Below are 57,671 nucleotides of genomic sequence, written 5' to 3'. Positions count from 1 at the left end.
CTTTGAAGCTAGTGGGAGCGGGGATAGAACTTTCCGTAGCTACTATAGGCAATTTAGAAGGGGCGTCTCCTCAAATCGGTTCTATGATTTCTATGTTAGAAGATTTAAAATCTAGGGTAGAAAGTAGAGTAAAAAATATGTCAACCTATGAACTAGATCATCTGCACGATGAAAAGGCAAATAGAATAGGGGCTTTAATTATGCATTTAGCAGCAGCAGAAAAGTATTATCAGGTATTTACTTTTGAAGGGCGCGGTTTTAATGAAGAAGAAAATGAAATTTGGTTGGATGCTTTAAATTTGGGAGCTGCCGCTCGAGATAAATACAAAGGGCATGAAGTGCAGTACTACCTAGATATCTATAATGAAGTACGAGCAGAAACAATTGCAGAACTTAAAAAGAGAGATGATAAATGGTTTGAAGAAATACAACCAAGTTCAGATATAAGCAATCACTATTGTTGGTTTCATGTAATGGAACATCAATCTAGTCATTTAGGTCAAATACTTTTTTTAGCGAAACGTATACCACCAGAAGTAGAACTAACGATTCCTGAGCCAATAAAAGATTAGTCTAATGAATAAAAAGTATTGACTTCAAAAAAATACACATTCATTTAAAATTTCATATTAAGAAATATGCTAATTGGTTGGGCCGGTGCAGTACTTTTTATTTTGTCATACTTATTACTAAGTATAGGTAGATTATCATCTAAGTCTAAAGTGTATCATACTTTAAATATACTTGGCGCCATTTGTTTGGTTATAAACGGTTTTATGCTGCGAGATGTTCCGAATATTGTCGTTAATCTAATTTGGGGGTTAATAGGAGTATATGCTGTTATCAAAATTGTTAAGTAGTTTCATGCTAATCCATAAAATCAAGAATATTTAACGCATACTTAATATAAACCAGTTCTTTTTTCTTGTAATCTTCCGTGTTTTCGTTAAAAGTCCCTAAATAATAATAGGCACCATCAATTAAAGCAAATATGATTTCTGTGATTTCATGGATATCTTCGTTGCAGATTATACCGTTCTCTTTTGCCTCAATAAGTTTTGTAGCTAAAACGGTATGTAGTGCTTGCAGATAGCTTTTAAAGCTGTCGTTAAAATCTTTTTTTCTATAAATTAAAGCGTAACAACTGTAAAAAACACCATCGTCAAAATATTTATTCCAATTTCTTGAAAAAAGAGAGGTTATTAGATTGTGAAGTTTTTGTTTGGTATCTATAATGCCATTTTCATCGTTTTGAACAATATTTAAATGTTGTTCCAGTATAAACTCATTCAACCCAATTAGAAGTTCGTCCTTGGTTTTGAAATAGTGCATAATTAAGCCATTACTTATGCTTAAATCCTCGGCAACTTTGGCAATTGAGGTATTTTCCAGGCCAATCTCTTTTGCTACTTTATAGAATGCTTTTATTATTTCTTTTCGTCTAGCTACAGACACACTTTTTCTTCCCATGTAAGATTTTTATTTAGACAAATGTAACATATTAAGATAATTAGGGCTTTCTGTAGTCCATTACAAATTAACATTTAATTAAAGTTTTATTAATTGAACGTTCATTCAATTAATAATTTATAAAAATACTTTTGACGCAGATTTTAGTGTAACCAATTAAACCTAAAAAATGCGACCACAAGTAAAATACATTTTATTTTTTTCATTGTTAGTAACACAAATACTAGCTGCGCAGCATCATGAAAATTCAGGTAGGAATAAGAAAGTTGTTTTTGTAATTGTAGATGGTATAGCTACAGATATGCTTCAAAAAGCATCAACTCCTTATTTAGATAGTATTTCAGTTGTTGGTAGTTATTCCAAAGCCTATGTAGGCGGTAAAAAAGATGCCTACTCAGAAACCCCAACTATTTCTGCAGTTGGCTATAATAGTTTGCTTACGGGGACTTGGGTAAATAAGCACAATGTGTATGGTAACAGTATTAAGGCACCAAATTATAATTATCCAACAATTTTTCAGGTTTTTAAAGCGCAATATCCAAATAAAAAAACAGCAATTTTTTCTACATGGTTAGACAATAGAACAAAATTGATAGAAGGTATTGGTTCGGATAAAAATGTAACCCTGGACTATGCTTTTGATGGGTTTGAACTAGATACAATTAAGTATCCCCATGATTCCTTACGTCAGTATATAAAAAACATTGATAAGCTTGTAGCAGAAGAAGCGGCAAGATACATTAAAACAGAGGCGCCAGATTTATCGTGGGTGTATTTGGAATATTCTGATGATGTTGGCCATGGATTAGGCGATAGTCCGCAATTAGATCTGGCTATTACGTATGAAGATAACTTAGTAGGTAAAATATGGAATGCTGTAAAAGAACGTGAAGCAAACTTTAATGAAGATTGGTTACTCGTTGTAACTACAGATCATGGTCGAAGCCCAAAAGATGGCCGTCATCATGGAGGGCAAACAGATCGAGAGCGTGCAACATGGATCGTTACGAATGAAAAAAATACAAACGACTTTTTTAAAAATGAGCTTGTTGCAATTACAGATATCTATCCAACGATGTTGCGCTTTCTAAATATTAAGGTATCAAAAGAGGTACGCTATGAAATTGATGGAACACCATTAATTGGTCCTGTAGATGCTTTTGATTTAACGGCAAGTAAAGAGAGTGATACCATTGTCCTCCGTTGGAAGAACGCTACTAAAAATGGAGAAAAAGGAACCTTTTATACTTCGAACACCAATGAATTTAAAGAGGGTAAAAAAGATACTTATAAAAAAGTAGCTAGAGTGAGTTTGGCTAATGAAGAGACTACGCTATCGCTTAAAAAGCATAAAGGCAAGATGTTAAAAATAGTATTAGAAACTCCGAATAATGTACTCAATACTTGGTACATCAATAATAACTAAAACCAATTTAACTAAACATTAAAAGAAAATGAATTTTAAAATTACGCTAGTTCTAGTACTGCTTGCATCCTGTTTTGGATATGGACAACAATTGATTAAAGGCACGGTTGTAGATGAAAATAGTATACCTCTAATGGGGGTAAGTATTGTAGTAGCCAATTCGGCAAACGGGACAACTACAGATTTTGATGGTAATTATACGATTAGCGCCACGAATGGGGAAGTACTTATATTTTCTTCCATGGGTTTTAAAACCGAGCAAGTTACGGTTTCAGATGCAACTATTGTACGTGTTACCCTAGTTGAAGATGCTGCGGCATTAGAAGAAGTTGTCATAACAGCTTTAGGAATAAAGAGAGAAAAAAAAGCACTTGGATATGCTGTACAAGAGGTAAAGGGGACTTCTTTAGAAAAAGCAAAAGAACCTAATTTAATTAACTCTTTAACCGGTAAAGTTGCTGGTTTAAATATTAAAAACTCAACAGATTTATTTCAGAGTCCAGAAATTAGCTTAAGAGGCGCTAAACCTTTAGTGGTTATTGATGGTATTCCTGATAGATCTGCTGATATTTGGAAAGTTAATTCTGATGATGTAGAAAGCATTAGTGTACTTAAAGGAGCTACAGCATCTGCACTCTATGGATCTGTTGGTAGAAATGGGGCCATCATGATTACCACTAAAAAAGGAGAAAAGGGTAGGCTAACAGTAACAATAAATAGTTCCGTACTTTTTCAGCCTTCTTTCACTAAAGTTCCAGATGTACAAACGGTTTATGGAAACGGAAATCAAGGGCAATATGCTTATAGTAATGGATTAGGTAGTGGTTCTGAAGGTGGCGGATGGATCTGGGGCCCCAAAGTAGATCAATTAGACCCATCTACACCTAGTGGGTTTTTTGAGACAACTCAGTATAATAGCCCAACAGATGCAGCAGGTAATTTAATTCCTATCCCGTTTACTTCAAGAGGAAAAAACAACATTAAAGACTTTTTTCAAACTGGGTCAATACAAACTAATAATGTAAGTGTAAACTGGGGTAATGATAAAGCTAGTTACAGAATGTCTGTTTCTAATGTCTATCAAAAAGGTATTGTGCCAAACACAGATTTAGGAAATACATCATTCACAGTAGGGGGCACTTTAAATCCTTCGGATAATTTTAAAGTTAGTTCTAGCTTAACTTATAACAAGCAATACACAGATAACTTTCCAGAAGTTGGTTATGGACCCACTAATTATTTATATAACTTACTTTTATGGACAGGTGTAGATGTAGATGTAAAAGATTTACGAAATTATTGGCGAGAAGGTCAAGAAGGGTATCAGCAAAGGCATTTTAATGTATCTTACTATAACAATCCTTATTTTCAAGCGTATGAATACGAGCGCGGATATGATAAAGACAATGTCTTTGGGAATGTTGCTTTTGAGTTTAATATAACACCAGAGCTTAGTATTAAAAGTACAAGTGGAATAAATGTTTATAGTCTAAATAGAACGTACAAAGAGCCAAAAAGTTATATTGGTTACGGGAATAAATCATTAGGTAATTTTACAAATTCGGATAGTCGTTATTTTGATATTATATCCGATTTGGGCTTAAAGTACGAAAAGAGTTTTTCTGACAATTTTAGCCTGAAAAGTGAGGTAGCCTACTCTAATTATTTTCGTAAATCAACTATAGCAAGTACACAAACAGATGGTTTAAATATTCCTGGCTTTTATAATTTGGCAAATAATGCAGGTGCAAGCTATATTGCTACTAATAGAGAAGAAAAAGATGCCATAAAAAGTGTGTATGGTTTTATAGATTTGTCTTTTTACAATGCATTTTATGTATCTATTACCGGTAGAAATGATAAGGTCTCTACCTTACCAAAAGAAAATAATTCATTCTTTTACCCATCGGTCTCTGGATCCTTAGTGTTATCAAGTCTTTTTACAATGCCAAACGCTATTAGTTTTGCAAAGTTAAGAGGTTCTTGGTCTAGGGTATCTGAAGGGAAAATAGGAGAAGAAACAGATCCTTATGCCTACATTCAGGCCTACGATAAAGGGACTACTTGGAATGGCAATACTTCTGCAGCCTTTGGTACAAGTTTATTAGCGCCAGGTCTAGAACCAGAAACCTCAGACACTTGGGAAGTGGGAGCTAATATTAGATGGTTTAACAATAGAGTAGGTTTAGATGTAGCGTATTTTGAGGCAACTGATTATAATAATTTAATTTATAGTCCGATTTCTGATGCTACGGGCTACGAAAGTATTTTACTAAATGGCGATGAATTTAAGCGTAAAGGCCTTGAATTTGTATTAGATGCGAAGCCAATTGAAACAGCAAACTTTAGCTGGAATATACTCTTTAATTTAAGTAAGTTTAGAAGATTTCAAGAAGAAATTTATGGAGATAGAGAACAGACCGAAGGTTTTATAAAAGTTGGTGATCGGACAGATAAAATTTATGCAGATGTGTATCAAACAAACACAGAAGGAGAAGTTATTTTCGAAAATGGTTTTCCTGTAAATGATCCTTATCAAAGATATATAGGGGAAGACGATCCAGATTGGACTTATGGAATTTCCAATTCCTTGAGCTATAAAAATCTTAATTTATCCTTCTTATTTGATGGTAGAATTGGGGGGTTAATTTATTCTACAACCAATCAAAAAATGTGGTGGGGAGGTAAACATAAAGGTACAGTGAATCAATTTAGAGACGATGCTAACAGTGGCGTAAGTTCTTATGTTGCACCGGGTGTTAAAGTAGTTGGTGGTGCTGTTTCTTATGATGTGAATGGTGCAATCACTAGTGATACTAGAACCTATGCGCCAAATGATGTGGCTGTTAATTACATCAATTTTATGCAAACCACTAGTAATGGTCATAATACAAATTACCATTATTACAAAGAGTCATTTGTAAAGTTAAGAGAAGTAACACTTACGTATAATTTTCCTAAAAAAGTATTAGATAATACCCCAATACATGAGTTTAGCTTGTCATTAATTGGTCGTAATCTTTGGTTGAATTCAAAGGTGCCAAACATAGATCCTGATTCAGGAGTAGATGCTTTACAAGCACCATCTACAAGAAATATAGGTTTAAACTTAAACGTAAAATTTTAAATAAAAAATAAAATGAAAAATTATAGTATATACATTTTATGTGCACTTTTCTTTACGGTAAGTTGTACCAAAATAGAAGATTTACAAGATGATCCTAATAGAGCAACTTCTGTTAGTCCAGATTTATTATTAACTAATATCGAAACAAAAGCATTTAATAATGTTAGTTTAAATAGCGCTTTAGCTAGTAGATATCTAACATTTACAGACGGTATTAATGAAAATCAATATTACAACTGGCAACAAGCTTCATTTGCTAATTATGACAACATTAAGCAAGTGCATAAAATGATTGAAGAAAGTGAAAAAGCAGAAACAGAAGTCTATTCAATTTTAGCAAAATTCTTTAATTCTTATTTTATAACGGAGCTAACTATGGTTTTCGGAGAAGTTCCTTATAGTGAGATTTTAGCTACAGGAGAAGAAAATTATACACCTGTTTATGATACACAAGAAGCTATTTTTCTGAAAGTTTTAAATGATTTGAATGATGCCTCTAATGCGCTAGCAACAAACGAAGAGCTGATATTAGGAGATGTGATTTATGATGGTGATAAAACAAAATGGCGTAAATTAATTAACACGTACTATTTAAGAGTATTGTTAATGTTGTCTAACAAAACGGACGTAGCTTCTTTGAATGTTATAGGAAGATTCCAGGAAATTTTAGAGAACCCAACTAAATATCCATTGTTTGATTCTAATGAGGACAATGGCGCATTGGTATATGTAAACATTCAAGATAACAGATATCCTCTGTTTAATAATAACGAGTTACAGACTGCATATTATTTAGAAGAGTCTTTTGTAGACAGGCTCAAAGATCTGGAAGATCCAAGGTTGTTTGTTTTTGCTGAAAAAACACCTGCAGCTATTGCTTTAGCAGATGATGATTTTAATGCTTATGATGGTTTATATGGAAGTGCTATTTTTAGTGATAATGCAGCTAAAGCGGTTGCAGGGAATGCCTCTAGAATAGCTCCTCGGTTTTACAATGATCCTATAAACGAGCCTAGTCTGTTAATTGGCTATTCAGAGTTACAATTTATTCTAGCAGAAGCGGTAGCAAGAACTTGGATTTCTGGTGATGCGGCATCATACTATAATGAAGGTATAAAAGCGTCAATGAACTTTTACGGTATTTCAGAGGTATCTGCTTACTTAGCGAAGTCCGAAGTTCAATTAACTAGTGCTATTGCTATGGCACGTATTGCAACACAAAAGCATATAGCGTTGTTTTTAAATACCGGATGGCAAATGTTTTATGAGCAACGAAGAACAGGATATCCTGAATTTAATGTAGATGGTGGTGGAACCTTAAATGAGGGTAGAATACCCAAAAGGTGGTTGTATCCTGCCAATGAAGCCACAAATAATGCAGCAAGTTTAAAAGCTGCTATTAATAGACAGTTTACCTCCGGGGATGATATTAACTCATTGATGTGGCTTCTAAAATAGCCTTGTTCAAATAGTATGATGCCAGAAAAACCCAGCACATGAGTGTGCTGGGTTTTTTATACTTAACGTTTTAAAAGATTACTTCCTTTTGACCCGTATAATATAGGTGGCGATAATAGCACCATTGTATTTTAAGTGAACGTCGTATAAGCCCGCCTTCGTAAACTTATAAGAAATGCTATAGTCAGAATCATGCTGAAAAAATGTAGTGTCTATGGTCTGCGTGGCATAACCATTTCCTATTTCTAGGACTAGATCTGCTGGATCTAATCTTTCAGCACTGGAAAATTTAAAGTGAATACGTTCATTTTTGATAATTTCTGTTTCTAGTGCTAATGGGAATTCTGGATTGATGGAAAAGTTAAATGCATTTTTATACACTATAGGACCAGAAATAAAATGTTCAAAGCTTGGCATGTCTTCCAATAAAGACCATTTTTTTTCTAAAGGATAATGGTTTCGTATAAACAAACTTGGTTCTGCCAAGAAATAACCATCGTGATATTCAAATTGGAATTCAGGATACCCTTCCTTAAAAACTATTTGTCCAGCAGACCAAGTGGCATCACATAAATACCATTTACCATTCAATTGCACGCTATTCCAAGAGTGGTTAGGGAGGCTTTCCAGCGTTAATGGCAATGTTGGTGTACGGCTATGACCATCAATAATCTCACAAGGTATTTCTGCTAAGCTAGCCATCTCACGAACTAAATATGCATAGCCCGTGCAAGCTGTTTTTTTGTTGCGAATTAACTGTTCAAAGACCTTAGGAGTATAGTCTTGATTCCATGCTAAGAAAGCGGTGCGATCTTTTTCTATTTTACTTCTCTTACTTTTCGTTTTTGCATATGAGTTGTAGTCATTTTCAATATTGGTACTTATCCAAGTATATATCGCTCTAAATTTCTCTACGTCTGTGTGTAAATTTGTAGTTAGGTTATGAACAAGTATAGGAAGACTTTTTAAACTAGCTCCTTTATTTTGATAGGCAACACTATCTGCTTTAGAAAAATCTATGGCATTAAATGCTGAGCGTTGCCCATAGCTTATGCTTGCGCATAAAATAAAAATAAGAAAGGCATACCTCATTAGTTAAAAATAGAACCAATTTTCTGAGCAATGTTTCTTTTTGGCTGGTATACTCCTTCGATAGAAATATCTCCCATAAGTTCTATATCTGCCGAATCAAAAAGTATAGAAATTTCAATGGTATCTGTTTCACTTTTGGTGATGGTGTAACGCTGAGTATCATACCCTACATAGCTAAAATCAAGAACATCACCTTCAGATAAGCGTCTGCTGAATTCAAAATTGCCATCAAAATCTGTAGACACTCCTTCATTCGTTCCTTTTAGAACAACAGAAACACCAGGTAGTGGTAAATTTTCCTGATCTACCACAAGACCTTTTACCTTGTATTTGTTGCTTTGAGTTGCATTGGTAGTAGCTCCCGGATTTGAAACTAATTCTGTTTGTACACTAGTGTTTAATGCTTCATCTTGTGCGTTAACGCTAGATATGGCACATAATGATAATAATGAGAAGCTCATAGCGCCGATACTTTTAGTTAAAAAATTATAAGAGGAAACGTTTGAGTCTGACATTTGTAAATCGTTTAATTGTGAGGTTTTAAATCGGCCGCAAGTGCTGTTTGTTGCAGTACATAAATAGTTTAATATTTCGCTTTTAGACATGGTTGTAAAATCGATTACTTCCTTTTCGCAAGAGCCGCAAAAACCGCCTTTATCGGTGGTACTAAAGGTACTAAATTTCTCTGAACATGGTTTCTTTACGGATACGCTAATGGAATTTTTCATAGGCTTTGGTTTTAATTAGATACCTCTAAGGTATAGGAAAACTAAAGCCTATAAAACCAACAATGAGGCTACACAGCTATTGAATGCGTAAACCCACCTTTTTGGTGAGTTTACATTTTTTCATCCTAATTAGTTGGCATCAATTGTTACGCGTACGCCTTCACTATGACTGCTAAATTCAGGCGCGTACATACTTTGTATCGTTGTAATACCATTACTGAAATTTCCAGCATTATTTACACGTAAATCATATTCAAAGACATACACTCCTTTTGGTAAAAAGTCAAAAAAGAAATTAGTGCTAGCATCTTTGGTACTTTCATAGTATCCTAAACCATCTTGCCATTTGTATTGAGAAAATATATTGATGGGTTCAAAACCAGCGGCACGCATATCTTTCATATGAATAAATTCCATATCTCGGTCTGCGAGTAATTCAATACGTACGCGCACTAAATCGCCCACAGCTAATTTGGTGTTTGCTGTAATTTCAGAAATCTTCTCTCCCGTAGCTGTATTCTTTTTTAAGAACAACTTCTTTTTTAATTTCAAGGGTGTTTCTGCTGATGTAATTTTATCGAGGTCTTCAAAATATTGCCAGTAAAGGGCACCCCAAGCAATTCCAGCTCCTTTTTTACTAATTTGAACTTCGGCCATTTTCGGTGTAATTTCAGACTTGTTCCATGAAGTTTTATAGTAGCCAGTACCCGCTTCTACTCTTACACCTTCTAATTTTTCTGGAGCTATTTCTTCGCCACCAACAAGCACTTCTACTGCATTGGTTACTGCTATCCAATCACTGCCTTGTAGTAGCAGCGCATAAACAGCTTCTGTAGTTGCCTTGGTCGTTTTCCACTGGTTGGTCTGTTTGTTCTTAAGTAACCAGATTTTTAAATTATCTATAGTCGTTACATCATTCTGGATTTCAGAGAAAGCTTCAATTAATAGGGCTTGAGTTTCAATAGGCGCCTGGTACCAATACCATGAATTGGTGTTTTCTTTCCAATACATTCCTAATTCATCACTAGTAATACTATTCTCTTCTAAGTGGCGTATTATTTTGGTGGCAGTAGCCTTATCTTGCATTCGGTGCATAATTAAAGCCAACATTCCTTTGCTATACAGATTCCTATTTTTCCAATAGTTCTGAATTTGTCCTTTGTAATAAGCGGTAACCTCATCAACTTTTTTAGAAGTTTTTATGTCACTAAAGAAAGAACGCATGTAGAGGTACTGTACTTGAGAATGACTCAGATGATCTTTGCTTATGTCTTTGGTGTGATTTTTCATATACTCATATTCAGCAACAAAGGCATTGTCTAAATAAGAGATTGCTTTTTTAATCATAGTGCTTTGTTCTTGCGCTGTTTCAGAAGAAATGATAAGCTTATTTAAATGCCCAAGACCTGTAATGATGTGCTGTGTGATGTATCTGTTTTCACGACCGCCAGCAAACCAAGACCACGCGCCATTAGACATTTGATTTTGTGCTAATTTGCTAAATGCGCTTTCTTGAGATGCTCTCATTTTATTTAGATCAAAAAGCAATGCAATACGTTTCTTTTGCTCTGTTTCTGATTGCGCATCACGTAACCAAGGGGTTTCTTGAATTAAGAGCGATTTTAACTCTTCATTCTTTTCTAAATTACTAAGCAAAGCATCCGCGTTTGCCCATTGATTAAATACCTCCTGAATTTTAGGATTGCTATTGGCAATGTAACTCGCTAAAGTGTTTGCATAATAACGGGCAAATGTTTGTTCATTACATTCATATGGGTATTCCATTAAGTACGGCAAAGCTTGCACCGCATACCAGGCTGGGTTTGAAGTAATCTCTAAAGTAAGTTTATGATTACGTAGTGTTTTGGAAGTATTGTTCTTTAATTTGTCTAAGCTAAAAGTTTTTGTTTGGTTGCTTCTTACCCACATAGGTAAAGATTCTGTGACCAACATTCTATTAGAAAGTACAGGCCACATATTTTGTTCTCCATCACTAAAATCTCCTGCTTTTGCTAGAATTTTATAAGACACGGCTTGCAATCCTTCAGGAACAGTTATGGTCCAAGATACTTGTGTGTTTCCCGTTGCGTCTACTGAAAATTCTTGCTGTGCATCTTTTGTAATATCTGTAGTAATATCAGCATTTGATACGGCATCGATTAAGACAATTTTTGCTTGCCCTGTTAGACTTTTCTCTGTTAGATTAGAAATTTTAGAACTCACAACGATTTGATCACCTTCCCGTAAAAACCGTGGAGCATTTGGCAGTACCATTAATTCTTTCTGTGTAACCGTAGTAAATTGAGCTGTGGCCGTTTCTAGATTCTTAGTATGTGCAAGCAGTTGTAATTTCCATTGTGTTAATGCTTCTGGTGTGGTAAAACTAAAAGAGACATTTCCTTCTTTATCTGTTTGTAATTGTGGGAAGAAAAAGGCTGTTTCTTGTAAATTTTTACGAATTTGAACTTCCCCAAATTCGGAGTCAGGCTGTTCTGCGCTTGGACGACCAGGAACAGCATCGTTTTCTTTATTTTCTATTGGTGCAGCGTTTGATTCCATGGCCATTTCTGCAACTCCAGCGCTATCTTCCATCTCACTCATGATTTCCATGGTCGGAGCAGATTTACTCATCATTTTTCGAGATAAATAAGCTCCAGAACGGTTATTGTATCCTAGGTTTAAATCAAACCATTTGAAGGTATCGTAATACTGAGAAACAGAAACGTAATTGGTATCAAATTGCCAGTAAGACATAAAAGATTTGACTCCAAAACTACGGTTAGCATTACTACGTTGGTAAGCATAATAATTATGCTTGTACAGTGGGTTAAAACCCCATGAGTGACCTCTAAATGCATCTAAAGAGGCATCATACATACTTGCTAAAAGTTCTGCGGCTACTTTATCTCCTTTAGGTCCTTTTATTTTAAACGACCACGTTTCATCAGTCCCAGGTTTTATCTTATCTCTAAACGTTACGGTTTCAATTTGTAAATCGGTTATAGGATAAGGTACAGGAACTATAACATTTCCTGATGCATAAGAATTAAATGCCGCATAGGAATAATTGATGGCAAAACCACCTAAATCTTCCGTATCAATTGGTATTGTAAATGATTTTTTATTTTCTGATAAATGAATAATTTTTGTGTCAACTATCTTATACTCTTTTTCAATGGTCAGCGTCACATACAAATCTTTGGCGGCAGTTTTTAAAGTGATTTTTGCCTTATCGCCAATTTCATAATTTGGTTTGTCTGTAGCAATACTAAAAATTTGTTGATCTGCTAAGCTTTTATCATCAGAGCTATAGACTGTAGTTTGTACTTTTTCTTCTACTAGTTGACCAAATTTATCGGTAGTGGCTAATTCTATACGGTACTTCCCAGATTGCCATTTTTTGAGGTTAGGCAAACTAACTTCGTTTGTTTTGCTCGTATTGAATTGAGTTTCCCACAGCAAGTCAGCATTTTCCCATGTATTCGCATCATATTCACTAGCATAAGCATCATGTGGATATAATGACTTAAATTTTTCTTTTCCAAAATAATCATAGTCCGGCGCAGCCCATGGTCTAGGTCTTAATACGGCAGAAGGTGCTTGTAACTTGTATATTTTTAAAGTCCCTGAAGATGCAACCGTTTTGCCATTAAGATTAGTGGTATATAAGGCTAGCTTGTTTTCACTGGCATTTTTATCTAGTCTAGCAGCCACAGCAATAGTTGCGTTTAAAGCATGGTAGCCTACATTTACAGTGGTGGCGGTACTATGTGTTTCACCATTAATATCTGTAATGTCTGCCGTAACTTCGTAACTAAACGTAGGTAAATTTTTTGCAGAAGTACTGTGGTCTACAATAGCTTTAAAATCAAATTCAAAATTACCAGAGGCATCCGTAGTGGTTTCACCAAAAGCTATTTCTTGTGGCGTATAGTTTTGGTAAGAACGGTACCAGTAATACCATCTAGGATAATATACAGCACGTTTTACACGGTAGGTAACTTTTGCATCTGAAATTGCACTTCCTGCATAGGCCATTGCTTTTCCATGTACTTTAATCATATCATTTACCCGATACGTTTCCGTAATAGGGTTAAAGTGTACTTCAGATTTTGGACGTTTGTATTCTTCTACAGAAAAGTTAGTACTGCCATTTAATCCATATGTGCTATTACTGGTCTGAAGACTAAAATTTCCTGTTAAGCCATTAGAGGGTAAAATAAATTCTCCAGAAAAAGAGCCATATTCATTGGTTTTAAAATTCTGGCTACTTACTTCTTGGTAATTTGCATCAAGCAATTTAACCGTAACGTCTGTGGCTGCAATAATAGATTTTTCCGAGTCAGAATCTGCTACAGCTATTCCTTTAAAAAATAAAGGTTGTCCTGGTCTATAAATACTTCTATCAGTGAAAAGAAAAGTAGAGTAAGAGGTATGCTTTTCATTATTTCTAGAGTAATTATGATTAATGTAAAATCCGGTAAAATAAGCAACCTCATTATCTGCCGTAACTTTTATACGTACATCTGTCCAATAGTCCTCAGATTTTTCAAAGGTTATATTTCCGTTTTCATCAGAAGTGTATGTTTTATTTAGGTATTTATTATCATAATTAATTCGGTACGTAAAGCGTACTTGTGCATTAGAAATAGGTGCGCCGTTGTTTCTGTTAATTACTTGGAAACTATTGTTTCCGTTCAATTGATTCTCGCTAAGCACTAGATCGGTCACGTTTAATGCGCTATACGCAAAAGAATTTTGGTCGAGTTTATTATCCTTTGCCACTAGTAAGTAATAACCATTTGCTAAAGTCGGAATTTCTATTTCTATAGCATGATTTTGGTAGTCGTTTTCGTTTTTAAGATTCGCGTCCCAATTCTTAACGGCCTTCAATTTTTTTATAATCGCTACTTTTTCTTCAATTTTATAAGCATCTTCGAGTGCCTGAAACTGATCCCGATCTATTTTATACGCCGTTACGGATAAGGCATCTATATTCTTATAATTAATTAATAGACGAGAGGTTTTATTTGTAGGAATATATTCTTCATTGGTTAAATGTATACGCTTGCTAAGAATGGTTGTTGTAAGATTTTGACTTTTAAGAGCACCTAAGTTTTTTGGATACTTTTTTATAAGTATATCACACAATGCTAAAGCCTCTTTATTTTTCCAGCGGTGTTCATCATTTGTTTTCGCGTGGTACGTGTTGGCTAACTCAGCATAGTAGGCAGCAATTTCATATTGATATAAACTCCAATTCTCATGGTCTTTAATATGTTCAGCAGAATTCTGTAAAATGTTAAGGTAAAAGTCACCAACATTTGAGAAAACAGCATTATTCTTTATGAAGTGAAGGCGTTCAATATCAATAGTAACATAGGTATCTGATGTTTTATCAGTACTATGAAACTGTAATAACTCTTGATAAAGTTGTAATGCTTTTGCTTGCAGTGAAGTTTTATCAGTAGTACTTATTTTATGATGTATAAATTGATAACTCTCACATAAAACCTCAGAATCATCTATTTCAAATTTATCGGCAGGTCTTGTAATGCTATTTTCATCGGTCTTATAAAAATTTAAGGCAGTATGCGCTAACAGATCGTATAACGTAGGTCTAAGTTTATCTGAACCGTCTTGAGAGTTTAAGAGTACTTCAAACTCGGATACAGGAATTTCTTTGAGCGCTTCGTTATTCTCTAAGGAAGCGTCAAAATGAATTGCTATCTCATAAAATAGGGTATTTAAATCCCAAGTTCTAAAATCTGTAGTATCTACTTTCGCTTCGGTTTCTGTACGGTTGTAAAATTGATACCTGTTTTGTTGGTAATACTGCCAGTAGAGGTTAGCTAAATAGCTTTCTAGTATGTTTTTAGTAGGCGTTGTTGCTTTTTCAATTTCAGATTTAAACTCCGAGATAATTTTTAGTTGCGCATCTTCCTCTAAGGTTAATGAATATTTGCTTGAAAATAAAAGCGATTTAACCACTTGAGCATTATTGCTTTCTTTCTTTGCCTTTTCGGAAATAGAACTAACTACACTAAGAGCAGATTTCGTAAGTCCCTCTTGTTCTAATTGTGCTACCTTTTTCCAAAGCGTTTCAAACGAATTTTTGTTCCCTTGCGCTTCTGCTATATGTGAGAATAAAATAATCAATACAAATACTGTTGCTTGTTTCATAATATGAATGTTGAATGGCAAATATGCCACTTGGTAAATTTAGGTACAATAAGCGTTGAGTGAAACCCTGCTTTCAGTGAGTTAAGGTTATTAAAACGTAAACAATTAAAATTCCAGTATGCGTTTTAACCTATAGTGATTTTAACAAACCACCATCAATAGGAATGGAAGTTCCTGTAATATAGGCCGCATTGTCTGATGCTAAAAAAGCAACCAAATAGCCATATTCTTCTGGTTTTCCAATTCGTTGTAGAGATACCTTTGCCTCCATTTGGTTGCGTACTTCTTCCTCTGAAATTTTTAATTGTTTTGCTTTTGTGGCATTCAGTTGAGCAATGCGGTTGGTGTCAAAATAACCAGTCAATATATTATTAACGGTAATTTGATAAGGACCAACATCTGTCGCTAAAGATTTTCCCCAGGTAACCACAGCGGCTCTAATGGTATTAGAAAGTGCCAAATAGGAGAGGGGTTCTTTTACTGAAACGGAAGCAATGTTAATGATGCGTCCCCATTTATTTTTCATCATGTTTTTTAGCGCAAGCGCTGTCGTGAATACTGTGGTTTTAAACAGAAGATCAAAAGCAGCCTGATAATCTGTTATATTCTTTTCCAAGGTATTTCCTGCGCTGGGGCCTTGGGTATTATTCACGAGAATATCAATAGTATTGCTGTTAAAATAGCTTTCTAGTTGAAGTGCGTAGGCTTCAAAATCAGTATAATCTACAAGCAGGTATTGATGTGTTTGCCCTTCTGCTGTAGGAAGATTGGCAATAATGTTTTTTAATTTAGCTTCGCTTCTAGAAACCAAAGTTACACTGGCGCCACTCGCCGCAAGTTGTATAGCTATTGCTTTACCAATGCCATCACTACTGCCCCCAATGAGGGCTTTTTTACCTTTTAGGGAAATATTCATGTATTACGGTTTTAGGGGTTTCTCCCTTTTGGGAGTTCAAGGGTTTACTTATACTCTTCTCTAGTGGGACTAAATACATCCATTAATTTGCAAGCGGTTAAAGCTTTGCCACTATGTGGAATATAAGAGCCAATTACGACTAATTCCCCGGGAGTATATACTTTAGTCTTGCCGTTGAGGGTAAACTCAAATTCGCCTTCTAAAACCTGCATTACTTGCTCATTTACATGAGAGTGTTCAGGAACTATAGCCCCTTTTTCTACCTCCCAAAAAGCCAAGCTCATATTTTTAGTATGGACCAATTTACCGTGATAACCGGGAATAATCTCTTTGGTAGGAATTTCAGCTAACTTTATATCCATTGCTTTAAAATTTACCTTAAAGATAAAAGAAACAATCGATTATAATTTTAAATAGAGCGCCTTTTTATTCCCATTTTACGATTACAAATTCACACCTTCTATTTAATTCATGCTCTTCTTCAGAACAAGCATCATCTGTAGCACATGCTATAATAGGTTGTGATTCTCCGTAGCCTTTTGCAATGATTCTTTCTGCTGCAATTCCTTTTTCTAGTAAATATATTTTTACACTATTGGCTCTTTTTTGAGACAGTTCTTTATTATAATTGTTATTTCCACGGCGGTCTGTATGCGAACCAATCTCAATGGTGATACTTGGGTTATTTTTCATAGTCGCTACCACAGTTTCTAAACGTTCTCTGGTTTCCCTACGCAAGTACCACATGCTGTAATCAAAGTTTATAGCTTCCGTTTTAATAACGGTTCTATTTTTTTCTTTGACGATTGCCTTTTCTGTATTGATAGTTTTGATAATATTCTCAGCCTTCTCTTTCTCTGCCTTTTCTTTATGTTGTTTCTCTTGCGCAGCTAAAGCTTCAGCAGCTTCTTTTTCTTCTTTTAATTTTTTCTCTTGTGCTGTTTTTGCTTTTTCTAGCGTTTGCTTCTCTTTTTCTTGAAGAGCAATACGGGCTACTTTCTCTTTTTCAGCAGTAGCATACAAGCTTAGTGAAGCATCAATTTTCGCGTTCCGCTCTTTGGTAGTTCTTAGCACTTTAAAATTATCTTCGTACTGCTCTTTTTTAGCTTCAATACGGTACTGCTCCTCGCAGTTTACTGCAAATGAAAAAGAAGCATCTTCTTTGGTAATTATCTTGGCTATTTCATGATGATCAATATCAAGAAGGCGTACCGTACTAAAAGGGAGTAGTTGTTTGGTAGTTCTGTCTGTCACCACTCCAGTAATAACTTGCGCACAAGCTTCAATTTTTAAAGGTTTTGTAATGGTAAAGGAATAGATGTCATCGCTACCTTTTCCTTCTGGTCTATTGGAGGCAAAGAAGCCTTTGTCTTCGTTTTGAAAATAGCTAAAATCATCATAACTACTATTCACAGGATACCCAATATTGTCTGGTTTCTGAAATTGATTGGTGTCTTTTTTTGAAATAAAAATATCAAGTAGGCCAAATCCTGGATGTCCGTTTGAAGAAAAGTATAGGTTATCATTTTGATCGACAAAAGGAAACTGTTCTTTTTTGTCCGTATTAATTAAACTTCCAAGGTTCTCGGGTTCCGTATAAACATCATTTTCTTGAATAGTTACTTTATAAATATCAAAGGAACCAAAACCACCACTTCTGTCTGAAGCAAAATACAAGGTTTTCTCATCACTACTAAGACTTGGGTGTTCATTAGAAAAATCATCGCTATTAAAATGTAGCGCTGTAATATTGGTCCATACACTATCTATACGTGTAGCACGGTATATTTTTAGGTTAGATACTTTTTTAGCATCTGTTTTCTTTTTCCCTTTAATAAAGTTATTACGTGTAAAATAGAGCGTGTTTCTATCTTTAGTGATCGCAAAGGTGCCTTCATGCATTTTGGTATTTATGGCAGTAGAAAAACTTGTACTAATGCTATCGCCATACATTAATTCACTTACAGAATGTTGGTATAAGTCCAAATAGTTCTGATTATTCCATCGGTAAATTTTTGCCGCCTTTTTTTTCGATGCTGTATAAACAATTTGGTCATCTACTGGTACTGCTCCAAATTCAGAGTTTGTAGTGTTTAATGCTAAATTTTCAATTGAAAATCGCGGTCCAATAGCTTGTATGTTTTCTAAATAATTAAAATCTGACTTTAATTTCGCTACTTGCTCCGCGTTTTCTTTTGCTTGGTAGTACTCCGTTAGTACTTCAAAAGATTTATTTAGTTCTCCTGTAGCTTTTAAAGATTCGCTATATTTAAAAAAGTAGGTTTCATGCAGTGTCCCGCCATAAATTGAAGTCAGATAGGCATACCATTTTGCTGCTTGTGGCATTTGATAGGTATTGTAATAGCTATCAGCAAGATTTTTTATAATGGTAGCGGTTTTATTTGTAGCGGCAATTTCTTCGTATAGCGGAATAGCTTCACTATAAAAAGCTCGGTCAAAATAAGTATTAGCACGTTTCAATTGATCTTGAGCGGAAGCTGAAAATATATTGAAGAATACTATAATTACTAAAAGTAGTGTCGTTTTTTTCATAGCTTTTTAGTAAAATCTAGGGGATTTATCATAGCCTTTTTTCAAGCCTAATAGGTCCAAATTAAATAGAATGAAAATTTCATGAGATCCAGAACTAAATTCTCCTAGATTTGATAACGTGTAATCATAAGCGTAACCAGCTCTAACGCCTGATAATATTTGAATGTTAAACATGGCACTAACAGCATCGTCTAAGCGATATGCTAGGCCAGCTTCCAACTTATCGTTAAATAGCGCGTTAACAGAAAAATCTACAGACAGCGGCGTGTTATTTACAGCTTTTAGTAAGGTTGATGGTTTAATTTTTATAGAAGGGTTAAGTTCATATACATACCCTGCGGTAATAAAAATATGCGCCTCTTCTGATCCGATAGTGCTAATACCATCTTTGTTATCTATATGATTAGAGTGCAGTAGATTGGGAATAGAAATACCCGAGTAAAATTTATCTTTATGGTAAAAAGCACCTATACCAATATTAGGAAATGTACTGTTTATATGGTCATCAAAGGCCGCATCGTCTTGTAGTTCAGGAAGTCTAAACCCATTAAAATTTGTGGCATAATTGGTAATTCCTGCTTTTAAACCTAGCGAAAGATCACTTTTTTCATTGAGTTTAAGGCTGTACGCAAAATCTGCATAGATATTATTTTCTTTGGCAGCACCATCTCCAATATCATCAGATATAAATGAGATACCTGTTTCTATTTTTTCTGATAAAGCAGCATGTGCAAAAAATGTGAGCGTTTTAGGGGCCCCGACAACAGAGTTCCATTGTGATCTATATAAGGTCCCAAAATTAATTAAGCCTATATCATTAGTAGTATAGGCAGGGTTAATAACACTCATGTTATACATGTATTGTGTGTATTGAGGATCTTGCTGACTCATCCCTAAAAAGGGTATCAGTAAGAGTAAGAGTAGATATAAGGAGTATTTTTTCATGCTAATGGTTTTGAAGGTTATAATGGTATTTGGCATAGCTTATCGGTTGAGGTATAATCTCCCTTGTTTAGGCTCAAAACCTTCTTTGTTATAATGTATGATGTAAAAATATACTCCGTTTGGCGCGATACTATTCCCTTTAATGGTACCGTCCCATGCAGGGTTTTGAATATTCCCCATGAAAAGAGTTCTGCCATACCTATTTTTTATTTCTAACTGAAACGCCGGAAATATTTTTTCAATATTGGGTATAAAATAACGGTCGTTACTAGCATCACCATTAGGTGAGAACCCGTCAGGAATAAAGAAGTCATAATCTTCAGGATTACATGCAGATAAATCTATGGTAATGGCTGTTCTATTTGGAGCTATACATCCGGTATCTTCATTATAATTTTCGGCATAGTACATCGTATTAGGTATTAGCAGCGCAGTTTCACTTATAGCAGACGTGCTTTCCAAAGAGTCATACCATCTAATTTCATAATTTTCAAAAGCCGCTAAGTTGTTTAAATCTGAAATGGTAGGCTTGTCAAGGCCACAAATGTCAAATTCAGTACTAGTCAAAGAAAGTGGTGTAACCGTAAAAACGGTTGGAGTTAGTAGCAGTCGTTCACTGCTTCTACAGCCTTGGCTATTCTCTGATGCCGCGTAATAAGATACGCCATCTTCTAAAAGCGTAGTAGCTGGCAATAAATTTCCATTTACAGGGGCGTCATACCAAGCAATTGCTGTTTCATTAAAGGTAATATCTACAGAAGCTAGGGTTGCGGCATCTCCTCCACAGAAAAATGGAGTAGCATTGCTGGTTGTAGGGGTTATAGGTGCTGTAAGTGATACTAAAACACGTAATCTTTGTGTGCCTTCACAATTATTTTCATTATTAATAGTACTTATAAAATAAGCGACATTGTGAGCCAGTGGGGTGCTAATACTAAGAATATCAGTACTTGTTTCCGTAGCATAAAACAGAGGGTCTCCAGAGGCGGTAAAAGCAAGGTTCTCTAGCGTAGGGCCGTTGGTATCGTATTCGCTTATACAAAAAGTTTGATTGCTTTCTCCTATAGGGATATCTGGTATGCCTTTTATGGCAAAATTTTCTGTTTCTTCATACTCAAAAATAGTCCTACAAGGCGTAGTGTCATTTTGAATGCTTCGTACGCTTATGGTATAATTACCTTGCTCTAATGGGGCAACATCAACTTGATAATCAGCTGTTCCACCAGCAAAGGCAATGGTATTATTAATAACAACAGTTCCTGTGTTTTGTTCAATTACATCATAGGTAACATTATAAATGCCATCAGGTAAAATAGGAGCAGCTACCAGCACATTTATTTCTGTAGCATTACAAGAATTATCTACCTGTAAGGTTAGTGTAATTGCATCTGGAGTGGCAATCACATTAAATAAGGTTTGTAAATTACAGGTTACATCTAGGACATTATCTATAGTAACCATTACTTCATGTTCTCCATCCTGACCTGCATGCTCAGCAGCAATTTCAAAAGTAGCAGCCCCTGCAGAAAAAGCTAGGTTTTCTATGGTTTCTGTAGTTGTTCCGCCATCGGGAGCTGTAAGCGTATACGTGATGGTATGCGGACTGTTGGTTAAGCTCGCTGTAGTGTCAAGAATATTTAAAATTTGCACAGGAATAGTGGTGTCTTGGCAAGCTTCTGCAATTTGTATTTGCGAATTAGAAACAAGAAAGGTGGTCTCCGAAACATCAATAGTAGTACAAACACTGCGCAAGGGTAAAAAGCCCGTAATGGAGCTAATGCTTACGGTATTATATACATTGGTAGAAACAAGCGAAGGATTTACATCAAAGCTTCCTACGCCATTAGTTAGGGTGATAATTACGTCTTCGGCTCTTACGAGGCCATCAGCGGGATCTACGAGATATCCCATTTGATATCTGCCATTGGGTAGAAGCGTACTATCATAAGTAATATCGATGGTGTATGGACTCCCGATACAATAGTTAAGGCTTTCCAAGCTACCAGATAAGGTGGGAAGGATGCTAATTGCTACTGTAGAAAATTGTTCGTCACATACAGGGTGCGTAGGATAAACGGTGTAATTGAAATTATAGATCCCATATCCAAAATTATCTCTGATCTCCTCTACATTTATGGTATTATCAGAAAGATCTGTTAGTTGGCCTGTACCAGATTCAGACCAAGTTCCGTTAGCATCTTCTGCAGCGAGATAACTGTTTAAGTTCAAATTTCTATAGGCCGATAAATCATCAGTGACGCAAACAGCTAGCGATAATCCTGTTCCTGGGTTAGGTGAAGGGTGTACTTCTAAGATAACGGTAGATTGCTCTGATGGACAAGTAGCTACAGCAGCTACGGTATATGTAAATTCATATACTCCAGGACCCGCTCCAAAAGCATTGAAAATATTTCTTTCTAAAAAGTTTACGGCCTCAGGAGTTACCGCTTCCCATAGTCCATTAAAATCTTGAATTTTGTCTGCAACTTCACTTCCTAAGAAGCGATGCATATTTACTTCTATTTCATTGCTACAGGCATTGGCGCTACCATCTATGTTATCTTCTCCTGAATAGCCTCCTAAGTTAATAGTAACATTGGCAGATTCTCCACAAGCATCATTGGTATACGTAAAAGTATGGGTGCCCGAGTTTAAAATTTTCCAAAGGTTTACAATTCCTGTAGTTCTATCAAAAGCGTAAAAATTTGCCGGATTTGAAGTAGACCAAATACCTCCGGTAAGTGGTGTGTCATTCAGGGCATCAAATAAATCGAAATTTTGAAGCGATGGATCTTGGTCTTTATTGCAAATTGTTAGTAAAGCATCAGATCCTGCACAGCCTGTTTGGGCTTGAGAAAAAGTATGCACTCCAAAAAAAATAATAAACAATAAAAAAAATGGAATACGATCCATTTTGTTTTGATTGGTCATAAACGGTGGTTAGGTTGTGAACATCAAAAATATCTGATACTTGTTAAAGAAAGGCCATTATTGTTGTGAAAATGTAAGAAATAGTCTACTAAATACCGTTTAAGTGACATTTAAACTAGAAAATTTTCAATTTAAACGGACATATATATCCTAATCTTATATAGAATCGGGTTTGAAAATAGCGATTGCTATTCCTATCTTTACCGCATAATTTTACTTTCATGAATATACATTTTATTGCTATCGGCGGTAGCGCCATGCATAATCTTGCATTAGCATTAAACCATAAAGGATATATAGTAACCGGTAGTGATGACGTTATCTTTGAACCTTCTAAGACTCGTTTAGCAGCAGAAGAGTTGTTGCCAAAAACCTTTGGTTGGTTTTCAGAGAAGATCACCTCAAACCTTGATGCTGTAATTTTAGGCATGCACGCCAAAGCAGATAATCCAGAGTTACTAAAAGCGCAGGAATTAGGACTAGAAATTTTTTCATATCCTGAGTTTTTGTATGAACAGTCAAAAAATAAAACAAGAGTTGTAATTGGCGGTAGTCATGGGAAAACAACAATCACCTCTATGATATTACATGTGCTAAATTATCATTATCGTGATGTAGATTATATGGTAGGGGCACAATTAGATGGTTTTGATCGTATGGTGCATTTGACGGAAGAGAACGATTTTATCATTTTAGAGGGCGATGAGTATTTGTCTTCACCAATAGATAGACGCCCAAAATTTCATTTATACAAACCTAATATTGCGTTATTAAGCGGAATTGCTTGGGACCATATTAATGTATTTCCTACGTTTGATACGTATGTTGAGCAATTCCAGATTTTTGTAGATAGCATTGTAAAAGGAGGGAGTATTACGTATAATGCGGAGGACGAAAATGTTGTTAAAGTGGTAGAAGCTTCAGAAAATGCCATTCGTAAATTACCCTACCTTACTCCTGAATATAGTGTAGAAAATGGGCAAACGTTATTAGATACCCCAGAGGGTCCTATGCCTATAGAGGTTTTTGGAAAACACAATTTAAGTAATTTGGCAGGAGCTAAGTGGATTTGTCAAAATATGGGTATTGATGAAGATGATTTCTATGAAGCAATAGGAACCTTTAAGGGGGCTTCAAAAAGATTAGAGAAAATAGCAGAGAGCCCTACGTGTATTGTTTATAAAGATTTTGCACATTCTCCAAGTAAAGTAGCGGCAACGACCAAAGCCGTAAAAGAACAATATCCTGATAAAAAATTAATTGCTTTTTTAGAACTACATACGTATAGTAGTTTTAATCCTGAGTTTTTAAAAGAATATAAAGGAGCATTAGATCCTGCAGATACACCAGTTGTTTTTTACCTACCGGAATCTGTAGCTATTAAAAAATTAAATCCTGTGACAGCAGATCAAATTTCTGAAGCTTTTCAGAGAGATGATTTAACGATTATGACAGATGCTTCAGCATTTAAAGCGTATGTTTATGCACAAGACTATAATAATACCGTAGTATTATTTATGAGTTCTGGTAATTACGGAGGCTTGGATTTAGTAGCGTTTAAGAATCATTTAGAGCATAACTAATTATACGCTGAATTGGGTCAAATGATGATCTAAATGCTTGTATTGCATTTGGCCCCATTGTTCTTTGGTGAACCGACCAAAAAATGGATGTGGATTCCATTCTTCTCTATTTTTTAATTGATGTGTATCGTGCATTAGTTGCTGCAAAACTTTTACTTCATCATCAAAGTTTTTAGGCTCTTTTGCTTTTAATTGTGGAGCAGTGGGTAAATTTTTCCGCCAAGTTTTATCATTATACATAGATTTTTTAAAAAATAGCTGTACTAGAAGATTTCCTTTTTTAGAAGTAGGTTTGTTCTCAATGGCTAGTTTTAAAGGATATTGGCAATGCCAAGCCATTTGCCCTACCGTCATTTTACCCCATTTGCGTTCAGAGTTTTCATTCAATAGTGCAATACGCTCTTCAAGCTCATTTTTCGTAGTTTCATCAAATATAGATTTCATTATAGTTCGGTTTATATTTAAGTGAAATTTACGATAAAATAATTAGTTGCTTATCTTTAACGAATGCAAGAAAATTCTACCTCACTTTCCATAAAAGATTGGGCAGATGATGATAAGCCTAGAGAGAAACTAATTTCAAAAGGAAAAACAGCCCTTTCAGACGCTGAGCTTATTGCTATTTTAATTGGTTCAGGTAGCAGAAATGAAAGTGCTGTTGAACTCTCTAAGAGAATTCTAGCATCGGTAAACAACAACATCAATGAGTTAGGAAAATTATCGGTAAAAAAGCTAATGCAGTTTAAAGGTATTGGCGAGGCAAAAGCAGTGAGTATTACGGCAGCATTAGAAATAGGAAGACGTAGAAGGGGAGAAGATGCACATAAAATCACTAAAATTACAAGTAGTAAAAGTGTATTTGAATTACTACAACCTAAAATGGGAGATTTACCACACGAAGAATTTTGGGTAGTTTTTCTTAATAATTCCAATAAAGTGTTGCATTGCTCTCAGCAGAGCAAGGGAAGTATTACAGGAACCTTAGTAGATGTACGGTTAATAATGAAAGAGGCACTAGAATTTAGTGCTGTTGCTATTATTTTAGCACATAATCACCCCTCTGGTACGCTAAACCCTAGTATGGCCGATAAACAGATCACTCAGAAAATAAAAAATGCTGCAGAAGGACTAGATATAAAAGTTTTAGATCATTTGATCATCACTCAATCAGAATATTTTAGCTTTGCAGATGAAAATATTCTTTAATGACTATTTTTTTTTAATTAATATTCTGACAAGAGAATACCTATGCTTCTAATTTACACTCATAAAATTACTCCAAGATTTAGTTTCGTAATGAAGCAAATATTTGACCGTATTTTAAATGTAGAAATTAGTTTTACGGCCAAAGTAGAAGATTTTATTAAACATTCAGGACCAAAAATTACCTATACCAAATTACCCTTACAAAATGAATTTTTCATTAGGAGTAATGATCTTTTGTTTGAACAAGGGATTAATGACCTTCAAATAAAAGTACAGGATTGGGAAGGAATTCCTTGTTTTTTTGCTGCAGGTGAACGCAGTAACTTACCATTTGATGTATTTTCTGCTAGTTTTTATTTGTTAAGTAGGTATGAAGAGTACCTTCCGCATGTAAAAGATATACACAATAGGTTTCCTCCACAAGAGAGTTTAGCTTTTAAGAATGATTTTCTAGAATTACCTGTGGTAGATTTATGGGCATATAAATTTTTAGAAAAATTGCAAGAGCGCTTTCCGGAATTAGAATCTAAAAAGAGCGCCTATAAATTTACATCGATCATAGATGTAAGCTCTTCTCATTGCTATTCTCATAAAGGTATTGTTAGAAGTTTAGCAGGTTTGCTTTTAGATATTTCTTCTCTTAAATTTAAACGCGTGGCAGAAAGGGTCTCGGTTTGGTTTCGTCCAGAAAAAGATCCGTATAATAATTATGACTGGCTTATAGAACTTCATAAAAAGTACAAAGTTCTTTGCATGTTCTTTTTTCAATTCGCGGAGTATTCTACTTTTGATAAAAACATATCGGTTAATAATAATAAATTCAAATTTTTAATCAAGTCTATTTCAGATTATAGTACAGTATCCTTATGTGCTTCTTATGGTTCTTTTAATGATACAGAGTTATTGAAAGAAGAAAAGAAAAACTTGTCTAACGTTATCAATAGACCTATAAACTCTTCTAGATTAAGATACAATAGGGTAGATGTGCCGGCCACGTATAGAAGGCTGGTAGAGGCAGAGTTTACAGATGATTTTACGATGGGGTATACTCACGAGATAGGATTTAGGGCAAGTACGTGCACACCTTTTTATCTATACGATATCAATTTAGAAGTACAGCAACCTATTAAAATACATCCATTTGCCGTACATGATTATACCTTTGTAAAATATGCTTCTTTAGATGAGATGACACAGAAATTGGATCGTGTTTATGCACAAGTTAAAAAAGTAAATGGTGGCTTTATAACTATTTTTTCTAATGAATTATTCGGAGAGAAAAGTAAAGTGTCCTGGAAAGAATTATATGAATTTGTAGTGAAAAAATACCATGTTTAAAAATATAGTTACCGATGTTTTTTTTGATTTAGATCATACCCTTTGGGATTTTGAAAAAAATTCCGCACTCACTTTTGAAAAAATATTGGTGACGCATGATGTGCCTGTTTCATTAGAAGATTTTCTAGAAGTATATGTACCTAATAATCTTGTCTTTTGGCGTTTGTTCCGGGAGGAGAAGATATCAAAAACAGCGCTGAGGTATCAGCGTTTGAAAACTACCTTTGACACTTTAGGTCTTGAGGTTAGTGATGCTGTAATAAATAGTTTGTCTGACGCTTATATAGCTAACTTAGCTACCTATAATCATTTGTTCCCTAATGCTATTGCTATTTTAGACTATTTGAAACCTAAGTATAATTTACACATCATCACCAATGGATTTCAAGAGGTGCAAAATAAAAAGATTAGAAATTCTAACATAGCACCGTATTTCCATCAGGTTATAAATTCGGAAATGGCAGGTGTTAAAAAGCCCAATCCTATCATTTTTGACTTAGCTTTAGAGATGGCAAATGTGCCAGCGGAAAAGGCACTTATGATTGGTGATAGTCTTGAGGCAGATATACTTGGCGCGCAAGCAGCAGGTTTAAATGCCCTGCATTTTAACGCACATAATGAGCAAAAGCACGAATATTGTGATATGATTACTGATTTAAGTGAAATAAAATTGTACTTATGACGTTGCTAAGCTGTAGACACTAATTAATTCTAATCAACACTTTATATTAGAATTGAAATAATTGCAATGAAAAAAATCATAAACTATTTATTCATACCACTCTTACTTTTGGTAGTGGTCAGCGCTTGTTCTGATGAGCAAGATTTTGACCAAGCAAGAGATTTAGATGTAATCACAGATGCTACTGGTCCCGTGCTTTATCTTGAGTCTACAGAAGATTTGATTAATGCTTCTCCAGTAATATCACAGAATATAAATTTTGATGGCTTTAATTCAGAACTATTTTCTGATAGAGTTATATCAGGATCCCTAACATTTCAAATAGAAAATAGCACTAGCAAACAGCTAGATATTCGCGTAATATTTTTGAATGAAGCGGGCTCTCCGTTAGATGTCCTGAACTTTTCTACAGCAGAAGCGCCACCAATAGATATTATTGATGAAGAAATATTTTATGGCACAGCCGCAGGCAAAAGCATAGATATTATAAAAAGCACATCAAGTTTACAAGTTATTTTTACAAATAATAGCGGGAGTACAAGTGTATCATCTCTTCCTGATCCTAAACTAATTTTTAGATCTAGCGCTAGTTTTAAGTTGAGGGTTATAGAATGAGATTAAGAAACATATTTATTATAGTGCTATTATTTGGTTGTTTCTTTGTGAACAGTCAAAATAAACAGCTGCTTTATGATTTTAATGAAGTGCCTCAAGCGCTATTATTAAACCCAGGGATGAAGACCTCTTTTAAGTGGTATGCAGGAGTTCCATTAATTTCAGGCTTTTCTTTTCAAGCGGGAAGTAGCGGTTTAAAGTCTAACGATCTTTTTGCAAATGATGGCGTAGATTTTAATACCAAATTTAGAGAAAAGGTCATTTATGGAATGGATTTTAGTGATGAACTAAGTGGTACTTACCAAGTAGAATTGCTAAACATTGGCTTTAGAAGTAAAAATAATGAAGATATCTTTTATTCTTTTGGTGCTTATAATGAAGGAGATGCTATTGGCTATTTCTTTAAAGATTACGCCTTATTAGCTTATGAAGGAAATACCAATAATTTAAATAAAAAGTTTGATTTAAATCACCTTAAAACTAGAGGCGAAATTTTGAATGTTTACCATTTCGGAATCAATAAAAAGATTTCTAATGAGCTAACCATGGGGTTCCGTGCTAAGGTCTATTCTAGTTTACTAAATTTTACGTCTACAAAGAACAAAGGCTATTTTGTCACGACACAAGGAGATGATAACTTATTAGAAAGTACGCTTGAAGCCGATGTTGAAATTAAAACTTCTGGTGTATTTGAGTTAAAAGATATTATAGATGATGACTCGCAAGCTAATGGTGCTGCTATTTCTAGTGTTTTAGGGAAAAGAGCATTACTAGGAGGTAATTTGGGTGTTGGTTTTGATTTAGGCTTTACCTATAATATTGATGAAAGAACGGTCTTTACAGGTAGTTTAATAGATGTAGGTTTTATTTATCACAGCAAAGATGTCAGAACATATTCGGTTAAAGGTTTTGCGAGTACAGAAGGTTTAGAAGTTCGTTTACCAGAAGATCTTAATTCAACAGAAGACCAATGGAGAACTTTTGTGGATGATTTGGAAGATTTGGTACCTTATGAAGAGGGTAGTGATAATTACATCACTTTTAGGCCCACAAAATTCTATACATCTATAAGGCGAGATTTTGGTAAAGAGATAGAATCAAAAGAGGCTTGTTATTGTACGAGTACTTCCGGTGGAAACAATAGAGGTCGCGTTTATAAAAATAGTTATGGCGCGCAATTGTATGCCATTAATAGACCAAGAGGGCCGCAAGCAGCATTAAGCGCATTTTATCAGCATCGCTTAGGCAATGTAATGAGTTTGAAAACTACGTACACCATAGATAAGTTTTCATATACGAATATTGGTCTAGGAGCTAGTCTTCAAGCTGGTCCTGTAAATATGTATTTAATGGCTGATAATCTAATCGGATATTCAAATTTGGCTAATAGCAAATATGCATCAGTACAATTTGGATTAAATATTATATCTTGGGGCAAGAAATAAGAGACCTCATGAAAAAGATAGTACCCATTTTAATGTTAGCATTTTGTGCTAATTTCTACGGACAAGAAGTAATTAACGAGTATAAGTATGTTGTAGTTCCTACACAATTTGAATCGTTTAAAAGTCCCAACCAGTATAAATCTAGTACACTTGTAAAATTTTTGCTTACAGAAAGTGATGTGAATGTTGTTTATAGTAACGACTTACCATCAGAGTTGAATCTAAATAGGTGTGTGGCACTATATGCAAAGCTTATTGATGGTTCTAATATGTTTACCACCAAAACTACTTTAGTCCTTGAAGATTGTTCTGGTAAAGAAATCTACAAATCTATAGAAGGTACCAGTAAGCAAAAAGAATACAATGCCTCATACTCAGAAGCAATTAGAGCAGCCCTAAAGCCATTATCTAGCTACACCTATTCTTATGCTGGAACAACAACAGAACCGGTAAAGGTATCCTATCAAAATGATGCAAAAAGCTTACCTGCGGTAAAGCAAGCGCCTGCTGAGGCTACTACAACTGCTGTGGTAGAGACATCTGAAGAAGTACAAAAGAAATCGGTAGTAAAAGCAACTCCAATACTGGAAGCAAATAAAGTAGCAACTTCCAACGGCGGCTTATATGCCCAAGATATTTTGAATGGCTATCAATTGGTAGACAGCTCTCCAAAAATAGTTATGAAAATGTTCAAGACATCTCAGGCTACTATCTTTTTAGGAGAAGAGATTTCAGGAAACAAAGGTTTGGTGTACGCAAAAGATGGCGCTTGGTACTTTGAGTTTTATGACGGTGATATATTGAAAGTAAAAGCCTTGGATATTAAATTTTAGATGGAATATTTATCTTTCCACCTATTTTTAAGAAACTCCTTTATAGCATTTTCACGCTGATTGTTATTTGGCTTATAAAAAGACGTTCCTGAAATATCATCAGGCAAAAATTCTGCTTCAACAAAATTATTCTGATAGTCGTGTGCATATTTATATTCCGCACCGTAACCTATATCTTTCATCAATTTTGTTGGAGCATTTCTTAAGGCTATAGGCACCGACAGATCACCGGTATCTGTCACTGTTTTAAGTGCTCTATTGATGGCCATGTAACTTCCATTACTTTTTGGTGATGTAGCTAGGTAAATTGCACATTGACTTAAGATTATTCGTGCTTCAGGATAACCTATGGTGGTTACTGCTTGGAATGTAGTGTTAGCCATTACAAGTGCAGTAGGATTAGCCAATCCAATATCTTCAGAAGCCGCGATGAGCATTCTACGTGCAATGAATTTAACATCTTCGCCACCTTCAATCATTCGTGCTAACCAATATACTGCGGCATTAGGGTCACTACCTCGGATAGATTTAATGAACGCCGAAATAATGTCATAATGTTGCTCGCCGGTTTTATCATAGCGCACGGTATTTTTTTGCACCTTTTGTAGTACCAAGTTATTGGTTACTTCTATAGTGTCTCCGCTTTCAGAGTTGATAACAAGCTCAAAGATATTCAAAAGCTTTCTGCCGTCCCCACCCGATAAACGCAATAGGGCATCGGTTTCTTTTAGATGTATGTTTTTAGATTTTAAATGCTTATCTATAGCAATAGCTCTTTTTAAAAGAGCAACTAAATCATCTTTCCCAAATTCTTTTAAAATGTATACTTGACATCTAGAAAGTAATGCGGGGATCACTTCAAAACTAGGATTTTCAGTAGTAGCACCTATTAGGGTTACCCATCCTTTCTCTACAGCAGCAAGTAAGGAATCTTGTTGTGATTTGCTAAACCTATGAATCTCATCAATAAATAGTATCGGATTTTTGGTTGTGAATAAGCCACCACTTTGTTTTGCTTTATCTATAACCTCACGTATATCTTTTACACCACTATTTATAGCACTTAAGGTATAGAAAGGTCTGCCGCTTTCTGTAGCTATAATATTTGCCAAAGTGGTTTTACCGGTGCCAGGAGGGCCCCAAAGAATCAAAGAAGGAATTATTCCTTTTTTAATTTGATGCGTAAGAGAGCCATTGTCACCAACTAAATGAAGCTGACTAATGTAATCTTCTAATGTCTTCGGGCGTACGCGCTCTGCAAGAGGTTCATTCATAGTGCAAAAATACAAATTCTACTTATGACAATTTATCATGTTTGTAGATTTTGGTTGTGTTTTTGATTTCCATTTTATAAATTACTTGTATGCAAGCATCCAAACAGTTCCAATTTACCAATAGCGTACTTCTAGTGCCGCTATTTTTTGTACTTGCTATTTGGATGGTGTTTCTAGTGGAAATTAGATTAGGAATTAATTTCAACAAATTTGGAGTGTACCCAAGGACTATAAGTGGTCTTCGGGGTATTGTATTTAGCCCCTTTATTCACGGTTCTGCGCAGCACCTCTATAATAATACGGTGCCATTGGCAGTATTGACGGCTTCTCTATTTTACTTTTATAGAAAGAATGCATTTTATATTCTCGCTTACGGAATTTTACTATCGGGTATTTTTACGTGGTTAATAGGAAGAGAGTCCTATCATATTGGAGCGAGTGGCCTAATCTATGTATTGGCAAGTTTTATTTTCTTCAAGGGCATTTTTACCAAATATTACCGTTTGGTAGCATTGTCACTAATGGTTGTTTTTGTCTACGGCAGTATGCTTTGGTATATTTTTCCTATTCAGGATGACATTTCTTGGGAAGGGCATCTGTCTGGGTTTTTAGTTGGTTTTTTCTTTGCATACTATCTTAAAACTCCAATTCCAGAATTGAAAAAATATGATTGGGAACGGGACGATTATAAGGAAGAAGAAGATGAATTTCTACAACACTTTGATGAAAATGGAAACTTTATAGAACGTACGCCAGAGCCTGAAATGGATTTAGAAGTCCATCAGGAAATTGTAATTACATACCACTATAAGGAAAATGAAAAACCAGAATAGGTAACAGAGAATTACAAACTGCGTTGTCTCACGGCTTCGTATAGAAATACACCACAAGCAACAGAAACGTTTAAGGATCCTATTTCACCTAGTAAAGGAAGCTTAGCTTTATCATCTACAACTTTTAAGATGGAAGGAGATATTCCTACATCTTCGGACCCCATGATAATAGCACAAGGTTCTTTGAAGGAGATATCATAGACAGAACTTTCTGTTTTTTCGGTAGCAGCAATTGTTTTAATTCCAGAAGCCTGTAAATAAAAAACAGCATCTTTAATATGATCTACCTTTGCAATGGGCACTTTAAAAGCAGCACCAGCAGAAGTTTTGATCGTATCTGCAGTGACGGGTGCAGCACCTTTTTTCTGGATGATGATACCGTCTACTCCGGTGCATTCTGCAGTTCTAATAATAGCACCAAAGTTACGAACATCGGATAGTTGGTCTAACAATAGAAATAGGGGAGTAGTTTCTTTTGCAGAAACGTTCTCTACTAACTCTTCAATCGTGAAAAATTTAATAGGTGATATGGTAGCAATAACCCCTTGGTGATTTCCCTTGGTTAACCTATTTAATTTTTCAATGGGAACATAGGAGGAGTTAATCCCATTTCTTCGGATAAGCGTTTCAAATTCTTTGAATAAATCGCCTTTAAGACCTTTTTGAATAAAGACTTTATCAATTGCCTTATCTGCATTTATTGCCTCAATAATTGCTCTTATTCCGTAAATCTGAGTATTGTTTTCCATTGGGGCAAAGGTATAAAAAAAGGCTAGTTAATTAACTAGCCTTTCTTTTATTTAATACTCTTTGTTTTAATCAAGAGTAATGTTTTCAGAAAACTCTCCTGGTCCGTAATCTTGTTCAGTAAACGATGTTCCAGCCTGAATAAAGTCATAAACAATAGACATTTCTCCAGAACAAGGGTTTAATGTACCCGTTGCACTTAAGTTGTAATCGTCTTGAATAGCACCATTCCAAGTTGTAGTTAAATAATAAGCCTCATCGATAGTAAATTCACCAGTTTCAACATTCACTGTAACAGGTAATACTTCTTGATTAGTTACTATTTCTTCCCAATAATCTAACATCCATCCAAGTCCCATTCCTGTGATTTGAAGTTGTCCATTAATATCTAAAGATGTTACTACTTGTGTTTCGTATCCAAAAGAGTCTTTACCTGACCAAGTACCAACAAATGCGCTAATATCTATACTAGTAACGGTTTGACCTACTTCTTCAATTTCATAAGAATCACCAGTTTTAGTTATTTTTGCGAGTATTGCATACACAGCTGAACACGAAGATCCAGTATTAAGAGCAGCAGGGAATGTATAAGTTTCTCCATTAATAACACCTACTTGATCAAATGATATAGTAATATCTAAGTCAGCTGGTATTTCTGAAGCAGCAAAAAAGTCAGCAACAATATAATACTCTCCATCGGGTGTAGTTGCATCTAAAGTAATCGTTTCAAACGCAGCGCCATCTTCTTCTTTAATTATAGTAGAATAAGGTACATCTGTAACTAAAAGGCGCATATCAGCTAGGTCAGTAGCTTCAATTTCTGTGCCTGAATTATCAGTTGTTAATTCTGATGCTGCCCATGATAGGTTTGCTAATAAATCACCTGTTGTTAAATTAGCGATATTAAATGTTACAGTTGTAGCATTTACATTGGCATTGGCTGTTCTTACACCTGCACCTATAGTAATAATTACAGTTTCTAAATCTTCAATTGTATCATCTTCTAAAATTGAAATAACTCCTGTGACAGAATTTGCATTTGCTGGAATAATTACACTATCTGGCATGTCATAATCTTCACCAAGAGTCGCATCACCACCGGTTTGGCTTAAATACACTTTTACATCAACTACTTGTGGTTCACTCAAAGAAACTGTAAAGTTGTAATCTGCATTTTGTTCTACTAAAGTAGTAGTATTATCAAAAGACAAGGCTACACTCACTGTGGGATTAGTAGGAACCAATGTACTTTGGTCTACATTTTGGTCATCATCGCAACTTACTAGCGTAAAAGCTGTAATTGCCAAGCCCAAAGTATATTTTAAAAATTTATTTTTCATTTTTGTATTTTTTGGATATTAATTAGTCAACCTTTTTCACCAATTTCTCGTAAAATTCTCTTGTAGCTCCTACTCCTCTAAAGTATCCTACAGTTAGTTGTAATTGATCTTCACCATTTACATCATCAGGCGTTGCTAGATTAGTATTATTATCACAAATAAGACTTTCGAAAGCACTAGATCCAGCACATGTCATAATTGGTGAAGTATTAAGTAAAACAGCATTTCCTTCAGGGTCTGTTGGAAGAACAGTTATCACACCTGTAGCACTATCTACTGTAAAGTAGTATTCCTGGTCATCGAAAGTTCCTAAACCTACATGTCTATAAATCGTGGCATCAACAGATTCAATAATAACTTCATTGTCATTCCATCCTCCTAAATTACTTCCAGAATTCCAATAAGCACTTTCAACTACGGTATAAACACCTGCGTATCTAGTTCCAACAGCAACCTTAGTAATTACTGAATTTTCATGGACAGTACCTTCTGATGTTGTTGCAACATACTTAAGTGTCCAGAAATCTCCAATATTTAATGTTGAATCTGTTGTTGGTAAAGCAGTACCCTCTACAGTTAAATCACTAGCTAAATCTTCATATGTGAAGTTAAAGCTGTATGGTACTGTAGCACCACTATTTTGCTCAATATCTAGTGAAGTTAACAAAACTTCATTACTGACTAGTGCATCATTAGTAACAGCGTCAACTGTATTAAATGACTTGTAAACATCAATCTTTGTGGTGAATACATCACCTTGATATACACTTCCCGATGAAGTATAAGTTCCATCTGAGCCAGCAACATAAGATATTGCCTGATTGTTTACAGTTAACAAACCACCAACAGCTTCAGGAACTATAGATTCATTTTTTTCTAAGTCATTATCGCATGATTGTGCGAAACATGCTAGAAATAAAATTAACGTTAAAAAATTTATATTTTTCATTTCTGTTTTTTTTAATTGTTATCCCACCAAACTGGGGTTGTTAATGCATCTGGACCTTGACTTGAAACTGCGGCATCATAATTAGTTCCGTTTAATGACGATTCTAAATTAGGATAAGTAAACCTTACTGGTATAGACCCTAAAGTACTTGCTATTGCTGGAGTTAATTCAGGAATACCTGTTCTTCTCCATTCAATCCATGTTTCCATTCCTTGTCCGTAAAGAGCTATCCATTTTTGTAATGCAATTTTTTCAATAGCTGCGTTTGTAGTATACGCTACCGTACCTTGAGCGACATAAGTATCAAAAGAATCTTCAACACCATTTTCTGCTAAAGAAGATCTTATACCCGCTAAATAGTAAGTTTCAGCGGCAGCATCTCCTCCACTAATAAATCCTTTTTTAGCAGCTTCTGCTAGTAAAAATTGTAATTCAGTATAGGAAACAAAGTAACCAGGTGCCGTTGGAGCTAAATATTTTGCACCGATACTAGAAACATTCGTATAGCCAAATTCATCACTTGGTAAATCTAATAATCCAGAAGGTTTTCCTCTATATTCATCATCATCATTAAGTTCTGCATAAACAGCAAGTCTAGCATCTGTTATAGCATTGGTGCCATCCATGTATTCAACCAAAACTTGGTTTATTTTGTATTCACCTCTACCGCCAAAATCTACCGTTTCGAATAAAGGATTTGCATTTGGATCTGCTTCTAAATAAGGGAATTTAGCTTCTTCATCTCTTGAAGAAAATAGGTTACCTGCATCTACTAATTGTTGTAGTTGTGCAGATACATCTATTACTCCAGATTCACGCATTAATGCACGAAATTTAAGTGACGATGCAAATTTAATCCAAGAAGATTTATCTCCGGAGAATATTAAATCTTGACTTGAGCTAATTTCATCCGTGCTAGAAGAAAGCAACGAAATAGCTTGATCTAAAAACGCTATTGACCCAGCGTAAACAACTTCTTGATCATCATAAGCTGCCAACGTATTACCTGCCTCAGCTGATAAAGCTTCGGTGAAAGGAATATCGCCAAATAAATCAGTCAACATTAGAAAACCATAAGCTTGCATAACCAAAGCTACACCTTGAATAGCGGTATTGTCTTGTTCTATAGCTAAGTCGGCCATTTTTCTACCATCAGAAGCTGTAATTACGTAAAAATTATTCCAAGCGCCTAGAATTGTACCTTCTCTTGGGATATAACGCATTTCATCATTATATTGAACTTTGGCCATGTGCTGAGCCCATCCTGAGCCCTGGTCAATTGATGCCTGAACTGAGTATAGGGCATTTGCGGTACTGAACAATAAGTTACCTAACAATAAATCTGCAGGAACTTCTGTCGGATCGTTAGGATTTAAATTAACTTCTTCAAAATCCCTATCACAACCTACGAAGAATGTGAGTAGAGTACAAAGAACTACAAGTATTATACTTTTATTTTTCATAATATTTTTTAGAATTTAGCATTAATATTAAAACCAACGCTGCGTGCAGAAGGTATTTGTCCTGACTCTAGTCCTTGACTTGCGTTTGAATCACTGAAAGCACTTTCAGGATCGATGTGTGGAGCATTTTTATGTAAAATTGCTAAGTTACGGCCGACAACAGAAAATGTTAATGATTTTACAGGTGTATTTATAAGTAGTTTACTCGGGATATTATAGCCAATTGATACTTGTCTTAATTTCACATAGGAAGCATCGAAAACAGAGCTTTCAGCTATTGCATTACTAAATGAATTTTGATTATATTGTTTAGCTGATACAACTACATCATTAGGTACATAAACGCCTTCTGAATTTAGCTTAACACCATCTCCAACAACACCTGTTTCTCTTCCAATTAGTGTCTCCTCTAAGATACCACCGTATCTACCCCATGTATTCGTAATAGAGTAAATGTCTCCACCAATTTTAGCATCAACAAGGGCGCCAAAACTGAAATTTTTATAATTTACAGTTAAATTAGCACCACCAGTCCAATCAGGTTGTATATCACCTAAAACTTTATTTTCATCTGCAATTTGTGGTAAACCATTAACGTAAACTACTTCACCATCTGGACTTCTTTCAAAAGCAGGACCATATAATGTACCGTATGGTAAGCCAACCCTAGCTTCCGTATTTACATTCCATTGAGAACCAATTACTAAAGTTTCTAAGTTATCTCCAAGAGATACAACTTCGTTATTATTTTTCCCAAAATTCAAATCTAAGTCTACAGATAAATTGTCAGTTCTTACTAAAGTACCTCCTAATTGAATTTCAATACCTTTATTATTCATTTCTCCAATATTTTGAATGGTGGAAGTAATACCACTTGATCCACTAACCAAAACATTAACAATTAAATCTTCACTTGTAGAATCGTAATAAGTGGCATCCAGTCTTAGCCTATTTTGGAATAATCTTAAATCTATACCAGCCTCGATACTAGTTGTTGTTTCAGGTCCAATTTTTGGATTGTTTAATGAGCTAGGGAAAAATGCTAAAGATGTACTTCCAAAAGGTGAATCACTAAATTCATACACTGGTTGTAATTGGTAAGGGCTTAATGCTCCTGTACTACCAACTTGAGCCCAACCACCTCTAAGTTTAAATAGAGATACTTTGTCTTTAGGCATTTTAAAGATATCACTTATGACCGCACTAAGTGTTGCCGAAGGATAGAAGAATGAATTATTTTCAACAGGTAAAATACTAGCCCAATCATTTCTGGCAGTAAAATCTAAAAACATCATGTTTTTATAACCTAATTGTCCGAAACCATAAACACTATTAATTCGTTGTTCACTAGTGTAATTAGAAATTACAGGTGTAATACCTGATTTTACGTTACTAATGTTATATATTCCAGGAAGTTCTAACTGAGGAGCCTCCATTTGTAAACGATCAAATGTACGAACTAAACTATTTCCACCAACATTTAAAGATAAATCAAAATCCTTATTTATCTCAGTGCTATAAGAGAATAAAACTTCAGAGTTAATTTCATACCTTGATTGAGTGTCAAGACTGAATCTACCTTCAGGGTCAGCATTACTACCTTGAGCTCTTTTAACAGTTACATTAGATGTCCAGTAATCAATACCAGTTTTACCAGTTACTGTCAGTTTATCCGTTAGATCAATAGAAACATCAGCTCCACCAATAACTCTATCTTTATTAAAAGCATTTGTGTTAGTTTCTAATTGCCAGTAAACATTGTTTTGGTAAACTGTATTCCAGTTTATTGGAGTTCCTTCTGCATTTGTGCCTACTGCAGCAAGTGGCAAATTACGCCAGTCTTTTAAGGCAGAAAAATCCACGTTTCTTCCTGCAAAACCATTAATTTGCTGTGTAGGGTTGTCATTGCTATATCCTTGAGTTACTACGTTGTCACTTCCTGATTTTATATATCTTACGTTTAAACCTGCTCTAATAGCAGAAGAAAGTTCGTGAGTGAAATTACCACCAACAGTGTAACGATTGAAATCAGTAAAAGGAACCATTCCTTTTTGGTCAAAACCAGAAAAAGAAAGTCTGAAAGAAGATTTCTCGCTACCTCCACTCAATGAAACGTTATTATTTAAACTAACACCTGTTTCATAAAAGTCTTTAACATTGTCTGGCTGAGATACCCAGGGTAATGGAGCTCCATCTACAGTATAAGAATTCCATTGAACAAACTCTAATCCAACATCTGTTGGTGGACCCCAGCTTTCATCGACACCACCGTTTCCATTTGTTCCATCTACCCAGTCAAAATTATTAGTAACATTACCTTGTCCATAAGAATTTTGAAAACTTGGTAAGATAAGCGGGTTTTCAAAACTTATTGAACTACTTATAGTTACGCCTATATCTTGCCCTTTTGCTCCTCTTTTCGTAGTAATTACAATCACCCCATTAGAAGCTCTTAATCCGTATATAGCAGCTGCATTAGGACCTTTTAAAACAGAAATTGATGCGATGTCATCAGGGTTAATATCGGCAGCTCCGTTTGGTAAATCTATACCTCCGAATGCGCTTGAATTACCTTGGTTACTATTATCGATTGGAATACCATCAATAATAAATAAAGGTTGGTTGTTACCTGTAATAGAAGATGCTCCTCTTAATACAATACGGGAAGACGCTCCAGCAGCACCACTACTATTAGTAATTTGAACACCTGCCACTTTACCGCTTAAGGCATTTACTAAGTTAGATTCGCGTGATTCGGCGATATCATCACCGTCAACATTTTGGACAGCATACCCAATTGATTTCTCGGATTTTTTAATACCAAGTGCGGTAACTACAACCTCGTCAAGAGCGGCAGCATCTTCGGACATTTGAACGTTAATTATAGTACTTGCACCTACGGCTACTTTCTTATTTGTTTGTCCTACATAGGTGAATAAAAGTGTTTCACCGGTGTTAGCCGTGATAGAATAATTTCCATCAAAATCTGTTTGTGTTCCACTGGTTGTACCAATTACGACGATGTTAACACCAGGTAATGGCAGACCATCTTGGTCTGTCACCGTACCTGAAATCGTCTTTTCTTGTGCAAATGTTAAATGCACAACAAACGCTAAAAGAAGCGTAAAGATTCCATTTACTTTTGTTTTCATTATTATGTTATTAGAATTAGTTGGCGGCGAAAGTGATAATTCCATGTTAATTATTCTAAATTTATTAATATAATTTTATGATTATAATTAATTTCTATGGATGTATCTTTCTCGAGCACGTGTTTTTGTTGATAATTCAAAATATCAACTATATTTTGCTAAATGTTAAATTATTTGATTTTATTATTAATAATGTAAACTTTTTTCATTTTTAAGTAATTCTTTCATAGAAAATTGACCCTCTGCACTAATTCGTATATTTTGTGCTTCTATGGGTTTGTTTTTTACTAATAGCTTCTTTTAGAGTTCTTTGATGTATATATCAAAAAAAACCACCTCGATTGAGGTGGTTTATATTTAAAATTAAATAATTACATTTAGTTATTTGGGAATATAGCCAAATCATCATCTAATAAATGACCTCCTTGCGCAGAAATTGCGGCATTATAGTTTTCTAAATTAGTTTGACGCTCCGTAATAGGATATAGGAATCTTCTAGGAATAATTTTAGAAGGATTCACAGCGGCAACAGCGTCAGGATTTGGAGTTAGAACAGGGAACCCAGTTCTTCTATAGTCAACCCATGATTCTATTGGTGCATTGCCATATAGAGATTTGTATTTTTCAACGATAATTGTTTCGATTTTATCGCTTTCAGAGCCTGCTAACGATAAAGCATCTACATAGGTATTTGAGTCTGCAGTGGGTACTCCGATATATTGCATATTTGCTAAAATAGCGTCTTTTAAAGCATTTAAAGCATCAGTATCGGATCCTCCTGTTCTAACGATAGCTTCAGCCTCAATAAATTTCACCTCCCAATATGAAATTAATGGGGTAGGTGATTCAAACTGTCCCCAGAAAAGACCATCTAAGCCAGCAAAAGATTCTCCATCCGTAGTGTAAATTGACAATCTTGGATCCCCAGTCATAATAGAATTAAGGTATGTTCCGAATCCTAAAGTACTAGGTCTGTCGTTATCAAATAATGCTAGAGGATTTGAAAATTGTGCAGGAGCACTATAGATAAAATCTGGTTGTTGATCAGTACTGGTAATTGCTTGTTGAACTTCAGTCAAAGCATTTTGCGCAGCACTAACACCATTTACAGAAGTTAAGTGCATATAATACCTTGCTTTTAATGCGTGAGCAGTTCCTTCCCAGTTTATATTTCCAGTTGCTCCAGCACCTGTGAATTCGCCAATTCCAGACGCTACTCCGTCGGCAATAGATTCATCTAAAAGGCTTTGTATTACTGCATATAATTCAACTTGATCATCATATTTAGGGGTTTGAGTCCCTGTGTCACCTAGAAATGCCTCTGAATAAGGGACGTCACCAAATGAACTAGTAGCTAGCCCTAAATTTGCTGCCATATATAATTTAGCTAAAGCCCCGATTTCACCAGGATTATTTTGCATAATAACAAAGCAATCTCTCATGGAACCAGCTCCATAAAGACCAGAATCCCATAAATTACTTAAATCTGTTTCACCAATGTTATATTGACCATAAGCTATTTGTTGCGCATCTAAACCATCATATTGTTGCGTAACAATTCCAGCTATCCTTCCCCCTAGGGCTACAGAGTTTCTATGCGTTTGCGCAATCATACCAGGGTATATTGCTCCTGCATTAACTAATTCAGCAGAAGGATTATCTGGATCAACATTAACGTCTGTAATTTCACAAGAAATACCAAGAGTTAATAAGAGTCCTATAAATATTAATTTTGTAGTTTTCATCTTTTTAGAAATTTAATTTTAGGTTTAATCCATAACTTTCGGTGTTCGGCTGGTTGAAATAATCTAACCCTATACCATTACTGTCGCCAGAAAGGTTAGTTTCAGGATCAACCCCAGGATAATCGGTATTTAACCATAAATTTCGACCGAAACCGGATAACGATATACCTTCTATAAAAGTATTTTCTAGCCATTTCGCAGGAAAATCATACGATAATGTAACCTCTCTTAGTCTTACCCAAGAAGCGTCATATATTGCAGTTTCTGATAATCCGCCAAATCCATAACGTCTCCAATAGTTGTTATTTTCACTAACAGTTGGGTCTGAATACGCCACGACTTGAGTGTTAACAGCTCCGGTAGATTCAACAATACCTTGAAATACTGTAGTTTGATCTCTAATAAGAGTTGCAGATGATGTTCCGAAGTAATCAATGATTCCACAAGTTCCACACCATACATCTCCACCTTGTCTAATGTCAAAAAGTACAGAAAGGTTGAAATTTTTGTATCTGAATGAGTTGCTAATACCCGCAGTCCAATCTGGAATTGGGTCGCCTACAACGCCATCTTCTGAAGCTTGTAATGGGTAGCCGTCATCATCAATCAATATCTCTCCATCATCATTGCGTGCAAATCTTGATCCAAATAGTGCTCCATAAGATTCACCCGCAACAGCTCTTGAGCTTGTACTAGTGAAACCGTTTAAGGTTATGCTTTCTACTCCATCCACTAACTCTTCGACTACATTTTCGTAAGTTGTCCAGTTTATATCTATATTCCACGAAAAGTTTTCTGATCTTACTGGTGAACCACCTAAGGAAACTTCGTAACCTTTATTTGAAACTCTACCAACATTCTCAAAACGACTAAGGAAACCTGATGAAGGTGCTGCATCTACAGGTAGGATTTGATCTGTAGTCTCTTTGTCATAGTAAGCAACGTCTAATTTTAGACGAGAACTCAACATAGATAATTCTACACCAACTTCAAATTCTTTAGTTATTTCAGGTGTTAGGTTAGGGTTTCCTGATGTTGCAGATCTCTCGTAAGATGTGGTGTCATATGCAGGGAAATCTACACTTTGAATAAAGCCGTCTCCACCTACTGATGTGCCTCCAAAATTTGTTAAAGTAGCGTAGACAGGAGCATCATTTCCAGATTTACCCCATGAACCTCTTAATTTTCCGTAATTAATAAAAGAATCGTTGTTTGCATTATATAATTCACTAAAAACAAAACTTGCACCTATTGAATATGATTGGAACGTATTAGCTCCTTTAGGTAAAGTAGAAGACCAGTCATTTCTGAAAGCTGGAGTGATAAAAATCATATTATCGTAGCTCAACGTTGTTGTTGCAAATGCGCCAATTAATTTTTTTGCATTAGAAGATTCTATTGCTTGGGTAGTTTCTACGTTACTCAAATTAAAGAAGCCAGGAATTGTCATACCATCACCAAGAACAGTCTGTCTATTGAATTTTGTGTAAAATCCATCATATCCAATACTTGCAACAATCCCGAAGTCTTCATTGAAATCGTGTGTTGCATTTGCAAGGAAGTTCCAGTTGACATCTTGATTTGAAATTACATCATTTATGGTTCTACCATTACCAAAGCTTGCATCAATTATGTCGAAACCTATTTTTCTTACATCGGTGTATCTATCAATAGATGCTGTGGATTTCAAGTTAAGCCATTCATTAACATCGTATGTCAATCCCATTTTTCCTATGGTTCGATTAACGTTGTCTAAGTTTTTGTTTCTAGCTACTGTAAAATATGGATTATTATAAATACCATCTCTATAGCTTCTTTGGCCTGGTAATTCTGAACCTGGAATTGTGTAAAAGTAAGATGATGGGCTATCAGCCGCTGCTTGACCTGTTAGTCCGTTACCAATGTCGAAAGTTGGAGTGTTTCTTAATAAACCTAACATTATACCAGATATATTAGATCCTCTTTGAACTCTATTACCTCCTGAATTAGTATATTGACCAGACATGTCAAATGTCAATTTGTCATTTAACTTAGCTTGTGTATCTACTCTAAAGGTTTTTCTTTCAAATGCTTCATTCGGAGAAATTCCTTCTTGACGTAATCGGCCAAGTGAAGCTCTATAATTGATGTTTTCATTTCCACCGCTAGCAGACAGATTTATATCTGTAGCAACTCCAATTTTAAAAAAGTCATAAGGATCGTAAGCATTTGCAGCTACTCCATTGCCTGTGCCTTTTGGTACTAATGCACCATTTGAGTCAAATGGATAACTTGAATCTCCATCATATTCCAAATCAGAAATTTTTGGACCCCAAGAATCACCTTCAAAAGTCTCAGGTCCTCGATATTGTAGGGCACCTTCGAAGTGACGTCCTTGTGAATAAACCTGTTGTAATTCAGGTCCCTTGTTGTAATTTGAAATGATAGTTGAAGTGTTTAATGTAACTCTTGTTTTACCAGATCTTCCTTTTTTTGTTGTAATAAGGACTACTCCGTTTGCTGCTCTAAGCCCATAAAGGGTTTGAGCTGCAATACCTTTAAGAATATTTACGGATTCAATATCATTTGAATTAATATCAATGGCGCGATTTGAGAAATCACTACCTGACAAACTAGAGTTGCCTCCTTGAGTTGGGTCTTCTGCGGAAGATGAGTTGTCAATTGGCACTCCATCTACAACAAAAAGTGGACCATTCGATCTAGTAATAGAGGTATTACCTCTTATTCTAATGTTAGCGGAAGCTCCAACTGAACCAGATGAAGTAGTTACTTGAACACCAGCGGCTTTAGCGCTTAGTGCAGAAACTAAATTAGTCTCCCTAGATTTTTCAATATCGTCTGAGTCTACGGATTGTACAGCGTAGCTTAATGCTCTAGGGTTTGATTTGATGCCTTGGGCGGTTACAACTACTTCAGCCAATGCTTGCGCATCTTCAGTCATCTGTGCGTTAATAGTTAAGCTAGTTCCGACAAGCATTTTAACATCTTTCTGGCCTACATAGGTAAACAATAACGTTTTTCCAACGCTTGTTTTGATAGCGTAATTTCCATCAAAATCCGTTTGTGTTCCATTAGTTGTTCCTATTGCTACGATATTAACACCGGGTAGTGGAACGCCGTCTTGATCCGTAACTGTACCCGAAATCGTCTTATCTTGTGCAAATGTTAAGTGCACAACAAACGCTAATAGAAGCGTAAGGATTCCATTTCCTTTTGTTTTCATTATTTTTAAATTTGAATTAGTTACCGTAAAAGTCATAATTTTATGTTAATAAACCTAAGGAATTTAATAATTTTTTAAGAAAATAAATCTTTGGTGTTAATTCCTGTACAATTAATAGCTTTGATTTTAGCTTATCTTGGTTTTTGGGTGAATTTACACCATCATTCTTTTTAAAATTGTAGGCTAATTACCTTGGGTATTGTTGTGTTGAAAATAATTAAATCAAATAAAAGTGATTAACTATTTGAATTAATGGGATTTATTGCTACATTTGCCGACCCTTAAAAAAGGGTAAGTTATATATATAGATACAATTATAGTATGCCAACAATTTCACAATTAGTAAGAAAAGGAAGGGCCACGATTACTAAGAAGAGTAAATCGGCTGCTTTGGATTCTTGTCCTCAGAGAAGAGGGGTTTGTACTCGTGTTTACACAACTACACCTAAAAAACCAAATTCTGCAATGCGTAAAGTAGCAAGAGTTAGGTTAACAAATGGTAAGGAGGTAAATGCATACATCCCTGGTGAAGGACATAATCTTCAAGAGCACTCGATAGTATTAGTAAGGGGCGGAAGAGTTAAGGATTTACCAGGTGTTAGGTATCATATCGTTAGAGGTGCTTTGGATACAGCAGGTGTTGCTGGAAGAACTCAACGTAGATCTAAGTATGGTGCTAAAAGACCTAAGAAGTAATCAAGCTTTAAACAGAAACAATGAGAAAAAAACAGGCTAAAAAGAGACCTCTTTTACCAGATCCAAGATTTAATGATCAGTTAGTGACGCGTTTTGTTAACATGATGATGTGGGATGGTAAGAAGTCTATAGCGTACAAAGTATTTTACGATGCTATTGATATCGTAGAGGAAAAGAAAACAGACGAAGAAAAAACGGCTCTAGAAATTTGGAAAGATGCTCTTTCTAATGTAATGCCTCACGTAGAGGTAAGAAGTAGAAGAGTTGGGGGTGCTACATTCCAAATTCCGATGCAGATTAGACCAGATAGAAAAATATCAACAGCTATGAAGTGGTTAATTAGTTATGCTCGTAAGAGAAACGAGAAAGCTATGTCACAAAAATTAGCTGGTGAAATATTAGCAGCTGCTAAAGAAGAGGGTGCTGCAGTCAAGAAAAGAACAGATACTCACAAAATGGCAGAAGCTAATAAAGCTTTCTCTCACTTTAGATTTTAATTATCAGAAATGTCAAGAGATTTAAAATTTACTAGAAATATAGGTATTGCTGCTCATATTGATGCGGGGAAAACAACTACTACTGAACGTATATTATTTTATACGGGTGTAAGTCATAAAATTGGAGAAGTGCATGATGGTGCTGCTACAATGGATTGGATGGAGCAGGAGCAAGAGCGTGGTATTACTATTACCTCTGCTGCTACAACGTGTACGTGGAATTTCCCGATGAAAAATGGGGAGAAAATTGATGAAACTAAGCCGTATCACTTCAATATTATTGATACTCCTGGCCACGTTGATTTTACGGTTGAAGTAAACCGTTCTTTGCGTGTACTTGATGGTTTGGTTTTCTTATTTAGTGCAGTTGATGGTGTAGAGCCTCAGTCTGAAACTAACTGGAGACTTGCTGATAATTACAAGGTTCCAAGAATGGGCTTTGTGAATAAAATGGATAGACAGGGTTCTAACTTCTTAATGGTTTGTAAGCAAATTAAAGAGATGTTAAAATCTAATGCTGTTCCAATAGTTTTGCCAATAGGTGATGAAGCGGACTTTAGAGGTGTTGTTGATTTGGTTAAGAATAGAGCTATTATATGGCATGAAGATAACTTTGGGGCAACTTTTGATGTAGTTGATATCCCTGAAGAAATGAAGGCAGAAGTTAGGGAATATAGAGCTAACTTGATTGAAGCGGTTGCTGAGTATGATGACACTTTAATGGAGAAATTCTTCGAAGATGAGAATTCTATTACTGAAGATGAAGTACATGCTGCTTTAAGAGCTGCGGTTATGGATATGAGTATCATACCTATGATTTGTGGTTCATCATTTAAAAATAAAGGTGTTCAGTTCTTGTTAGATGCTGTTTGTCGTTACTTGCCTTCTCCATTGGATAAGGAAGCAATTACAGGTACGGATCCTGATACTGAATTGCCAATTACTAGAAAGCCAGACGTAAAGGAGCCATTTGCTGCTTTAGCTTTTAAAATTGCAACTGATCCTTTTGTAGGTCGTTTAGCATTCTTTAGAGCGTATTCTGGTAGGTTAGATGCTGGTTCTTATGTGTTGAACAATCGTTCAGGCAATAAGGAGCGTATTTCTAGAATATACCAAATGCATGCTAACAAGCAAAATGCAATTGATTATATAGAAGCTGGAGATATTGGTGCTGCTGTAGGTTTTAAGGATATTAAAACTGGTGATACATTATCTGCTGAGAAACATCCTATTGTTTTGGAGAGTATGGACTTCCCTGATCCAGTTATTGGTATTGCGGTAGAGCCTAAAACCAAGGCTGATGTTGATAAATTAGGAATGGCTTTGGCTAAGCTTTCTGAGGAAGATCCTACATTTACAGCTAGAACAGATGAAGCTTCTGGTCAAACAATTATATCAGGTATGGGTGAGCTTCACTTAGATATTATTGTGGATCGTTTAAGACGTGAATTTAAAGTTGAAGTTAATCAAGGTCAACCTCAGGTTGAGTACAAAGAGGCTTTAACTAAAATGGCTTCTCATAGAGAAACATATAAAAAACAATCTGGTGGACGTGGTAAGTTCGGGGATATTGTATTCGAAATGGGGCCTGCTGATGATTCATTTGAGGGAACTGGATTGCAGTTCGTAGATGAAATTAAAGGTGGGCGTATTCCTAAAGAATTTATTCCTTCGGTTCAAAAAGGTTTCACAGCTGCAATGAAGGCGGGTCCTTTAGCTGGTTATGAAATGGATCGTATGAAAGTTGTTTTGACAGATGGATCTTTCCACCCTGTGGATTCTGATGCATTATCTTTTGAATTAGCTGCAAAAATGGGTTATAAAGCTGCTGGTAAAGCTGCTGGAGCCGTAATTATGGAGCCTATTATGAAAATTGAAGCTTTAACACCTGAAGAAAACATGGGTGATATTGTTGGAGATTTAAACAGAAGAAGAGGAACTATTACTAACATGAGTGATAGAGCTGGTGCTAAGGTGATAAAAGGTGAAGTTCCATTATCGGAAATGTTTGGTTACGTTACGGCGTTAAGAACAATGTCTTCTGGTAGAGCGACATCAACAATGGAATTTTCACATTATGCGGAGACACCTTCAAATATTTCTGAAGAGGTAATCAAAGCAGCAAAAGGTTTAACCGCTTAATTTTACGAAAATGAGTCAAAAAATTAGAATAAAACTAAAATCATACGACTATAATTTAGTGGATAAGTCTGCTGAAAAAATAGTTAAAACTGTAAAGACTACAGGAGCTGTTGTTACTGGTCCAATTCCATTACCAACACATAAGAAAATATTTACTGTATTGCGTTCTCCTCACGTTAATAAAAAGTCGAGAGAGCAATTTCAATTAAGTTCTTATAAGAGGCTTCTTGATATTTATAGTTCTTCTTCAAAAACAATTGACGCTTTAATGAAATTAGAGTTGCCAAGTGGTGTTGAAGTAGAGATAAAAGTATAATTATACTTGTAAGCAATTTGTATTGCGAGTAACATGTCCTGAGCGTTTCGCAAGGGAAAAACGGAAAAATAAAATCAGGGTCGATTTATTTTGACCCTTTTTTTCAGTTCAAAATTGAGAGTTAATAAAAGTAAATACTAATTAATTAAATTAAATATGTCTGGGTTAATAGGAAAGAAAGTAGGCATGACTAGTATTTTCGATGAAAACGGAAAAAACATTCCGTGTACAGTAATCGAGCTAGGTCCATGTGTAGTTACCCAAGTCAGAACCGAAGAGGTAGACGGGTATAGTGCCCTTCAATTAGGTTTCGATGACAAGGCAGAAAAACGTGCTAATAAGGCTGAATCAGGTCATTTTAAAAAAGCAGGTGTTTCTCCTAAGAAAAAAGTCGTTGAATTCCGTGATTTTGAAGGTGATTACAAATTAGGAGACACTATTGGTGTTGATTTATTTGTAGAAGGTGAATTTGTAGATGCTATTGGTATCTCTAAAGGAAAAGGTTTTCAAGGTGTTGTTAAAAGACATGGCTTTGCCGGTGTTGGACAAGCAACTCACGGTCAACATAACAGACTAAGAGCTCCTGGTTCTGTAGGTGCTGCTTCTTATCCTGCGAGAGTATTCAAAGGTATGAAGATGGCCGGAAGAATGGGTACTGATAAAGTAACTGTTCAAAACCTTAAGGTTTTAAAAGTAGTTCCAGAAAAAAATCTTTTAGTTTTAAAAGGTTGTGTGCCTGGTCATAAGAACGCTTACGTAACTATTGAGAAGTAATGAAGGTAGCAGTTTTAGATATTAAAGGAAAAGAAACAGGTAGAAGCATAGAGCTTTCTGATGCTGTTTACGGTATAGAGCCAAATAAACATGCTGTTTATTTAGATGTTAAACAATATTTAGCGCACCAAAGACAAGGTACGCATAAGTCTAAAGAAAGAGCTGAGATAGCTGGTAGTACAAGAAAAATAAAGAAACAAAAGGGTACAGGTACTGCTCGTGCGGGTAGTATTAAGTCTCCAGTTTTTAGAGGTGGTGGTCGTATATTTGGACCAAGACCTAAAGATTATAAGCAAAAATTAAATAAGAATTTAAAACGTTTAGCTAGAAAATCTGCTTTGAGTATTAAGTCAAATGAAAAAGCAATTTTAGTAGTTGAAGATTTTAATTTTGATGCTCCAAAAACAAAGGATTTTAAGAATGTTTTGAAGTCATTAGGCTTGGAAAATAAAAAATCTCTATTTGTGTTGGGTGATTCAAATAATAATGTATATTTGTCGTCACGCAATTTGAAAGGGTCTGAAGTTGTAACTAACTCAGATTTAAGCACTTATAAAATTTTAAATGCTAATAATATTGTGCTTCTAGAAGGTTCTTTAGAAGGAATTGAGTCTAACTTAACTAAACAATAAGAACATGAGTGTGTTGATAAAGCCAATTATAACAGAAAAAATGACTTCAGATAGTGAGTTGTACAATCGTTATGGCTTCATTGTGAACCCTAAGGCGAATAAGCTTCAGATTAAAGAAGCTGTTGAATCTACTTACGGGGTTTCAGTTGAGAAAGTTAGAACTATGAATTACGGGCCTTCAAGAAAGACTCGTTATACGAAAACCGGAGTGCAACATGGTAAATCTAATGCTTATAAGAAAGCAATAGTACAGGTTTCTGAAGGGGATATAATCGATTATTACAGTAATCTATAATTAAGACTAAAGACAAAAAATGTCAGTTAGAAAATTAAAACCAATCACTCCAGGACAGCGTTTTAGAGTAGTAAACGGATTCGACGCGATTACTACTGATAAGCCGGAGAAGAGCTTGCTTGCTCCGTTAAAAAAGTCCGGAGGTAGAAACAGTCAAGGAAAGATGACTATCCAGCACAGAGGTGGTGGTCATAAGAGAAGGTATCGTTTGATAGATTTCAAAAGAGACAAGCAAGGAGTTGCTGGTGTCATTGATTCTATTCAGTATGATCCTAACAGAACAGCATTCGTAGCTTTAGTGAATTATGCTGATGGAGAGAAAAGATATGTAATAGCACAAAACGGAATGCAAGTGGGTCAGGAGATTTCTTCTGGTGCAGATGCTACTCCTGAAATTGGAAATGCACTTCCTTTAAGTGCTATTCCTTTAGGTACTATTATTTCTTGTATAGAACTACGTCCAGGACAAGGTGCTGTTATGGCAAGAAGTGCTGGTACATTTGCTCAATTAATGGCTAGAGACGGTAAGTTTGCTACGGTAAAACTTCCTTCAGGTGAAACTAGATTGATTCTAGTTTTATGTTTAGCTACGATTGGGGCGGTATCTAATTCTGATCATCAATTACTTGTTTCTGGTAAAGCCGGTAGAAGTAGATGGTTAGGTAGAAGACCAAGAACAAGACCGGTTGCAATGAACCCTGTCGATCATCCAATGGGTGGTGGTGAAGGTAGAGCTTCAGGTGGTCACCCAAGATCTAAGAACGGTATACCTGCTAAAGGTTATAGAACTCGTTCTAAGACTAAGGCTACAAATAGATATATATTAGAACGTAGAAAGAAATAAAAAGTAGAAAGAAATGGCACGTTCACTAAAAAAAGGACCTTACGTTCACTTTAGTTTAGAAAAGAAAGTTCAACAGAATATAGATTCTGGTAAAAAGACTGTAGTTAAGACTTGGTCAAGAGCTTCAATGATAACACCAGATTTCGTTGGTCAAACTATCGCTGTTCATAATGGTAGACAATTTGTTCCTGTATATGTTACAGAGAATATGGTTGGTCATAAATTAGGAGAATTTTCACCAACTAGATCTTTTAGAGGTCATGGTGGTTCGAAAAATAAAGGAAAAAAGTAAGCTATGGGAGTTCGTAAAAAACAAATGGCCGAAAGAATAAAGGCGGAGAAAAAGCAGATTGCTTTTGCGAAATTGAATAATTGTCCAACTTCACCAAGAAAGATGCGTTTAGTAGCTGATTTGGTAAGAGGGGTTCAAGTGGAGAAAGCACTGGCAATTTTAAAATTCAATTCTAAAGAAGCTTCTCGTAAATTAGAGAAATTGCTTTTATCAGCTATTGCAAACTGGCAGGCTAAAAATGAGGATGCTAGTATAGAAGATGCTGACCTTTTTATTAAAGAGATAAGAGTTGATGGTGGCGCTATGTTGAAAAGACTTAGACCGGCACCTCAAGGTAGAGCACACAGAATTAGAAAACGTTCCAATCACGTAACATTAGTGTTGGATTCTAACAATAATGTACAAAGCTAGGTATGGGACAAAAGACAAATCCAATCGGAATTCGTTTAGGCATCATTAGAGGATGGGAGTCTAACTGGTATGGTGGAAATGATTACGGTGATAAATTAGCCGAAGATAACAAGATCAGAAAATATGTTCATGCTCGTTTAGCGAAAGCTAGTGTATCAAGAGTTATTATTGAGCGTACTTTAAAACTTATTACTATTACTATTACAACTGCAAGACCTGGTATTATTATCGGTAAAGGTGGTCAGGAAGTAGATAAGTTGAAAGAGGAGCTTAAGAAAATTACTGATAAAGAGGTTCAGATTAATATTTTTGAAATTAAAAGACCTGAGTTAGATGCAAATCTTGTAGCGGCTAGTGTTGCTCGTCAAATTGAAAATAGAATTTCATTTAGAAGAGCAATTAAAATGGCAATTGCTGCAGCGATGCGTATGAATGCTGAAGGTATTAAAATTCAAATTTCTGGACGTTTAAATGGAGCGGAAATGGCTCGTTCTGAATCTTATAAAGATGGAAGAATACCATTATCGACTTTTAGAGCAGATATCGACTATGCTTTACATGAAGCACATACTACTTATGGAAGATTAGGTATCAAAGTGTGGATTATGAAAGGTGAGGTTTATGGTAAAAGAGATTTATCTCCTTTAGTTGGTATGGAAAAAAGCCAAGGTGCTAAAGGTGGGAAGCAAGATGGTAACAAGAAACCACGTCGTAGAAAGTAATTTTTAAAGAAGTAGAAAAATGTTACAACCTAAAAGAACCAAGTTTCGTAAGACACAGAAGGGTAGAATGAAAGGGATCTCTGGAAGAGGTCATCAGCTTTCAAATGGTATGTTCGGTATAAAATCTTTAGATACAAGTTTTATTACATCAAGACAGATAGAGGCAGCGCGTATTGCTGCTACTAGATATATGAAAAGAGAGGGGCAAATGTGGATTAAAATATTTCCAGATAAGCCTATTACCAAAAAACCTCTAGAGGTTCGTATGGGTAAAGGTAAAGGTGCTCCTGAATATTTTGTTGCTGTGGTTTTACCTGGTAGGATTATGTTCGAAATCGCTGGGGTGTCTCAGGAGATTGCTAAAGAGGCGTTACGTCTTGCAGCGCAGAAATTACCTGTTAAAACAAAGTTTATTGTTGCTAGAGATTATTCAGCTTAATTTTTAATTGTAAGGAATTATGAAACAATCAGAAGTAAAGGAATTATCTGTTGAGGAGTTAGGCTCTAAATTAGCTGAGGCTAAGAAGCAACATTCAGATTTGAAAATAGCGCATAGCGTTACTCCGTTGGAAAACCCGCTTCAAATAAGAAAAGCGAGAAGAACAGTGGCTAGAATAGCGACAGAATTAACTAAAAGGGATAACCAATAACTGGTTCTGCTTTATGGAAAAAAGAAACTTAAGAAAAGAGAGAGTAGGAGTTGTTACTAGCAACAAAATGGAGAAATCAATTGTGATTTCAGAAGTTAAGCGAGTAAAACACCCTATGTACGGAAAGTTCGTATTAAGAACTAAAAAATATGTTGCACACGATGAGGCAAATGATTGCAATATTGGTGATACAGTAAGGATAATGGAAACACGTCCTTTAAGTAAAACTAAGTGTTGGAGATTGGTTGAAATCATTGAAAGAGCTAAATAATTATGTTACAGCAAGAATCAAGATTAAAGGTAGCTGACAATACTGGGGCAAAAGAAGTTTTGACCATTAGAGTGTTAGGTGGTACAAAAAGAAGATATGCTTCTGTAGGAGATAAAATAGTAGTAGCGGTTAAAGAAGCTACTCCTAATGGTACTATTAAAAAAGGTGCTGTTTCTACTGCGGTTGTAGTTAGAACTAAAAAGGAAGTAAGAAGACAAGATGGTTCTTACATTCGTTTTGATGATAACGCATGTGTTCTTTTAAATCCAACTGGAGAAATGAGAGGTACACGTGTTTTTGGACCTGTAGCTAGAGAACTTCGTGATAAGCAATTCATGAAAATTGTATCATTAGCTCCAGAGGTGCTATAACATTTAGAAACAGATGAAAAAGCTAAAAATAAAAGTAGGAGATATCGTAAGAATCGTAGCTGGAGACCATAAAGGTGTGGAAGGTAAGATTATGAAGATTGATTTTGATAAGAACAAGGCGATTGTTGAAGGTGCTAATATGGTATCTAAGCATGAAAAGCCTAGTGCTAAAAATCCTCAAGGTGGTATCGTAAAGAAAGAGGCACTTTTACACATATCTAATTTAGCATTGATTGATGCTAAATCTGGTAGCACTACGAGAGTAGGTTACGATGTTAGAGATGGGAAAAAAGTTAGAGTCTCTAAAAAATCTAATGAAGTAATATAGTTATGGCTTACGTTACAAGGTTAAAAACAGAATACAATGAGCGCATTATTGGCGCTCTTAAAGAAGAGTTTGGGTATAAGAACGTTATGCAGGTTCCTAAGCTAGAGAAGATAGTTGTTAGTAGAGGTGTAGGTGCAGCTGTAGCAGATAAGAAGTTAATAGACCATGCGGTTGACGAATTAACTACAATTACTGGTCAGAAGTCTGTAGCTACTATTTCTAAGAAGGATGTTGCTTCTTTTAAGCTTAGAAAAGGTATGCCAATCGGTTGTAAGGTTACTTTAAGAGGTGAAAGAATGTTTGAATTTCTTGATCGTTTAGTTACTAGTGCACTTCCAAGAGTTAGAGATTTCCAAGGAATTAAGGCTACTGGCTTTGATGGACGTGGTAATTATAATCTTGGTGTTACAGAGCAAATTATTTTTCCTGAGATAAATATTGATAAAATCAATAGAATCAACGGAATGGATATTACCTTTGTAACTTCTGCAAAAACAGATAAAGAGGCTAAATCATTATTAACTCAATTGGGATTACCTTTTAAAAAGAATTAAGATGGCTAAAGAATCGATGAAAGCCCGCGAGGTTAAAAGAGAAAAAACTGTAGCAAAGTACGCTGAGAAGAGAAAAGCTTTGAAAGAAGCTGGAGACTACGAAGGGTTACAGAAACTACCTAGAAATGCTAATCCGGTACGTTTACATAATAGATGTAAGCTTACAGGTAGACCTAGAGGTTACATGAGAACATTTGGTGTTTCGCGTGTAACTTTCAGAGAAATGGCAAATGAAGGGTTAATACCAGGAGTTAAAAAAGCTAGCTGGTAGTCAATTTAAATATTAACTGGTATCAGGTTTAGCGCATTGCTAAAAACCAATACTGCAAATTAGTACATATGGTAACAGATCCAATTTCGGATTACTTAACAAGAATTAGAAATGCGAGTAGCGCTGGGCACAGAGTTGTCGAGATTCCTGCATCTAATTTGAAAAAAGAAATGACTAAAATATTATTCGAACAAGGATATATTTTAAGTTATAAGTTTGAACCAAATAAGGTTCAAGGCACGGTGAAAATAGCTTTGAAGTATGATAAGCTAACTAAAGAACCTGTGATAAAAAAAATTATGCGTATAAGTAAGCCAGGTCTACGTAAGTATGCTGGTTCTACTGATTTACCAAGAGTACTTAACGGATTGGGTATTGCTATCGTTTCAACTTCACATGGGGTTATGACGAGTAAGCAAGCTAAGCTAGAAAAAGTTGGTGGTGAAGTATTATGTTACGTTTATTAATACTATAAAGATTTAAGAAATGTCTAGAATAGGTAATAATCCAGTTGCGATACCTCAGGGAGTAACCGTTGAGATAAAAGATAATTTAATTACTGTAAAAGGTAAGTTGGGTGAGTTAACTCAAGAATATAGCGCTGTTGAAGTAAAGGTTGAAGATGATCAAGTTTTTGTAACTAGATCTTCTGATACTAAAGAGCATAAAGCTAAGCATGGTCTTTACAGATCTTTGGTTAACAATATGATCGATGGTGTATCAAAAGGATGGACTAAAGAATTGGAACTTGTAGGTGTAGGTTATAGAGCAAGTAACCAAGGTCAAAGATTAGATTTGGCTTTAGGTTTTTCTCATAATATAGTTATAGATCTTGCTCCAGAGGTTTCAATTGAAACTGTATCTGAAAAAGGAAAAAATCCAATTATTAAGTTAACGTCTTTTGACAAACAATTAGTAGGTCAAGTAGCTGCTAAAATAAGATCTTTCCGTAGACCAGAGCCGTATAAAGGAAAAGGTGTTAAGTTTGTTGGAGAACAATTAAGAAGAAAAGCTGGTAAGTCAGCATAATAAGTAGAATTATGGGATTATCAAAGACTGAAAGAAGACAGCGAATTAAGAGAAGAATACGTAAAGTTTCTTTTGGTACTGCTGCAAGACCGAGATTATCGGTTTTTAGAAGTAACAAAGAAATTTATGTACAAGTTATAGATGATAACAGTGGGGTAACTTTAGTTGCAGCATCTTCTAGAGATAAGGAGATAGTTGATGTTAAAGGAACTAAGACTGAAATAGCTAACTTAGTAGGTAAAACTATTGCGGAAAAAGCAAAGAAAGCTGGTGTTGAGACAGTAGCTTTTGACAGAGGTGGTTGTTTATATCACGGTAGAGTAAAATCATTAGCTGAAGGAGCTAGAGAAGCAGGACTTAAATTCTAAATATATATGTACCAGAAATACAAAAACGTAGAAGTTGTAAAACCAGGAGGTCTTGATTTAAAAGATCGTTTAGTTGGTGTACAAAGAGTTACTAAAGTAACAAAAGGTGGTAGAGCATTTGGTTTCTCTGCTATCGTTGTTGTTGGTGACGAAAATGGCGTAGTTGGTCAAGGTTTAGGTAAGTCTAAAGAAGTTGCTACTGCTATTTCTAAGGCTATTGATGACGCTAAGAAAAATTTAATTAGAATTCCTTTAATTAAAGGAACAATACCTCACGAACAAAAAGGTAAGTTTGGTGGAGCTAGAGTTTATATTCAGCCTGCATCTCATGGTACCGGGGTAATTGCTGGTGGAGCTGTGAGAGCGGTACTTGAAGCAGTTGGGGTTCATGATGTATTATCAAAATCTCAAGGGTCTTCAAACCCACACAACGTTGTTAAGGCTACATTTGATGCATTATTGCAGATTAGAGATGCTAAGACAGTTGCTACACAAAGAGGAATTTCTCTTGAAAAAGTTTTTAAGGGATAAATTAAGGTATTATGGCAAAAGTTAAAGTTACACAAGTTAAGAGTGGTATTAAAAAACCTCTTAGACAGAAAAAAACTCTTGAAGCACTTGGTTTAAGAAAATTAGGTCAAGTTGTAGAACATGAGAATACTCCTAGTATTATGGGTATGATAGCTAAAGTTAATCACTTAGTTTCAACTGAGGAAGCTTAAAAAAATATAAAGATGAATTTAAATAGTTTAAAACCAGCTGAAGGCGCTGTTCACCGTGCAGGTAAGATTGTAGGACGTGGGCAAGGTACTGGAAAAGGTGGTACTGCCACTAGAGGTCACAAAGGTGCTAAATCTAGATCTGGGTATTCTAAAAAGATTGGTTTTGAAGGTGGGCAAATGCCACTTCAAAGACGTGTTCCTAAATTTGGTTTTACAAATATTAATAGAA

Annotated in this window: 55 protein-coding genes (2 of these 55 cut by a window edge); 37 read left to right on the top strand and 18 right to left on the bottom strand. The window is 35.3% G+C overall.

What is annotated here, in order from left to right:
- Together BLQ19_RS05165 and BLQ19_RS21840 are read left to right on the top strand one after the other, a co-directional pair.
- Positions 1-572: the 3' portion of a mycothiol transferase gene (locus tag BLQ19_RS05165; RefSeq protein ID WP_074537611.1), read on the top strand. Its footprint begins 559 nt before the window's first position; 572 of the gene's 1,131 nt are visible here — the last part of the coding sequence; the start codon falls outside the window, past its left edge; it ends in the stop codon at positions 570-572.
- Positions 573-638: 66 nt separating this feature from the next.
- Complete coding sequence (locus BLQ19_RS21840; RefSeq protein WP_024479319.1) at positions 639-860, top strand: CBU_0592 family membrane protein; 222 nt, start codon at positions 639-641, stop codon at positions 858-860.
- 7 nt (positions 861-867) lie between these two features.
- Here BLQ19_RS21840 and BLQ19_RS05155 read toward each other — a convergent pair whose 3' ends face one another.
- On the bottom strand, positions 868-1,470 hold the full coding sequence (locus tag BLQ19_RS05155; protein ID WP_024479320.1) for a TetR family transcriptional regulator: 603 nt from the start codon (positions 1,468-1,470) through the stop codon (positions 868-870).
- A 169-nt stretch (positions 1,471-1,639) separates the two neighbouring features.
- Between BLQ19_RS05155 and BLQ19_RS05150 the strand changes: the two genes are divergently transcribed.
- Genes BLQ19_RS05150 through BLQ19_RS05140 form a run of 3 tightly spaced genes read left to right on the top strand, consistent with a single transcriptional unit; the run spans position 1,640 to position 7,481 of the window.
- A complete protein-coding gene (locus BLQ19_RS05150) occupies positions 1,640-2,896 on the top strand; it encodes an alkaline phosphatase family protein (protein WP_074537610.1) in 1,257 nt (418 codons plus the stop codon).
- 28 nt (positions 2,897-2,924) lie between these two features.
- Entirely contained in the window at positions 2,925-6,023 is a 3,099-nt protein-coding gene (locus BLQ19_RS05145) for a SusC/RagA family TonB-linked outer membrane protein (RefSeq protein ID WP_074537609.1), read from the top strand.
- A 12-nt stretch (positions 6,024-6,035) separates the two neighbouring features.
- Entirely contained in the window at positions 6,036-7,481 is a 1,446-nt protein-coding gene (locus BLQ19_RS05140; protein ID WP_074537608.1) for a SusD/RagB family nutrient-binding outer membrane lipoprotein, read from the top strand.
- Between the two features lie 78 nt (positions 7,482-7,559).
- Here the strand turns inward: BLQ19_RS05140 and BLQ19_RS05135 are convergent, their stop codons facing one another.
- The 8 genes from BLQ19_RS05135 to BLQ19_RS05100 form a co-directional block, all read right to left on the bottom strand.
- Positions 7,560-8,573 (bottom strand): transglutaminase domain-containing protein, encoded by a 1,014-nt coding sequence (locus BLQ19_RS05135; RefSeq protein WP_074537607.1) that lies wholly within the window; start codon positions 8,571-8,573, stop codon positions 7,560-7,562.
- Positions 8,573-9,301, bottom strand: a complete 729-nt coding sequence (locus BLQ19_RS05130; protein WP_074537606.1) for a carboxypeptidase-like regulatory domain-containing protein — start codon at positions 9,299-9,301, stop codon at positions 8,573-8,575. Before BLQ19_RS05130 ends, BLQ19_RS05135 begins: the two co-directional genes overlap by 1 nt.
- A 129-nt stretch (positions 9,302-9,430) precedes the next feature.
- Positions 9,431-15,484: an alpha-2-macroglobulin family protein gene (locus BLQ19_RS05125; RefSeq protein WP_074537605.1), complete on the bottom strand. Its 6,054-nt coding sequence runs from the start codon at positions 15,482-15,484 to the stop codon at positions 9,431-9,433.
- Between the two features lie 130 nt (positions 15,485-15,614).
- Entirely contained in the window at positions 15,615-16,400 is a 786-nt protein-coding gene (locus BLQ19_RS05120; protein WP_024479327.1) for an SDR family oxidoreductase, read from the bottom strand.
- A gap of 44 nt (positions 16,401-16,444) precedes the next feature.
- Positions 16,445-16,762: a cupin domain-containing protein gene (locus BLQ19_RS05115; RefSeq protein ID WP_024479328.1), complete on the bottom strand. Its 318-nt coding sequence runs from the start codon at positions 16,760-16,762 to the stop codon at positions 16,445-16,447.
- A gap of 64 nt (positions 16,763-16,826) precedes the next feature.
- Positions 16,827-18,953, bottom strand: coding sequence for an OmpA family protein (locus BLQ19_RS05110; protein ID WP_074537604.1), 2,127 nt, complete (start codon positions 18,951-18,953; stop codon positions 16,827-16,829).
- Positions 18,954-18,959: 6 nt separating this feature from the next.
- A complete protein-coding gene (locus BLQ19_RS05105; protein ID WP_074537705.1) occupies positions 18,960-19,898 on the bottom strand; it encodes a PorP/SprF family type IX secretion system membrane protein in 939 nt (312 codons plus the stop codon).
- 39 nt (positions 19,899-19,937) lie between these two features.
- The gene (locus BLQ19_RS05100) at positions 19,938-22,829 is read right to left on the bottom strand and encodes a T9SS type B sorting domain-containing protein (protein ID WP_074537603.1); all 2,892 of its coding nucleotides are present in this window, start codon (positions 22,827-22,829) and stop codon (positions 19,938-19,940) included.
- Positions 22,830-23,050: 221 nt separating this feature from the next.
- Between BLQ19_RS05100 and BLQ19_RS05095 the strand changes: the two genes are divergently transcribed.
- Positions 23,051-24,412 carry a UDP-N-acetylmuramate--L-alanine ligase gene (locus BLQ19_RS05095; protein WP_074537602.1) on the top strand — a complete coding sequence of 454 codons (1,362 nt, stop codon included), beginning with the start codon at positions 23,051-23,053 and terminating at the stop codon, positions 24,410-24,412.
- Here BLQ19_RS05095 and BLQ19_RS05090 read toward each other — a convergent pair whose 3' ends face one another.
- Positions 24,413-24,856, bottom strand: a complete 444-nt coding sequence (locus tag BLQ19_RS05090) for a DUF1569 domain-containing protein (RefSeq protein ID WP_034667324.1) — start codon at positions 24,854-24,856, stop codon at positions 24,413-24,415.
- A gap of 63 nt (positions 24,857-24,919) precedes the next feature.
- On the opposite strand from BLQ19_RS05090, the gene radC reads away from it, so the two are divergent.
- The 6 genes from radC (at position 24,920) to BLQ19_RS05060 (ending at position 30,531) form a co-directional block, all read left to right on the top strand.
- The gene (gene radC / locus BLQ19_RS05085; protein ID WP_024479336.1) at positions 24,920-25,618 is read left to right on the top strand and encodes a RadC family protein; all 699 of its coding nucleotides are present in this window, start codon (positions 24,920-24,922) and stop codon (positions 25,616-25,618) included.
- Between the two features lie 42 nt (positions 25,619-25,660).
- Complete coding sequence (locus BLQ19_RS05080; protein WP_074537601.1) at positions 25,661-26,956, top strand: polysaccharide deacetylase family protein; 1,296 nt, start codon at positions 25,661-25,663, stop codon at positions 26,954-26,956.
- Complete coding sequence (locus BLQ19_RS05075; RefSeq protein ID WP_074537600.1) at positions 26,949-27,638, top strand: YjjG family noncanonical pyrimidine nucleotidase; 690 nt, start codon at positions 26,949-26,951, stop codon at positions 27,636-27,638. Before BLQ19_RS05080 ends, BLQ19_RS05075 begins: the two co-directional genes overlap by 8 nt.
- A gap of 66 nt (positions 27,639-27,704) precedes the next feature.
- Complete coding sequence (locus tag BLQ19_RS05070; RefSeq protein WP_029445341.1) at positions 27,705-28,253, top strand: hypothetical protein; 549 nt, start codon at positions 27,705-27,707, stop codon at positions 28,251-28,253.
- The gene (locus BLQ19_RS05065) at positions 28,250-29,698 is read left to right on the top strand and encodes a DUF5723 family protein (RefSeq protein ID WP_074537599.1); all 1,449 of its coding nucleotides are present in this window, start codon (positions 28,250-28,252) and stop codon (positions 29,696-29,698) included. Before BLQ19_RS05070 ends, BLQ19_RS05065 begins: the two co-directional genes overlap by 4 nt.
- A gap of 8 nt (positions 29,699-29,706) precedes the next feature.
- Positions 29,707-30,531 (top strand): hypothetical protein, encoded by an 825-nt coding sequence (locus BLQ19_RS05060; protein ID WP_139150196.1) that lies wholly within the window; start codon positions 29,707-29,709, stop codon positions 30,529-30,531.
- Here BLQ19_RS05060 and BLQ19_RS05055 read toward each other — a convergent pair.
- Positions 30,528-31,805, bottom strand: coding sequence for a replication-associated recombination protein A (locus BLQ19_RS05055; RefSeq protein WP_074537597.1), 1,278 nt, complete (start codon positions 31,803-31,805; stop codon positions 30,528-30,530). The genes BLQ19_RS05060 and BLQ19_RS05055 overlap by 4 nt on opposite strands.
- Positions 31,806-31,894: 89 nt before the next feature.
- Here BLQ19_RS05055 and BLQ19_RS05050 point away from each other — a divergent pair, with 89 nt between their 5' ends.
- Complete coding sequence (locus BLQ19_RS05050) at positions 31,895-32,638, top strand: rhomboid family intramembrane serine protease (RefSeq protein ID WP_074537596.1); 744 nt, start codon at positions 31,895-31,897, stop codon at positions 32,636-32,638.
- Between the two features lie 11 nt (positions 32,639-32,649).
- Here the strand turns inward: BLQ19_RS05050 and rlmB are convergent, their stop codons facing one another.
- From rlmB to BLQ19_RS05015, 7 genes are all read right to left on the bottom strand, one after another.
- Entirely contained in the window at positions 32,650-33,387 is a 738-nt protein-coding gene (gene rlmB / locus BLQ19_RS05045) for a 23S rRNA (guanosine(2251)-2'-O)-methyltransferase RlmB (RefSeq protein WP_074537595.1), read from the bottom strand.
- Positions 33,388-33,453: 66 nt separating this feature from the next.
- A complete protein-coding gene (locus BLQ19_RS05040) occupies positions 33,454-34,725 on the bottom strand; it encodes a hypothetical protein (RefSeq protein WP_074537594.1) in 1,272 nt (423 codons plus the stop codon).
- A gap of 22 nt (positions 34,726-34,747) precedes the next feature.
- Entirely contained in the window at positions 34,748-35,674 is a 927-nt protein-coding gene (locus tag BLQ19_RS05035; RefSeq protein ID WP_074537593.1) for a hypothetical protein, read from the bottom strand.
- Between the two features lie 11 nt (positions 35,675-35,685).
- Positions 35,686-37,137 (bottom strand): SusD/RagB family nutrient-binding outer membrane lipoprotein, encoded by a 1,452-nt coding sequence (locus BLQ19_RS05030; protein ID WP_074537592.1) that lies wholly within the window; start codon positions 37,135-37,137, stop codon positions 35,686-35,688.
- 8 nt (positions 37,138-37,145) lie between these two features.
- Positions 37,146-40,289 carry a SusC/RagA family TonB-linked outer membrane protein gene (locus BLQ19_RS05025; protein WP_074537704.1) on the bottom strand — a complete coding sequence of 1,048 codons (3,144 nt, stop codon included), beginning with the start codon at positions 40,287-40,289 and terminating at the stop codon, positions 37,146-37,148.
- A 377-nt stretch (positions 40,290-40,666) separates the two neighbouring features.
- Positions 40,667-42,034: a SusD/RagB family nutrient-binding outer membrane lipoprotein gene (locus BLQ19_RS05020; RefSeq protein WP_074537591.1), complete on the bottom strand. Its 1,368-nt coding sequence runs from the start codon at positions 42,032-42,034 to the stop codon at positions 40,667-40,669.
- A 4-nt stretch (positions 42,035-42,038) separates the two neighbouring features.
- Positions 42,039-45,257 (bottom strand): SusC/RagA family TonB-linked outer membrane protein, encoded by a 3,219-nt coding sequence (locus BLQ19_RS05015; protein WP_074537703.1) that lies wholly within the window; start codon positions 45,255-45,257, stop codon positions 42,039-42,041.
- 321 nt (positions 45,258-45,578) lie between these two features.
- Here BLQ19_RS05015 and rpsL point away from each other — a divergent pair, with 321 nt between their 5' ends.
- From rpsL to rplO, 24 genes are all read left to right on the top strand, one after another.
- A complete protein-coding gene (rpsL, locus tag BLQ19_RS05010) occupies positions 45,579-45,953 on the top strand; it encodes a 30S ribosomal protein S12 (protein WP_013305196.1) in 375 nt (124 codons plus the stop codon).
- Between the two features lie 20 nt (positions 45,954-45,973).
- On the top strand, positions 45,974-46,450 hold the full coding sequence (gene rpsG / locus BLQ19_RS05005; RefSeq protein WP_024479348.1) for a 30S ribosomal protein S7: 477 nt from the start codon (positions 45,974-45,976) through the stop codon (positions 46,448-46,450).
- Positions 46,451-46,459: 9 nt separating this feature from the next.
- On the top strand, positions 46,460-48,592 hold the full coding sequence (fusA, locus tag BLQ19_RS05000; protein WP_074537590.1) for an elongation factor G: 2,133 nt from the start codon (positions 46,460-46,462) through the stop codon (positions 48,590-48,592).
- Between the two features lie 10 nt (positions 48,593-48,602).
- Entirely contained in the window at positions 48,603-48,908 is a 306-nt protein-coding gene (rpsJ, locus tag BLQ19_RS04995; protein WP_008613600.1) for a 30S ribosomal protein S10, read from the top strand.
- Between the two features lie 156 nt (positions 48,909-49,064).
- On the top strand, positions 49,065-49,682 hold the full coding sequence (gene rplC / locus BLQ19_RS04990; protein ID WP_024479350.1) for a 50S ribosomal protein L3: 618 nt from the start codon (positions 49,065-49,067) through the stop codon (positions 49,680-49,682).
- Entirely contained in the window at positions 49,682-50,314 is a 633-nt protein-coding gene (rplD, locus tag BLQ19_RS04985; protein WP_024479351.1) for a 50S ribosomal protein L4, read from the top strand. The genes rplC and rplD overlap by 1 nt, the downstream gene beginning before the upstream one ends.
- Positions 50,315-50,318: 4 nt before the next feature.
- Positions 50,319-50,609 (top strand): 50S ribosomal protein L23, encoded by a 291-nt coding sequence (gene rplW / locus BLQ19_RS04980; RefSeq protein ID WP_024479352.1) that lies wholly within the window; start codon positions 50,319-50,321, stop codon positions 50,607-50,609.
- A gap of 19 nt (positions 50,610-50,628) precedes the next feature.
- Entirely contained in the window at positions 50,629-51,453 is an 825-nt protein-coding gene (gene rplB, locus BLQ19_RS04975) for a 50S ribosomal protein L2 (RefSeq protein WP_024479353.1), read from the top strand.
- Between the two features lie 13 nt (positions 51,454-51,466).
- Positions 51,467-51,745 carry a 30S ribosomal protein S19 gene (gene rpsS / locus BLQ19_RS04970; protein ID WP_024479354.1) on the top strand — a complete coding sequence of 93 codons (279 nt, stop codon included), beginning with the start codon at positions 51,467-51,469 and terminating at the stop codon, positions 51,743-51,745.
- 3 nt (positions 51,746-51,748) lie between these two features.
- The gene (rplV, locus tag BLQ19_RS04965; RefSeq protein ID WP_024479355.1) at positions 51,749-52,156 is read left to right on the top strand and encodes a 50S ribosomal protein L22; all 408 of its coding nucleotides are present in this window, start codon (positions 51,749-51,751) and stop codon (positions 52,154-52,156) included.
- Positions 52,157-52,158: 2 nt separating this feature from the next.
- Positions 52,159-52,878, top strand: a complete 720-nt coding sequence (gene rpsC / locus BLQ19_RS04960; RefSeq protein WP_024479356.1) for a 30S ribosomal protein S3 — start codon at positions 52,159-52,161, stop codon at positions 52,876-52,878.
- A 19-nt stretch (positions 52,879-52,897) separates the two neighbouring features.
- A complete protein-coding gene (gene rplP, locus BLQ19_RS04955) occupies positions 52,898-53,317 on the top strand; it encodes a 50S ribosomal protein L16 (protein ID WP_024479357.1) in 420 nt (139 codons plus the stop codon).
- A gap of 19 nt (positions 53,318-53,336) precedes the next feature.
- Positions 53,337-53,528 carry a 50S ribosomal protein L29 gene (gene rpmC / locus BLQ19_RS04950; protein WP_024479358.1) on the top strand — a complete coding sequence of 64 codons (192 nt, stop codon included), beginning with the start codon at positions 53,337-53,339 and terminating at the stop codon, positions 53,526-53,528.
- A 13-nt stretch (positions 53,529-53,541) separates the two neighbouring features.
- Complete coding sequence (gene rpsQ, locus BLQ19_RS04945; RefSeq protein WP_013549448.1) at positions 53,542-53,799, top strand: 30S ribosomal protein S17; 258 nt, start codon at positions 53,542-53,544, stop codon at positions 53,797-53,799.
- A 2-nt stretch (positions 53,800-53,801) separates the two neighbouring features.
- Positions 53,802-54,170 carry a 50S ribosomal protein L14 gene (gene rplN, locus BLQ19_RS04940; RefSeq protein ID WP_013549447.1) on the top strand — a complete coding sequence of 123 codons (369 nt, stop codon included), beginning with the start codon at positions 53,802-53,804 and terminating at the stop codon, positions 54,168-54,170.
- A gap of 13 nt (positions 54,171-54,183) precedes the next feature.
- Entirely contained in the window at positions 54,184-54,498 is a 315-nt protein-coding gene (gene rplX, locus BLQ19_RS04935) for a 50S ribosomal protein L24 (protein ID WP_024479359.1), read from the top strand.
- A gap of 2 nt (positions 54,499-54,500) precedes the next feature.
- A complete protein-coding gene (gene rplE / locus BLQ19_RS04930; RefSeq protein WP_024479360.1) occupies positions 54,501-55,052 on the top strand; it encodes a 50S ribosomal protein L5 in 552 nt (183 codons plus the stop codon).
- A gap of 1 nt (position 55,053) precedes the next feature.
- The gene (gene rpsN / locus BLQ19_RS04925) at positions 55,054-55,323 is read left to right on the top strand and encodes a 30S ribosomal protein S14 (protein ID WP_024479361.1); all 270 of its coding nucleotides are present in this window, start codon (positions 55,054-55,056) and stop codon (positions 55,321-55,323) included.
- A gap of 68 nt (positions 55,324-55,391) precedes the next feature.
- Positions 55,392-55,790, top strand: coding sequence for a 30S ribosomal protein S8 (gene rpsH / locus BLQ19_RS04920; protein ID WP_013549443.1), 399 nt, complete (start codon positions 55,392-55,394; stop codon positions 55,788-55,790).
- 19 nt (positions 55,791-55,809) lie between these two features.
- Complete coding sequence (gene rplF, locus BLQ19_RS04915) at positions 55,810-56,352, top strand: 50S ribosomal protein L6 (protein ID WP_024479362.1); 543 nt, start codon at positions 55,810-55,812, stop codon at positions 56,350-56,352.
- An 11-nt stretch (positions 56,353-56,363) separates the two neighbouring features.
- Entirely contained in the window at positions 56,364-56,720 is a 357-nt protein-coding gene (rplR, locus tag BLQ19_RS04910) for a 50S ribosomal protein L18 (protein WP_024479363.1), read from the top strand.
- Between the two features lie 6 nt (positions 56,721-56,726).
- Positions 56,727-57,251 carry a 30S ribosomal protein S5 gene (gene rpsE / locus BLQ19_RS04905; RefSeq protein WP_024479364.1) on the top strand — a complete coding sequence of 175 codons (525 nt, stop codon included), beginning with the start codon at positions 56,727-56,729 and terminating at the stop codon, positions 57,249-57,251.
- A gap of 11 nt (positions 57,252-57,262) precedes the next feature.
- Positions 57,263-57,442 (top strand): 50S ribosomal protein L30, encoded by a 180-nt coding sequence (gene rpmD / locus BLQ19_RS04900; RefSeq protein ID WP_024479365.1) that lies wholly within the window; start codon positions 57,263-57,265, stop codon positions 57,440-57,442.
- Between the two features lie 12 nt (positions 57,443-57,454).
- Positions 57,455-57,671 carry the 5' end (the start) of a 50S ribosomal protein L15 gene (gene rplO / locus BLQ19_RS04895; protein WP_029445351.1) on the top strand. It continues 236 nt past the right edge of the window, so 217 of the gene's 453 nt are visible here — the first part of the coding sequence; it begins with the start codon at positions 57,455-57,457; its stop codon lies off the right edge, out of view.

Source organism: Cellulophaga baltica, assembly GCF_900102165.1.
GTDB classification, from domain to species: domain Bacteria; phylum Bacteroidota; class Bacteroidia; order Flavobacteriales; family Flavobacteriaceae; genus Cellulophaga; species Cellulophaga baltica.
The sequence above is the reverse complement of the archived record's forward strand: the minus strand, read 5'-3'. Positions and strand labels throughout refer to the sequence as shown.

Coding starts and splice junctions, on each gene's coding strand:
- rplC (WP_024479350.1), top strand. CDS start 49,065: ATGTCTGGGTTAATAGGAAAGAAAGTAGGCATGACTAGTATTTTCGAT.
- BLQ19_RS05090 (WP_034667324.1), bottom strand. CDS start 24,856: ATGAAATCTATATTTGATGAAACTACGAAAAATGAGCTTGAAGAGCGT.
- BLQ19_RS05150 (WP_074537610.1), top strand. CDS start 1,640: ATGCGACCACAAGTAAAATACATTTTATTTTTTTCATTGTTAGTAACA.
- BLQ19_RS05075 (WP_074537600.1), top strand. CDS start 26,949: ATGTTTAAAAATATAGTTACCGATGTTTTTTTTGATTTAGATCATACC.
- BLQ19_RS05095 (WP_074537602.1), top strand. CDS start 23,051: ATGAATATACATTTTATTGCTATCGGCGGTAGCGCCATGCATAATCTT.
- rpsJ (WP_008613600.1), top strand. CDS start 48,603: ATGAGTCAAAAAATTAGAATAAAACTAAAATCATACGACTATAATTTA.
- BLQ19_RS05120 (WP_024479327.1), bottom strand. CDS start 16,400: ATGAATATTTCCCTAAAAGGTAAAAAAGCCCTCATTGGGGGCAGTAGT.
- BLQ19_RS05020 (WP_074537591.1), bottom strand. CDS start 42,034: ATGAAAACTACAAAATTAATATTTATAGGACTCTTATTAACTCTTGGT.
- rplX (WP_024479359.1), top strand. CDS start 54,184: ATGAAAAAGCTAAAAATAAAAGTAGGAGATATCGTAAGAATCGTAGCT.
- BLQ19_RS05060 (WP_139150196.1), top strand. CDS start 29,707: ATGAAAAAGATAGTACCCATTTTAATGTTAGCATTTTGTGCTAATTTC.
- BLQ19_RS05070 (WP_029445341.1), top strand. CDS start 27,705: ATGAAAAAAATCATAAACTATTTATTCATACCACTCTTACTTTTGGTA.
- rplR (WP_024479363.1), top strand. CDS start 56,364: ATGGGATTATCAAAGACTGAAAGAAGACAGCGAATTAAGAGAAGAATA.
- BLQ19_RS05065 (WP_074537599.1), top strand. CDS start 28,250: ATGAGATTAAGAAACATATTTATTATAGTGCTATTATTTGGTTGTTTC.
- BLQ19_RS05055 (WP_074537597.1), bottom strand. CDS start 31,805: ATGAATGAACCTCTTGCAGAGCGCGTACGCCCGAAGACATTAGAAGAT.
- rplB (WP_024479353.1), top strand. CDS start 50,629: ATGTCAGTTAGAAAATTAAAACCAATCACTCCAGGACAGCGTTTTAGA.
- rpmC (WP_024479358.1), top strand. CDS start 53,337: ATGAAACAATCAGAAGTAAAGGAATTATCTGTTGAGGAGTTAGGCTCT.
- BLQ19_RS05040 (WP_074537594.1), bottom strand. CDS start 34,725: ATGAAAAATAAATTTTTAAAATATACTTTGGGCTTGGCAATTACAGCT.
- rplV (WP_024479355.1), top strand. CDS start 51,749: ATGGGAGTTCGTAAAAAACAAATGGCCGAAAGAATAAAGGCGGAGAAA.
- rplN (WP_013549447.1), top strand. CDS start 53,802: ATGTTACAGCAAGAATCAAGATTAAAGGTAGCTGACAATACTGGGGCA.
- BLQ19_RS05155 (WP_024479320.1), bottom strand. CDS start 1,470: ATGGGAAGAAAAAGTGTGTCTGTAGCTAGACGAAAAGAAATAATAAAA.
- BLQ19_RS05030 (WP_074537592.1), bottom strand. CDS start 37,137: ATGAAAAATAAAAGTATAATACTTGTAGTTCTTTGTACTCTACTCACA.
- rplP (WP_024479357.1), top strand. CDS start 52,898: ATGTTACAACCTAAAAGAACCAAGTTTCGTAAGACACAGAAGGGTAGA.
- BLQ19_RS05135 (WP_074537607.1), bottom strand. CDS start 8,573: ATGAGGTATGCCTTTCTTATTTTTATTTTATGCGCAAGCATAAGCTAT.
- rpsS (WP_024479354.1), top strand. CDS start 51,467: ATGGCACGTTCACTAAAAAAAGGACCTTACGTTCACTTTAGTTTAGAA.
- BLQ19_RS05050 (WP_074537596.1), top strand. CDS start 31,895: ATGCAAGCATCCAAACAGTTCCAATTTACCAATAGCGTACTTCTAGTG.
- rlmB (WP_074537595.1), bottom strand. CDS start 33,387: ATGGAAAACAATACTCAGATTTACGGAATAAGAGCAATTATTGAGGCA.
- BLQ19_RS05015 (WP_074537703.1), bottom strand. CDS start 45,257: ATGAAAACAAAAGGAAATGGAATCCTTACGCTTCTATTAGCGTTTGTT.
- BLQ19_RS05130 (WP_074537606.1), bottom strand. CDS start 9,301: ATGAAAAATTCCATTAGCGTATCCGTAAAGAAACCATGTTCAGAGAAA.
- rpsE (WP_024479364.1), top strand. CDS start 56,727: ATGTACCAGAAATACAAAAACGTAGAAGTTGTAAAACCAGGAGGTCTT.
- BLQ19_RS21840 (WP_024479319.1), top strand. CDS start 639: ATGCTAATTGGTTGGGCCGGTGCAGTACTTTTTATTTTGTCATACTTA.
- rpsN (WP_024479361.1), top strand. CDS start 55,054: ATGGCTAAAGAATCGATGAAAGCCCGCGAGGTTAAAAGAGAAAAAACT.
- rpmD (WP_024479365.1), top strand. CDS start 57,263: ATGGCAAAAGTTAAAGTTACACAAGTTAAGAGTGGTATTAAAAAACCT.
- BLQ19_RS05105 (WP_074537705.1), bottom strand. CDS start 19,898: ATGAAAAAATACTCCTTATATCTACTCTTACTCTTACTGATACCCTTT.
- rpsC (WP_024479356.1), top strand. CDS start 52,159: ATGGGACAAAAGACAAATCCAATCGGAATTCGTTTAGGCATCATTAGA.
- BLQ19_RS05080 (WP_074537601.1), top strand. CDS start 25,661: ATGCTTCTAATTTACACTCATAAAATTACTCCAAGATTTAGTTTCGTA.
- rplE (WP_024479360.1), top strand. CDS start 54,501: ATGGCTTACGTTACAAGGTTAAAAACAGAATACAATGAGCGCATTATT.
- rpsG (WP_024479348.1), top strand. CDS start 45,974: ATGAGAAAAAAACAGGCTAAAAAGAGACCTCTTTTACCAGATCCAAGA.
- BLQ19_RS05140 (WP_074537608.1), top strand. CDS start 6,036: ATGAAAAATTATAGTATATACATTTTATGTGCACTTTTCTTTACGGTA.
- rplF (WP_024479362.1), top strand. CDS start 55,810: ATGTCTAGAATAGGTAATAATCCAGTTGCGATACCTCAGGGAGTAACC.
- rpsL (WP_013305196.1), top strand. CDS start 45,579: ATGCCAACAATTTCACAATTAGTAAGAAAAGGAAGGGCCACGATTACT.
- BLQ19_RS05035 (WP_074537593.1), bottom strand. CDS start 35,674: ATGAAAAATATAAATTTTTTAACGTTAATTTTATTTCTAGCATGTTTC.
- BLQ19_RS05145 (WP_074537609.1), top strand. CDS start 2,925: ATGAATTTTAAAATTACGCTAGTTCTAGTACTGCTTGCATCCTGTTTT.
- BLQ19_RS05110 (WP_074537604.1), bottom strand. CDS start 18,953: ATGAAAAAAACGACACTACTTTTAGTAATTATAGTATTCTTCAATATA.
- rplD (WP_024479351.1), top strand. CDS start 49,682: ATGAAGGTAGCAGTTTTAGATATTAAAGGAAAAGAAACAGGTAGAAGC.
- BLQ19_RS05115 (WP_024479328.1), bottom strand. CDS start 16,762: ATGGATATAAAGTTAGCTGAAATTCCTACCAAAGAGATTATTCCCGGT.
- BLQ19_RS05125 (WP_074537605.1), bottom strand. CDS start 15,484: ATGAAACAAGCAACAGTATTTGTATTGATTATTTTATTCTCACATATA.
- BLQ19_RS05100 (WP_074537603.1), bottom strand. CDS start 22,829: ATGACCAATCAAAACAAAATGGATCGTATTCCATTTTTTTTATTGTTT.
- rplW (WP_024479352.1), top strand. CDS start 50,319: ATGAGTGTGTTGATAAAGCCAATTATAACAGAAAAAATGACTTCAGAT.
- radC (WP_024479336.1), top strand. CDS start 24,920: ATGCAAGAAAATTCTACCTCACTTTCCATAAAAGATTGGGCAGATGAT.
- rpsQ (WP_013549448.1), top strand. CDS start 53,542: ATGGAAAAAAGAAACTTAAGAAAAGAGAGAGTAGGAGTTGTTACTAGC.
- BLQ19_RS05025 (WP_074537704.1), bottom strand. CDS start 40,289: ATGAAAACAAAAGTAAATGGAATCTTTACGCTTCTTTTAGCGTTTGTT.
- fusA (WP_074537590.1), top strand. CDS start 46,460: ATGTCAAGAGATTTAAAATTTACTAGAAATATAGGTATTGCTGCTCAT.
- rpsH (WP_013549443.1), top strand. CDS start 55,392: ATGGTAACAGATCCAATTTCGGATTACTTAACAAGAATTAGAAATGCG.